Source organism: Mesorhizobium sp. WSM4850, assembly GCF_055811735.1.
In genome coordinates this window covers 1-57,272 of the sequence record NZ_JBVVPV010000013.1, presented here as the reverse complement: position 1 = coordinate 57,272, position 57,272 = coordinate 1, and the positions used below count along the sequence as shown (strand labels likewise).

General features: G+C 63.2%; 50 protein-coding genes, 1 pseudogene and 1 riboswitch (1 of these 52 running past the window's edge). Of the genes and pseudogenes, 35 read left to right on the top strand and 16 right to left on the bottom strand.

The annotated features are described in order from the left end of the window. A protein-coding gene (gene ruvB, locus AC0L2Z_RS15095; protein ID WP_027152903.1) for a Holliday junction branch migration DNA helicase RuvB crosses the window boundary here: on the top strand, positions 1–274 show its 3' end. It extends 764 nt beyond the left edge of the window; the window shows 274 of its 1,038 coding nt (coding positions 765–1,038); its start codon lies beyond the left edge, outside the window; it ends in the stop codon at positions 272–274. Positions 275–398: 124 nt separating this feature from the next. Then, a pseudogene (locus AC0L2Z_RS15090) lies at positions 399–1,312 on the top strand (metallophosphoesterase). Here AC0L2Z_RS15090 and AC0L2Z_RS15085 read toward each other — a convergent pair. Next, entirely contained in the window at positions 1,306–2,556 is a 1,251-nt protein-coding gene (locus AC0L2Z_RS15085) for a glycoside hydrolase family 5 protein (RefSeq protein ID WP_473628543.1), read from the bottom strand. The pseudogene AC0L2Z_RS15090 and the gene AC0L2Z_RS15085 overlap by 7 nt on opposite strands. 134 nt (positions 2,557–2,690) lie before the next feature. On the opposite strand from AC0L2Z_RS15085, the gene ybgC reads away from it, so the two are divergent. The 10 genes from ybgC to ftsH all read left to right on the top strand — a co-directional run bounded on the left by ybgC (position 2,691) and on the right by ftsH (position 13,123). Further along, complete coding sequence (ybgC, locus tag AC0L2Z_RS15080) at positions 2,691–3,164, top strand: tol-pal system-associated acyl-CoA thioesterase (RefSeq protein WP_473628542.1); 474 nt, start codon at positions 2,691–2,693, stop codon at positions 3,162–3,164. Between the two features lie 293 nt (positions 3,165–3,457). After that, complete coding sequence (gene tolQ / locus AC0L2Z_RS15075; protein WP_023799988.1) at positions 3,458–4,168, top strand: protein TolQ; 711 nt, start codon at positions 3,458–3,460, stop codon at positions 4,166–4,168. 9 nt (positions 4,169–4,177) lie between these two features. Further along, complete coding sequence (locus AC0L2Z_RS15070) at positions 4,178–4,636, top strand: ExbD/TolR family protein (protein ID WP_077375321.1); 459 nt, start codon at positions 4,178–4,180, stop codon at positions 4,634–4,636. Between the two features lie 8 nt (positions 4,637–4,644). Further along, positions 4,645–5,802: an energy transducer TonB family protein gene (locus AC0L2Z_RS15065; protein ID WP_473628540.1), complete on the top strand. Its 1,158-nt coding sequence runs from the start codon at positions 4,645–4,647 to the stop codon at positions 5,800–5,802. Positions 5,803–5,869: 67 nt separating this feature from the next. After that, positions 5,870–7,153: a Tol-Pal system beta propeller repeat protein TolB gene (tolB, locus tag AC0L2Z_RS15060; RefSeq protein WP_245268562.1), complete on the top strand. Its 1,284-nt coding sequence runs from the start codon at positions 5,870–5,872 to the stop codon at positions 7,151–7,153. A 52-nt stretch (positions 7,154–7,205) separates the two neighbouring features. Further along, a complete protein-coding gene (locus AC0L2Z_RS15055) occupies positions 7,206–7,760 on the top strand; it encodes a four helix bundle protein (protein ID WP_473628538.1) in 555 nt (184 codons plus the stop codon). Between the two features lie 69 nt (positions 7,761–7,829). Beyond that, entirely contained in the window at positions 7,830–8,336 is a 507-nt protein-coding gene (gene pal / locus AC0L2Z_RS15050) for a peptidoglycan-associated lipoprotein Pal (protein WP_027152911.1), read from the top strand. 202 nt (positions 8,337–8,538) lie between these two features. Beyond that, a complete protein-coding gene (gene ybgF, locus AC0L2Z_RS15045) occupies positions 8,539–9,621 on the top strand; it encodes a tol-pal system protein YbgF (RefSeq protein WP_473628537.1) in 1,083 nt (360 codons plus the stop codon). Between the two features lie 70 nt (positions 9,622–9,691). Next, positions 9,692–11,071 carry a tRNA lysidine(34) synthetase TilS gene (gene tilS / locus AC0L2Z_RS15040; RefSeq protein ID WP_473628535.1) on the top strand — a complete coding sequence of 460 codons (1,380 nt, stop codon included), beginning with the start codon at positions 9,692–9,694 and terminating at the stop codon, positions 11,069–11,071. Between the two features lie 123 nt (positions 11,072–11,194). Further along, positions 11,195–13,123: an ATP-dependent zinc metalloprotease FtsH gene (gene ftsH, locus AC0L2Z_RS15035; RefSeq protein ID WP_473628533.1), complete on the top strand. Its 1,929-nt coding sequence runs from the start codon at positions 11,195–11,197 to the stop codon at positions 13,121–13,123. A gap of 337 nt (positions 13,124–13,460) precedes the next feature. On the opposite strand, the gene AC0L2Z_RS15030 is transcribed toward ftsH, so the two are convergent. Next, positions 13,461–14,126 (bottom strand): hypothetical protein, encoded by a 666-nt coding sequence (locus AC0L2Z_RS15030; RefSeq protein ID WP_473628532.1) that lies wholly within the window; start codon positions 14,124–14,126, stop codon positions 13,461–13,463. Between the two features lie 498 nt (positions 14,127–14,624). On the opposite strand from AC0L2Z_RS15030, the gene glmM reads away from it, so the two are divergent. The 5 genes from glmM (at position 14,625) to serA (ending at position 21,122) form a co-directional block, all read left to right on the top strand. Continuing rightward, complete coding sequence (glmM, locus tag AC0L2Z_RS15025; RefSeq protein WP_473628530.1) at positions 14,625–15,977, top strand: phosphoglucosamine mutase; 1,353 nt, start codon at positions 14,625–14,627, stop codon at positions 15,975–15,977. Positions 15,978–16,202: 225 nt separating this feature from the next. Continuing rightward, complete coding sequence (locus AC0L2Z_RS15020) at positions 16,203–17,042, top strand: outer membrane protein (protein ID WP_473628528.1); 840 nt, start codon at positions 16,203–16,205, stop codon at positions 17,040–17,042. 190 nt (positions 17,043–17,232) lie between these two features. Beyond that, a complete protein-coding gene (locus AC0L2Z_RS15015) occupies positions 17,233–17,982 on the top strand; it encodes an outer membrane protein (protein WP_023799975.1) in 750 nt (249 codons plus the stop codon). A gap of 188 nt (positions 17,983–18,170) precedes the next feature. Then, positions 18,171–19,346 carry a phosphoserine transaminase gene (locus tag AC0L2Z_RS15010; RefSeq protein WP_023799974.1) on the top strand — a complete coding sequence of 392 codons (1,176 nt, stop codon included), beginning with the start codon at positions 18,171–18,173 and terminating at the stop codon, positions 19,344–19,346. Between the two features lie 177 nt (positions 19,347–19,523). Next, positions 19,524–21,122: a phosphoglycerate dehydrogenase gene (serA, locus tag AC0L2Z_RS15005; RefSeq protein WP_473628525.1), complete on the top strand. Its 1,599-nt coding sequence runs from the start codon at positions 19,524–19,526 to the stop codon at positions 21,120–21,122. A gap of 106 nt (positions 21,123–21,228) precedes the next feature. Here the strand turns inward: serA and AC0L2Z_RS15000 are convergent, their stop codons facing one another. After that, positions 21,229–22,119, bottom strand: coding sequence for a DMT family transporter (locus tag AC0L2Z_RS15000; protein ID WP_128245962.1), 891 nt, complete (start codon positions 22,117–22,119; stop codon positions 21,229–21,231). Between the two features lie 313 nt (positions 22,120–22,432). Between AC0L2Z_RS15000 and AC0L2Z_RS14995 the strand changes: the two genes are divergently transcribed. Both AC0L2Z_RS14995 and AC0L2Z_RS14990 read left to right on the top strand, forming a co-directional pair. Next, a complete protein-coding gene (locus AC0L2Z_RS14995) occupies positions 22,433–23,731 on the top strand; it encodes an adenylosuccinate synthase (RefSeq protein ID WP_128245963.1) in 1,299 nt (432 codons plus the stop codon). Positions 23,732–23,805: 74 nt separating this feature from the next. Further along, positions 23,806–25,452: a hypothetical protein gene (locus tag AC0L2Z_RS14990; protein ID WP_419695053.1), complete on the top strand. Its 1,647-nt coding sequence runs from the start codon at positions 23,806–23,808 to the stop codon at positions 25,450–25,452. A gap of 26 nt (positions 25,453–25,478) precedes the next feature. Here the strand turns inward: AC0L2Z_RS14990 and AC0L2Z_RS14985 are convergent, their stop codons facing one another. The 4 genes from AC0L2Z_RS14985 to AC0L2Z_RS14970 form a co-directional block, all read right to left on the bottom strand. After that, on the bottom strand, positions 25,479–25,778 hold the full coding sequence (locus tag AC0L2Z_RS14985) for a CcdB family protein (protein WP_023803907.1): 300 nt from the start codon (positions 25,776–25,778) through the stop codon (positions 25,479–25,481). Then, positions 25,778–26,020, bottom strand: coding sequence for a type II toxin-antitoxin system CcdA family antitoxin (locus AC0L2Z_RS14980; RefSeq protein ID WP_091593381.1), 243 nt, complete (start codon positions 26,018–26,020; stop codon positions 25,778–25,780). The genes AC0L2Z_RS14985 and AC0L2Z_RS14980 overlap by 1 nt, the downstream gene beginning before the upstream one ends. Positions 26,021–26,083: 63 nt before the next feature. Then, positions 26,084–27,904 carry an ABC-F family ATP-binding cassette domain-containing protein gene (locus AC0L2Z_RS14975; RefSeq protein WP_287259291.1) on the bottom strand — a complete coding sequence of 607 codons (1,821 nt, stop codon included), beginning with the start codon at positions 27,902–27,904 and terminating at the stop codon, positions 26,084–26,086. Position 27,905: 1 nt separating this feature from the next. Then, entirely contained in the window at positions 27,906–28,550 is a 645-nt protein-coding gene (locus AC0L2Z_RS14970) for a thiamine diphosphokinase (protein WP_128170977.1), read from the bottom strand. 102 nt (positions 28,551–28,652) lie between these two features. Beyond that, positions 28,653–28,766: riboswitch (TPP riboswitch) on the top strand. 43 nt (positions 28,767–28,809) lie between these two features. Here AC0L2Z_RS14970 and thiB point away from each other — a divergent pair. The 4 genes from thiB (at position 28,810) to AC0L2Z_RS14950 (ending at position 34,021) form a co-directional block, all read left to right on the top strand. Beyond that, positions 28,810–29,823 (top strand): thiamine ABC transporter substrate binding subunit, encoded by a 1,014-nt coding sequence (gene thiB, locus AC0L2Z_RS14965; RefSeq protein ID WP_027152926.1) that lies wholly within the window; start codon positions 28,810–28,812, stop codon positions 29,821–29,823. A 92-nt stretch (positions 29,824–29,915) separates the two neighbouring features. After that, positions 29,916–31,535, top strand: coding sequence for a thiamine/thiamine pyrophosphate ABC transporter permease (gene thiP / locus AC0L2Z_RS14960; RefSeq protein ID WP_473628523.1), 1,620 nt, complete (start codon positions 29,916–29,918; stop codon positions 31,533–31,535). Beyond that, complete coding sequence (gene thiQ, locus AC0L2Z_RS14955; protein WP_473628522.1) at positions 31,532–32,302, top strand: thiamine ABC transporter ATP-binding protein; 771 nt, start codon at positions 31,532–31,534, stop codon at positions 32,300–32,302. Before thiP ends, thiQ begins: the two co-directional genes overlap by 4 nt. Before the next feature lie 291 nt (positions 32,303–32,593). Next, the gene (locus AC0L2Z_RS14950; RefSeq protein WP_473628621.1) at positions 32,594–34,021 is read left to right on the top strand and encodes a M48 family metalloprotease; all 1,428 of its coding nucleotides are present in this window, start codon (positions 32,594–32,596) and stop codon (positions 34,019–34,021) included. A gap of 236 nt (positions 34,022–34,257) precedes the next feature. On the opposite strand, the gene AC0L2Z_RS14945 is transcribed toward AC0L2Z_RS14950, so the two are convergent. Continuing rightward, a complete protein-coding gene (locus AC0L2Z_RS14945; RefSeq protein ID WP_027152930.1) occupies positions 34,258–35,121 on the bottom strand; it encodes an RNA polymerase factor sigma-32 in 864 nt (287 codons plus the stop codon). A gap of 343 nt (positions 35,122–35,464) precedes the next feature. On the opposite strand from AC0L2Z_RS14945, the gene AC0L2Z_RS14940 reads away from it, so the two are divergent. From AC0L2Z_RS14940 to AC0L2Z_RS14930, 3 genes are all read left to right on the top strand, one after another. Beyond that, positions 35,465–36,238 (top strand): amino acid ABC transporter substrate-binding protein, encoded by a 774-nt coding sequence (locus AC0L2Z_RS14940; protein ID WP_128170982.1) that lies wholly within the window; start codon positions 35,465–35,467, stop codon positions 36,236–36,238. A 161-nt stretch (positions 36,239–36,399) separates the two neighbouring features. After that, positions 36,400–37,080, top strand: a complete 681-nt coding sequence (locus tag AC0L2Z_RS14935) for an amino acid ABC transporter permease (protein ID WP_128170983.1) — start codon at positions 36,400–36,402, stop codon at positions 37,078–37,080. Then, positions 37,077–37,850, top strand: coding sequence for an amino acid ABC transporter ATP-binding protein (locus AC0L2Z_RS14930; RefSeq protein ID WP_473482282.1), 774 nt, complete (start codon positions 37,077–37,079; stop codon positions 37,848–37,850). The genes AC0L2Z_RS14935 and AC0L2Z_RS14930 overlap by 4 nt, the downstream gene beginning before the upstream one ends. Positions 37,851–37,954: 104 nt before the next feature. Here the strand turns inward: AC0L2Z_RS14930 and AC0L2Z_RS14925 are convergent, their stop codons facing one another. The 6 genes from AC0L2Z_RS14925 to AC0L2Z_RS14900 all read right to left on the bottom strand — a co-directional run bounded on the left by AC0L2Z_RS14925 (position 37,955) and on the right by AC0L2Z_RS14900 (position 46,186). Then, a complete protein-coding gene (locus AC0L2Z_RS14925; RefSeq protein ID WP_473628520.1) occupies positions 37,955–38,536 on the bottom strand; it encodes a CarD family transcriptional regulator in 582 nt (193 codons plus the stop codon). A 467-nt stretch (positions 38,537–39,003) separates the two neighbouring features. Beyond that, a complete protein-coding gene (gene fdxA, locus AC0L2Z_RS14920) occupies positions 39,004–39,342 on the bottom strand; it encodes a ferredoxin FdxA (protein ID WP_023803892.1) in 339 nt (112 codons plus the stop codon). A 251-nt stretch (positions 39,343–39,593) separates the two neighbouring features. Then, entirely contained in the window at positions 39,594–39,980 is a 387-nt protein-coding gene (locus AC0L2Z_RS14915) for an RNA-binding S4 domain-containing protein (RefSeq protein ID WP_473628519.1), read from the bottom strand. A gap of 14 nt (positions 39,981–39,994) precedes the next feature. Next, positions 39,995–43,381 (bottom strand): helicase-related protein, encoded by a 3,387-nt coding sequence (locus AC0L2Z_RS14910; protein ID WP_473628518.1) that lies wholly within the window; start codon positions 43,379–43,381, stop codon positions 39,995–39,997. Between the two features lie 777 nt (positions 43,382–44,158). Further along, a complete protein-coding gene (phbB, locus tag AC0L2Z_RS14905) occupies positions 44,159–44,884 on the bottom strand; it encodes an acetoacetyl-CoA reductase (protein ID WP_128176216.1) in 726 nt (241 codons plus the stop codon). Between the two features lie 123 nt (positions 44,885–45,007). After that, on the bottom strand, positions 45,008–46,186 hold the full coding sequence (locus tag AC0L2Z_RS14900) for an acetyl-CoA C-acetyltransferase (RefSeq protein ID WP_023797006.1): 1,179 nt from the start codon (positions 46,184–46,186) through the stop codon (positions 45,008–45,010). A gap of 312 nt (positions 46,187–46,498) precedes the next feature. On the opposite strand from AC0L2Z_RS14900, the gene phaR reads away from it, so the two are divergent. Further along, positions 46,499–47,122 (top strand): polyhydroxyalkanoate synthesis repressor PhaR, encoded by a 624-nt coding sequence (gene phaR / locus AC0L2Z_RS14895; protein WP_023797007.1) that lies wholly within the window; start codon positions 46,499–46,501, stop codon positions 47,120–47,122. Positions 47,123–47,215: 93 nt separating this feature from the next. On the opposite strand, the gene AC0L2Z_RS14890 is transcribed toward phaR, so the two are convergent. Further along, the gene (locus AC0L2Z_RS14890; protein WP_031254057.1) at positions 47,216–47,662 is read right to left on the bottom strand and encodes a hypothetical protein; all 447 of its coding nucleotides are present in this window, start codon (positions 47,660–47,662) and stop codon (positions 47,216–47,218) included. Between the two features lie 100 nt (positions 47,663–47,762). Between AC0L2Z_RS14890 and AC0L2Z_RS14885 the strand changes: the two genes are divergently transcribed. The 3 genes from AC0L2Z_RS14885 (at position 47,763) to AC0L2Z_RS14875 (ending at position 50,592) form a co-directional block, all read left to right on the top strand. Further along, complete coding sequence (locus AC0L2Z_RS14885; protein ID WP_473628620.1) at positions 47,763–48,452, top strand: TetR/AcrR family transcriptional regulator; 690 nt, start codon at positions 47,763–47,765, stop codon at positions 48,450–48,452. 189 nt (positions 48,453–48,641) lie between these two features. Beyond that, positions 48,642–49,424 carry a 3-hydroxybutyrate dehydrogenase gene (locus tag AC0L2Z_RS14880; protein WP_128182015.1) on the top strand — a complete coding sequence of 261 codons (783 nt, stop codon included), beginning with the start codon at positions 48,642–48,644 and terminating at the stop codon, positions 49,422–49,424. Between the two features lie 37 nt (positions 49,425–49,461). Continuing rightward, positions 49,462–50,592, top strand: coding sequence for a patatin-like phospholipase family protein (locus AC0L2Z_RS14875; protein ID WP_473628515.1), 1,131 nt, complete (start codon positions 49,462–49,464; stop codon positions 50,590–50,592). Positions 50,593–50,605: 13 nt separating this feature from the next. On the opposite strand, the gene AC0L2Z_RS14870 is transcribed toward AC0L2Z_RS14875, so the two are convergent. Next, positions 50,606–51,202, bottom strand: a complete 597-nt coding sequence (locus AC0L2Z_RS14870; RefSeq protein ID WP_473628513.1) for a TetR/AcrR family transcriptional regulator — start codon at positions 51,200–51,202, stop codon at positions 50,606–50,608. A gap of 117 nt (positions 51,203–51,319) precedes the next feature. Here AC0L2Z_RS14870 and AC0L2Z_RS14865 point away from each other — a divergent pair, with 117 nt between their 5' ends. The 5 genes from AC0L2Z_RS14865 to AC0L2Z_RS14845 form a co-directional block, all read left to right on the top strand. Further along, positions 51,320–51,781 (top strand): (2Fe-2S)-binding protein, encoded by a 462-nt coding sequence (locus AC0L2Z_RS14865; RefSeq protein WP_473628511.1) that lies wholly within the window; start codon positions 51,320–51,322, stop codon positions 51,779–51,781. A gap of 2 nt (positions 51,782–51,783) precedes the next feature. Continuing rightward, positions 51,784–54,057, top strand: coding sequence for a xanthine dehydrogenase family protein molybdopterin-binding subunit (locus tag AC0L2Z_RS14860; protein ID WP_473628510.1), 2,274 nt, complete (start codon positions 51,784–51,786; stop codon positions 54,055–54,057). Between the two features lie 145 nt (positions 54,058–54,202). Next, positions 54,203–54,337 (top strand): hypothetical protein, encoded by a 135-nt coding sequence (locus AC0L2Z_RS14855; RefSeq protein ID WP_473628509.1) that lies wholly within the window; start codon positions 54,203–54,205, stop codon positions 54,335–54,337. Positions 54,338–54,457: 120 nt separating this feature from the next. After that, a complete protein-coding gene (locus tag AC0L2Z_RS14850; protein WP_023797016.1) occupies positions 54,458–55,636 on the top strand; it encodes an efflux RND transporter periplasmic adaptor subunit in 1,179 nt (392 codons plus the stop codon). A gap of 2 nt (positions 55,637–55,638) precedes the next feature. Then, a partial coding sequence (locus AC0L2Z_RS14845; protein WP_473628507.1) for an efflux RND transporter permease subunit occupies positions 55,639–57,272 on the top strand: 1,634 nt, incomplete at its 3' end.

Below are 57,272 nucleotides of genomic sequence, written 5' to 3'. Positions count from 1 at the left end.
TGCGCTCGGCCTCGACGCGCTCGACCGCCGCTATCTCTCGATGATCGCGCGGAATTTTGGCGGCGGGCCGGTCGGCATCGAGACCATCGCGGCAGGGCTTTCCGAGCCGCGCGACGCCATCGAGGACATCATCGAGCCCTATCTGATCCAGCAGGGTTTTATTCAGCGCACACCGCGCGGCCGCGTGCTGACCGCCAATGCCTGGCGGCATCTCGGCCTCGATGCGCCGAAGGACCTTGCGCAGCAGCAGATCAGCCTGTTCCAGGAAGAGTAGCCGCGCGGCCTTGCGGCTCCATTCCTGCGCAAAATCTCCTAATCCTGGTCAGCTTGCCGGCGCATTTGCGGGCTCTAACGCTTCGCTGTGGGACCGTCGGTTCCACGAACGAAGGGGTTGAGCGATGATCACCAGACGCGGCTTCCTGCGCCTCATCGGCGGTTCCTTCCTATCCGCCGTGTCGCTCAATGCTTATGCGGTTGGCCTCGAGCCGATGCTGCTGACACATGTAAAGCGCTATTCACTGACCCCGCCAAACTGGACTGCAGGATTGCGGCTTCGCGTCGTCGCTCTCGTCGATATTCATGCCTGTCGGCCATGGATGACGCCGGAGCGGATCAGGTCACTTGCCGAACGGGCGAACAGCCTGCAGCCGGATCTGATTGTCCTGCTTGGCGACTATGCAGCCGGCACACGCCTGGTTACGGACTGGGTGGGCTCCTCCGAATGGGCGCCGGCCTTGTCAGGCCTGAAGGCGCCACTCGGCGTGTGGTCCATCCTTGGCAATCACGACTGGTGGGAGGACCTTTCCGCGCAGAAGGCCGGGTTGGGGCCGACGGTGCGCGCCGGGCGCTCGAGAGCGCCGGCATACCGGTCCTGGAAAACGATGTGGTGCGCCTGGAAAAAGACGGGCATGGCTTCTGGGTCGCCGGACTTGCCGACCAACTTGCGCTGCGGCCGGGCAAGGCCTGGGGCCGCAGCAGGTTCAAAGGACTGGACGATCTGCACGGCACGCTGGCAAAGGTAAGCGACAAGGCCCCTGTTATCCTGCTGGCACATGAGCCGGACATTTTCCCGAAGGTCCCGCCACGGGTATCGTTGACCCTTTCGGGTCATACCCATGGCGGACAGGTGCGGTTGCTCGGCTATTCTCCGGTCGTGCCGTCCCGCTTCGGCAACCGTTTTGCCTATGGCCATGTCGTGGAGGAGAACTGTAACCTGATCGTCTCCGGAGGCCTCGGTTTCAGCATCCTGCCGGTGCGTTTCGGGATGCGCCCAGAGATTCTTTCGATCGACCTGGGTTCAGCACTTCAATGAAGTGACCTGATCGCGTCCATCACATCCGGCTCGGCCTTGTCGCCATCAAAAGCGTCGACGATGCCGAAGGCGCCGCCATAGCTCCAGACCGACCATGCGAAGCCATGGGCTTCGGCGCGCGCGATCATGTCCCTGACATAAGCGGCACGGTATTCGGCCGGCATCACGTAGGGATTGCCGTATTCCTGGCGGATCATGCCGAATTCGCCGAGCGTGATGTTCTCCGGCTTTATCCCGTTGGCCTTTGCCCAGGCCTCGACCCTGGTGAACGGCGCCTCCATCGTCTCGCGCAGCTCCTCGTCCGTGTCCAGGCTGGCGACCTGCTCGTCGAGATAGGCAAGCAGGCCGCTCTGGCGCGCCCATGGCGCCTCGGCCTTGATCCTTGCGCGGATCGTATCGAGCGCAGCATCCAGCTGGGCGCGCGGGATGGCGCTGAGCGGATAGGGCAGGCCGGTGACATAGGGGATGAAGTCGCCGGCCCAGGTCGCGCCCTGATGGGTCAGCAGGAACGGGTCGTAGGAGTGAAAGGTCCAGATGATGTTGTCGTCGGGGATCGCCTTCGGATCGATCTTTGCCAGCGATACCGCCTTGGAATAGCAGGCGCCGGTCAGGATCAGGGTGAGCCTGGTGGCTGACGAACGCGCCGCCGCGAACAGTTTCTGCTGGCGCTCCGGCCACAGGCCGGTGCCGTCGGCGTCGCAGTCGATGACCGGCTCGTTCATCGGCTCGAAAGCGACTTGGCGCGGATCCTCATCGGCCAGCGTGCGCGCCATCTTGCGCACCATTTCGACATAGGCGTCGAACATTTGTGGATCGTCCATCACCTCGCCCATGCCGATCTTGCGGCTGCTGCCGCTGGGGATCAGGTGCATGTCGACGATCACCTTCAAGCCGGCGCGATTGATCATGCGCACCGAGGCCAGCACGCTGGCATAGAGCTCGTCGCGCAGCGCCAGCGTCTCGCCGGACAGGAACGGCGACGGATCGACGGGCATGCGCAGGAAATCGAAGCCGGCGCTCTTCAGCGCCTTGAGGTCGTCGTCGTTGAGGAATTTGCGCCATTCCGGATAGGGCAGGATTGCCCGCCGGTCGCCCCATTTGTCCTCGCCCGGCCATGTCGTCCATTGGTCGAGATTGAGGCCGCGCTTCATCATAAAGCTCGCCGCCTGGCCCGGCGGCACCAGCGCGGCCAGCGCAAGCAGCGCTGCCATCGAGGTCTTGATCATCGCCGTCAACAGTGCCATCGGGTTCATGCGCCAAGTTAATGCGTGTCGCCCAAAACTGTGCAGCGGTTTTGCGACAACGACGCGCGCCCGCAAACATCACCTGGAGCGCGTCGCGCTTTAGGTGCCCGGCCAGGCCAAGAAAGGAAAGCGCGATGGACGATCATGGTGAAGCGGCGGCGCTCTGCGCCGGGCTTTCCGGCGCGCTGACCGAATTCGGCCACCGGCTGATGGCGCGGGTCTATTATGCCGACACCGATTTCTCCGGTGTCGTCTATCACGCGCGCTATCTCGAATTCTTCGAGCGCGGCCGTTCCGATTATCTCAGGCTTGCCGGCGTCCACCACACCGAGCTTGCCGACGGGAAGCTCGGCGAAAGAATAATCTGGGTGGTGCGGCGCATGGAAATCGACTTTCGCGGCTCCGCCCGCATGGACGATGTCTTGACCATCGAGACGCGCACCGAGGACATTTCGGGCGCCCGCATCTTTATGGCGCAGCAGCTGAAGCGCGGCGGCGAGGTGCTGGTCGAGGCGCGGGTCGAGGCGGCGATCATCGGCGAGAACGGCCGGCCAAGGCGCTTTCCGAAGGAATGGATCGCAACCTTCATGCCCAAGACAAATCGGTAGTTCAAATCGGCAAGTTACCGATCCCAATGATCCGCTGACGATGCCAGGTGGCTCGCCCAAGGCGCGGCAATGCGCCGCGCTGTGCGTCCTAACCCATCCTTAACCATAACGGTTCATGAAGAGAGTGGTGAAGATTGGAGGAATCCAGCGCCTTCCTTTCACCAAGATTTGCCCTGAAAAGGCCGCCTACGGTGCATTTTGGGGTTATCCCGCAAGCTTTGCGCGAACGGATTACAAGGGATGCCTATGGGCCAGCCGCCAGCCGTGCCCGGAAAATTCTTAAGGACGTAACCATGGAAAATATCGCACTCGCCGAACCGGGCGCGCATTTGTCGATTTGGGCGCTGTTCACGCAGGCTGGCTGGGTGGTCAAGCTGGTCATGATCGGGCTGCTCTGCGCCTCGATCTGGACCTGGGCGATCATCGTTGACAAGCTCGTCGCCTATGGCCGCATGCGGCTCGCGCTCAATCGCTTCGAACAGGTGTTCTGGTCCGGGCAGTCGCTGGAAGAGCTCTATCGCACGCTCGCCGACCGCAAGACGTCAGGCATGGGCGCCATCTTCGTCGCCGCCATGCGCGAATGGAAGAAGAGCTTCGAGAAGGGGGCGAAATCGCCGCTTGGCCTGCAGACCCGCATCGACAAGGCGATGGACCTGGCGCTGACCCGCGAAATGGAAAAACTGGAAGGACGGCTTGGCTTTCTCGCCACCACCGGCTCGGCAGCGCCGTTCATCGGCCTGTTCGGCACCGTGATCGGCATCATGACCTCGTTCCAGGCGATCGCGGCATCGAAGAACACCAGCCTGTCGGTGGTCGCACCCGGCATTGCCGAGGCGCTGCTGGCCACGGCAATTGGCCTGCTGGCGGCTATTCCCGCCGTCATCGCCTACAACAAGCTGTCGTCGGACGCGAGCAAGATCGCCGTGCGCATGGAAGGGTTCGCGGACGAGTTCTCCGCCATACTCTCGCGCCAAATCGATGAAAAAGTCGCGCAGAAGACCTGAGGAACAATCATGGGAATGTCTGTAGGCGCGGGTGGCGGGGGACGCGGTGGTCGCGGCCACAGGCGGCGCGGCCGCCATCACGCGATGATATCGGAAATCAACGTCACGCCGATGGTCGATGTGATGCTGGTGCTCTTGATCATCTTCATGGTCGCCGCGCCACTGCTGACGGTCGGCGTTCCGGTCGACCTGCCGGAAACACAGGCCAAGGCGATTGCGGCCGACACGCAACCGATCGAGGTATCCATCAACTCCGCCGGCCAGATTTACATCCAGAAGACCGAGATCCCGATCGAGGAACTGGTGGCAAAGCTGCAGGCGATCTCGAAGACCGGCTATGACGAGCGCATCTTCTTTCGCGCCGACAAGGCGACCAATTATGGAGCGGCTCTGCAGGTCATGGCCCGTGTCCAAGCCGCTGGCTACAAGAATATGAGTCTCATCTCGCTGCAGGAACAGGACCAGTAGACAAGAACATGCGGACCGGCCTCACCACATCGGTGATCTTGCATGCGACGGCGATCGCCTTCGGGCTGTTCACACTGTCGGCGCCGGCTGCGCTTCCGTCGTCCGAAGTCGAGTCGGTCGCAGTCGAGATCGTGCCGATGGAAGCGATCGCGCAGATACAGAAAGGCGACAAGAAAGCTGCGGTGAGCGAAAAGCCGACTCCATTGCCGACCCAGCGTCCGGACATCGTGGCCGACGCGAAGACGGTCGGCGACAACAGCGTCGATACCGACAAGCCGCCGACGCCGGAGCCCAAGCCCCAGCCGGTCGATATGGCTGAGGCGCCGCCGCCCGCGCCGACGCCGAAAGAGAAGCCGAAGCCCGAGGACGTGCCGAAACCGAAGGAGCAGCCGAAGCCTGTCCCGGCGACGGAGGTCGCACCGGTCCCGCAGCCGAAGGAAGAGGTCAAGCCCGAGCCGGTCAAGCAGGCGGAGCCCAAGCCGACACCGGCCAAGGAACCGGCGCCGACGCCGCCGCAGGACAATACCGCCGCCATCGACCCGAAGCCAGAGGTCAAGCCGGACGCCGTTGCCGAGGCCATTGCCCAGGAGCCGCCAACCGAGGAGACGCAGCTTCCGGACTCGGCGCCCGCCCCGCAGGCGCGGCCGAAGCCGCAGCCGGCCCAGGCCGAAAGCGCCAAGGCGCCCGAGCGCAAGGACGCCGACAAGCCGGTCAAGGAAGCCTCGTCCAAGCCGAAATCGGAAGACAAGCAGTTTGACGCCGATGAGGTCGCTGCCCTGCTTGACAAGCGGAAGCCATCCGGCGGCGGCGCCAAGCGCTCAACCCAGCAGGCATCGCTCGGTGGTGACAAGGATCAGGGCCAGAAGTTGTCGAAGTCGGAGGAAGGGGCGCTCCGAGATCAGCTTGCCGGTTGCTGGTCAATTCCTGCTGGCGTCGAGGGCTCGGAGAGCTACGTGGCCGTGATCCGCTTCAATCTGGACGCGTCTGGCAAGCTAGATGGCCGGCCTGCTGTCGAAAAATCGAGCGGAAGCCGCCCGTTCGACGAGAGTGCCGTACGCGCGGTTCAGAAATGCGACATGGCCGGTCTGCAGGTTCCCGCCGGCAAGCAGGACATCTGGGCCGACGTCCGGGTCACTTTCGATCCGAGGGAGATGCTGGGCCTGTAGGCCTGGCGCCCGTAGAATCATTGAAGAGAAGCGAGAAGACATGAAATCCATCCTCAAGCCGCTCCTGATGATCGTAGCGATGGCGCTGGGCATGACTGCCGCCGCCACCTTGCCGGCGCGGGCGCTCGTTGAGCTCAACGTCAACAAAGGCAATGTCGAGCCGCTGCCGATCGCCATCACCGATTTCCAGGGCGGCGATGCGCTGGGCGCGGAGATTTCCGGCATTGTCAGCGCAGACCTGAAACGCTCCGGCCTGTTCGCGCCGATCGACAAGAGCGCCTTCATCGAAAAGATCTCCAACCCCGATGCCACGCCTCGCTTCGAGGACTGGAAGGTGATCAATGCCCAGGCGCTGGTCACCGGCAGCGTCAGCAAGGAGGCCGATGGCCGCGTCCGTGCCCAGTACCGGTTGTGGGACACCTTTGCCGGCCAGCAGATGTCGGGCGAGCAGTTCTTCGCCAACGACGCCAACACAAGGCGCGTCGCCCACATCATCGCCGACGCCATCTATGAGCGGCTGACCGGCGAGAAGGGCTATTTCGACACGCGCGTCGTCTTCATCGACGAATCGGGCGCAAAGAACGCGCGAAAGAAGCGCCTCGCCATCATGGACCAGGACGGCGCCAATATCCGCTACCTGTCGGACGGCAGATCGATCGTGCTGACCCCGCGTTTCTCGCCAAACCGGCAGGAAATCACCTACATGTCCTATGAAAGCGGCCAGCCGAAGGTCTATCTGCTGCAGATCGAGACCGGGCAGCGCGAACTGGTCGGCGACTTTCCCGGCATGACCTTTGCGCCGCGGTTCTCGCCCGACGGCCAGAAGGTGATCATGAGCCTGCTGCGCGACGACGGCAATTCCAACATCTTCGCCATGGATTTGAGAAGCCGCTCGACGACCAGGCTCACCAACTCGACGGCCATCGACACCTCGCCGTCCTATTCGCCGGATGGCAGCAAGGTGGTGTTCACCTCCGACCGCGGCGGCCGCGCGCAGATCTATGTGATGGGCGCCGACGGTTCTGGCCAGACCCGCATCTCCTTCGGCGACGGCGTCTATTCGACGCCGGTATGGTCCCCGCGCGGCGACCTCATCGCCTTCACCAAGCAGACCGCCGGCGAGTTCCAGATCGGCGTCATGCGCGTCGACGGTTCAGGCGAGCGCATCCTTTCAACCGGCTTCCAGCAGGAGGGGCCGACCTGGGCGCCCAACGGCCGGGTGCTGATGTTCTTCCGCGATTCTGCCGGCGGCCCGAAACTCGTTTCGGTCGATCTCACCGGCCGCAACGAACAGTCGATCCCGACCTCGAATTTCGCTTCGGACCCGGCCTGGTCGCCGCTGCTGGAATAGGCTGGAAGGGGAATTGAGGAATTGAGGAACTGACGAGTTGAAGAACTGAAGGATGGAGAAGGCAGCGGCCTACATCGAGCACGCGAGGGATTTGGAAGTCTATAAGCGTGCCTATGCAGTTTCCCTTGGGGTACACAGAGCCACGCTTGCTTTTCCGAAAATGGAGCAATACGCGCTCGCCGATCAACTACGTCGTTCCAGCAAGGCGATCTGCGCCAATTTGGCTGAGGGTTTTGCCAAACAAACCCGCTCCAAGCCCGAATTCGCACGGTTCATTTCGATGGCGATAGGGTCATGCAGTGAAGTGGAGACGTGGATTTCGTATGCGTTCGATCTGGAGTATATCACCCAGGCGCAACGCGACGAGTGGTTGCAATCCTATGCCCGCATCTACGGAATGCTGGTCAAATCTCAGAGAGAAGCTGAGGTGACCTCTTTCCTCAATTCCTCAGTTCTTCAACTCTTCAATTCGCTCTTTTCCACGGCTTGGTCGCGTTTCAGCCGCATTTCTGCCTACGGTCCGCGCGCATTGTTGCCTCCTCGGATTCCCCTTGGGCAAAACGGCTGTGGACGGCAGCCGAAACCAAATTTTAACCGTGTTTCTTGAACGCCGGTTAACCCAAACGTGGTTACTGGACGATCAACGAAATCACTCGAATTGCGAAGGAGAGGCGGCATGGGCCGTATCGCAGCACTTACCAGAAACCCGGCGATGATCGCGCTGGTGGCGTTGCTCGCCATCGCCGGCTGCGCCTCGAAGAAGAACCTGAACAGCGCCGCCGATCTCGGTCTCAGCGGCGCCGGGGCGGCAACGCCCGGATCGGCCCAGGACTTCACCGTCAACATCGGCGACCGCATCTTTTTCGATACGGATTCGTCCTCGATCCGCGCCGACGCGCAGACGACGCTTTCGCGGCAGGCGCAATGGCTGAACCAGTATCGGCAGTATGCCATCGTCATCGAAGGCCATGCCGACGAGCGCGGCACGCGCGAATACAATCTGGCGCTCGGCGCCCGCCGCGCCGCCGCCACCCGCGACTTCCTCGTCGCCAGGGGCGTTTCTGCCCAGCGCCTGAAGACCATTTCCTACGGCAAAGAGCGTCCGGTCGCGGTTTGCGACGACATCTCCTGCTGGTCGCAGAACCGCCGCGCCGTCACCACGATCAGCGGCGCCGGTTCCTGATCGGCAATTTTCCGATCGGCAGAAATGCAACACCTACGTGTGAAAGGCGGCTGCGGCCGCCTTTTTCATGTCCGGTGCCCGGATGTGGGACTTGAAACAAAATTTGGCCGAAGTCCTGCGTCCTTGGTAATAACTGAGGCGCCTGACGGTCCACTCCGATCGGAAGGCATGCAACAGGCAAACAATCCACGGCGAGAGGCACATGCATTTCAGATCGGTCTTGAGCGGCACGCTTGCGTTGCTGCTCGTATCAAGCGTCGCTGCCCCGGCAGTAGGCAATGAGCAAGGCACAGAAAAAAGCGGTTTTTCCTTCCGCCTGCCGACGCTCGGCATTTTCGGTGAAAAAAAGAAACCGGATCAGGTGCAATTTGCGCAGGATGGCACCGGCACTACGGGGCTGGAGGAACAACTCCGGCAAATGAACGGCAAGATCGAGGAGCTCAACTTCCAGGTGCTGCAGATGCAGGAGCAGATCCGCAAGCAGCAGGAAGACAACGAGTTCCGCTTCCAGCAGTTGGAAGGCGGCTCACAAGGTGCGCAGCAGCCACGCGAGCAGAAGAAGTCGGACGCCACCACCAACACCGACAGCAGCGTCGCCGAGGCTCCGGCGACGCATGCGCCGGCCGATGCGGGCACACCGCCCGCGGGCGGCCAGAGCGGCGAGGTCATCGTCGAATCACCGACAGGGGAACCCGGCGCGGTGATCCCGGGCACGCCGCCGAAGACGTTCGGCACCATCACCGTCGACAAGAACGGCAATGTGATCGACGCAGACGGCAAGACGCAGGCACATGCACCGGCGCAGAACACCGCCCCCAGCGACCAAGTTACCAGCGACCTGGCCGCTGGCACGCAGGCCGGCAAGTCCGACGATACGGTGGTCGCGGCGCTGCCCGCCACCGACGACCCGGAGGAGCTTTACCGCAATTCCTATCAGTTCATCCTGTCGGGCGACTACGGCACTGCCGAACAGGGTTTTCGCGACCACATCGCCCGCTTCCCCAAGGACGCCAAGACGGCGGACGCGCATTACTGGCTGGGTGAGTCCCTGCTCGGCCAGCAGAAGTACCGCGACGCGGCCGAGACTTTCCTCGCCGCCAGCAAGGACTATCCGAAGGCCAAGAAGGCTCCCGACATGCTGCTGAAGCTCGGTGTGTCACTGGTCGGATTGAACCAGCGCGACGTGGCCTGCGCCACTTTCGGCGAGATCGGCAAGCGCTATCCGAACGTTTCCGGCGCGCTCAAGGAACGCGTCAAGCAGGAAAGGGCGCTCGCGGCGTGTTAGTTTTTCTCTTGCATGTCGTTGCCCCAAGACTTGTTGCCCCAGATCAGGGGCCACTTTTGGGCGACATGCATTGACGCCCGAAACCGAGCCTGACCGTTCGGTTTTTTCGCAGATCGACTTTACCAGCGGCGCTGTTGCGGCCGTGTCCGGCGGCAGCGACTCGACCGCCCTCCTCCTTCTCCTCAAAGATCACCTCGACCGTACCGCGCCGGCAACGAAATTGCTGGCTGTGACCATCGATCACGGTCTGCGGCCGGGCTCGGCAGCGGAAGCACAGGCCGTGGCCAGGCTTTGCGCCGGGCGCGGCATTGCCCACCGCATCCTGCTCTGGTCCGGACGCAAGCCTTCGACCGGCCTGCCGGCTGCCGCGCGAGAGGCACGCTACCGGTTGCTGGTCGAGGCGGCGCAGGCGGAAGGTATCGGCCTGATCCTGACCGGCCACACGGCCGACGACCAGGCCGAGACCGTGCTGATGCGGCAAGCTCGCCAAGAGAGGGTGCGAGAGCCAGGGCGTGGCCTAGCAGGCATGGCACCGGCCACCCTCTATGACTGGCGGATCTGGATCGCACGGCCGCTTCTCGGCACACGGCGTGCTGCGCTGCGCGAAGTCCTCCGGCGCGCGAATGTCGGCTGGACCGAAGACCCGACCAATGAAGACGAGGCTTTCGAGAGGCCACGTATCCGCGCAGCGCTTGCCGACCGCAATGGTGCGCGGGAAGACGCGTTGACGCTGGCCGCGCGGGCTGCGGTGGAGCGCGAGCAGCTTGGCCATCGCGCCGCCGTGCTGATCCGTGGCTTTGCCAGCAGGCCCGCAGCCGGCCTTGTCCGTCTCGATCCGGGCTTTGCGACAGCCGTCGACGAGGCGGCGGCCGTCTACGCGCTGCGGATCCTGCTGGCGACTGTCGGCGGCGTTGCCTTTCTGCCCGGTCAGGCTCGCAGCGAGGCGCTGCTCAACCGGCTGAGGCCCGGACCTCCTGGCACAACCCCAATTTTGGCTGCCCCGTTTTGCGCTACTTTGTCGCGGACGGTGGTCGATGCGCGGCGTGCCGGCATCTTCCTGCGTCGCGAAACCCGCAACCTGCCGCCCGCTGCGCCTGCCGTGAACAATGCCCTCTGGGACGGTCGCCGGAGGATCACATTGGGCGACGAGCCGGGTGCATTTTTGATCGCGCCGCTCGGCGCGGCTGGTGCCGCAAGACTGGCGATTGCCGAAAACGGCACGCAGCCAAGCCTTGTCCGCGCGGCTCTGGCGGCCGAGCCGGTGCTGTGGCGCGCAAGCGAATATCCTGGCGACAGCCCGGTCTTGCCAGGAATGGCGGTATGCCCGGTCGTCGCGCCCTTTGCCCGCTTCCTGCCGTCCTTCGACCTGGCGCCGGCCGGAACTGTCGCCGCGCTGATCGGTGCGCCGCGACTTCCTGCCCCGCCTTTCGGCGGCCACACTGCCGGTTGATCATGGGCGAAAGCTTAACCGCGACATGCTGTTCTGCTTGGCAATGAAGGGCGCCATCCCTATGTTAGACCCAAGTTTCCTCTCACGACGCGTGTCCGCTGGCGGACACCAACGGGACAATTGATGAATCCGAATTATCGCAATCTCGCGCTCTGGGCGATCATAGCGGTCCTGCTCATCGCTCTCTTCAATCTGTTCCAGACGCCGCAGACGCGCGGAGCAGCGAGTGACGTCCCCTATTCGCAGTTCCTGCAGGACGTCGCGGCCGGCCGGGTCAAGACGGTGACCATCGCGGGTGCCCGCATCTCGGGCACCTATACCGACACCTCTACCGGCTTCCAGACCTATTCGCCGGGTGATCCGTCGCTGGTTTCGAGACTCCAGGATAAGAACGTCACCATCAACGCGCGCCCCGAATCCGACGGTTCCAATTCGCTGTTCAGCTATCTCATCTCCTGGCTGCCGATGATCCTCATCCTTGGCGTCTGGATATTCTTCATGCGCCAGATGCAGTCCGGCTCCGGCCGCGCCATGGGCTTCGGCAAGTCGAAGGCCAAGCTTTTGACTGAAGCGCATGGCCGCGTCACCTTCCAGGATGTCGCCGGCGTCGACGAAGCCAAGCAGGATTTGGAAGAGATTGTCGAATTCCTGCGTGATCCGCAGAAGTTCCAGCGGCTTGGCGGCAAGATTCCGCGCGGCGTGCTGCTCGTCGGCCCTCCCGGGACCGGCAAGACGCTGCTTGCCCGTTCGGTCGCCGGTGAGGCCAACGTGCCGTTCTTCACCATTTCCGGCTCGGACTTTGTCGAGATGTTCGTCGGCGTTGGCGCTAGCCGCGTCCGCGACATGTTCGACCAGGCCAAGAAGAATGCGCCCTGCATCATCTTCATCGACGAAATCGACGCGGTCGGCCGCCATCGCGGCGCCGGCCTCGGCGGCGGCAACGACGAGCGCGAGCAGACGCTGAACCAGTTGCTGGTCGAAATGGACGGCTTCGAATCCAACGAAAGCATCATCCTGATCGCTGCCACCAACCGGCCGGACGTGCTCGATCCGGCGCTGCTCAGGCCCGGCCGTTTCGACCGCCAGGTGGTGGTGCCGAACCCCGACATCGTCGGCCGCGAGAAGATCCTGAAGGTGCATGTGCGCAACGTGCCGCTGGCCCCCAATGTCGACCTCAAGGTGATCGCGCGCGGCACGCCGGGGTTTTCCGGCGCCGACCTTATGAACCTCGTCAACGAATCCGCCCTGATGGCGGCGCGGCGCAACAAGCGCCTTGTCACCATGGCCGAGTTCGAGGACGCCAAGGACAAGATCATGATGGGCGCCGAGCGCCGCTCGTCGGCGATGACCCAGGCCGAGAAGGAACTCACCGCCTATCACGAGGCCGGCCACGCCATCCTGGCGCTGAACGTGCCGTCGGCCGATCCGCTGCACAAGGCGACCATCATCCCGCGCGGCCGGGCCCTTGGCATGGTCATGCAGTTGCCGGAAGGCGACCGCTATTCGATGAGCTACAAATACATGATCTCGCGCCTTGCCATCATGATGGGTGGCCGCGTCGCCGAGGAGTTCAAGTTCGGCAAGGAGAACATCACCTCGGGTGCCTCCTCGGACATCGAGCAGGCAACCAAGCTGGCGCGCGCCATGGTCACACGCTGGGGTTTTTCCGACAAGCTTGGCCACGTCGCCTATGGCGACAACCAGGAGGAAGTGTTCCTCGGCCATTCGGTGGCGCGCACGCAGAACGTCTCGGAAGAGACGGCGCAGATCATCGACGCTGAAGTGCGCCGGCTGATCGACGAGGCCTATTCGACGGCGAAATCCATCCTGACCAAGAAGAAGAATGAATGGATTGCGCTGGCGCAGGGGCTTTTGGAATATGAGACGCTGTCCGGCGACGAGATCAAGCAGCTGATCGCCGGCCACAAGCCGGCACGCGATCTCGGCGACGACACGCCGCCGAGCCGCGGCTCGGCCGTGCCGAAGTCCGGCAGCCGCCGCAAGAAGGGCCCGGAGCCCGAAGGCGGCATGGAGCCTCAGCCGTCAAGCTAGGCTCCGGCTCAGGAGACTGATTTCGAAAACGCCGCGGCTTGGACGCGGCGTTTTTGTTCACGAGGTGCCGACAGCGACAGCCGATCGCGGCCTGAAAAACTCCATCACTTCACCCAGTGCAGGGGATTCTCCACATGGGAAATAGACGTTGAAGGTTTGCGGATGCCGTGATGAGGGCTGATCTCCCCGCAAGGGCCCGCAAGGGGGGAGATTGGCAGCGGCGCCGACAGCGCCTCGCTAGCGCAGATACGGCATATCCTGGCCCTGCCTGCAACCGCCAGCAGCAAAAGGCCCGCGAACCTTCGCGAGCCTTGCTATGTTCGAATGTTAATGTCGATCAGCTCTTCAGCGCGGCATTGCACAGGCTGTAGAAGCCGCCACCGTTCTGGATCCACTTGAGGCCACCCAGCGTCCCGGCCCCCTTGTTGGCTTGGTACTGGTCGCGGCAGGTGTACATGCGGGCCTTGGCCGGAGTTTCGCTGCTATATTTGTCCGAGATCGCCTTCGGAAACGTCACTCCCTGGGGAGCGGTCACGGTCGGCTTTTTCGGCTGGCTGGTGAGGCTTGCCTGATCGGCTGCCGGCTTGGTGTCGTCGTCGAAGGCACTGGCACCGCACTGGCTCATGCGGAAGTCGTTCCACTTCATGCCGTTCAGCGTGTTGCCGGCCTTGGCCGCCCGATATTTGGCGCCGCACTCCGCCCTGCTGAGGCCGCTGCCTGCATTGGCAGTTGCCGCTGCCTTGGTCGTCGCTGCGGCGGCCGCATCGGGCGTTGCAGCGCTGGTGCTGTTCGCCTTGGCTGGCGTGGCGTCGGTTGCGGCGGCGACGGTGACGCATTCTGCTTTGCGGAACTGGTTCCAGTTCTGCCCGCCAAGTGTTCCGGCGTCCTTTGCCGCGTTATACTTGGTGCTGCATTCAGCCATGGTCAGCGCATTGGCGGGCGCTGCCAGGAATAAAGTCACGACGGCAAGACCCGTCAAAGTTGCAAGTCGATGGATAAGCATGTGTCTTCTCCTCTGATGTTCACGTTATGTACCAAGCAAGCAATAGCACTCAACGAATGGTTGCGCCAGAGGGCAAATGGCGTAAAACCCTTCGGAAAGTGCATTATTTTGGATGAACTCGTTGCCAGCTCCTGCCCCCAGGCAATTTCCTGGGCGCATATGCACGGAAAACTTGTATAGAGCGGACCACTCTCCGGGAACTGCCTCGCATGACGGGCCGAGCGGGTCGGCCAGTGCGGCCGGCCCAGAATAACGCGACGGGGATTCTGACTTCGATGCCGCTGATTGGCACATGAAAGAATCCAGATGCGGTCTGAAGGTTCTGAACGCTGCTGGCGCAACCAGGGCAGGCAAATTCAAAGCACTGACGTGACACAAAACACACAAGACAACAGTTTTCTAAGGAATGGTGCCCTATAATCATGAATTGTGATGACAGGGCTCGGGCCAATGTGTGGCATGACGTGCCGGCAATGAACCATCGGGAAGCTGACTAGCATGGCAGGAAGTTATTTCGGAACGGACGGCATTCGCGGCCGCGCCAATAGATTTCCAATGACGGCGGAGGTCGCCATGAGGGTCGGCATGGCCGCCGGCCTTTCGTTCCAGCGCGGCAACCATCGTCACCGCGTCGTGCTCGGCAAGGACACCAGACTTTCCGGCTACATGATCGAGAATGCGATGGTGTCGGGCCTGTGCGCCGCCGGCATGGATGTGTTCCTACTCGGCCCGATTCCGACGCCCGCGGTCGCCATGCTGGTGCGCTCATTGCGCGCCGACATCGGCGTGATGATCTCGGCCTCGCACAATCCTTACTACGACAACGGCATCAAGCTGTTCGGTCCCGATGGCTACAAGCTTTCCGACGAGATCGAGGAGCGCATCGAGGGCATGCTCGACAAGGATATCGAACTGGCGCTCGCCGACTCGGACGGGCTCGGCCGCGCCAAGCGCGTCGACGGCGTTCATGACCGCTATATCGAATTTGCCAAGCGCACGCTGCCGCGGTCGATGTCGCTGTCGGGCCTCCGCATCGTCGTAGATTGCGCCAATGGCGCCGCCTACAAGGTGGCGCCCGAGGCGCTGTGGGAACTCGGCGCCGAAGTTGTCGCCATCAACGTCGAGCCCAACGGCTTCAACATCAACAAGGAGTGTGGCTCGACCCATCCGGCCGGCCTGCAGAAGAAGGTGCATGAAGTGCGCGCCGATATCGGCATCGCGCTCGACGGCGACGCCGACCGCGTCGTCATCGTCGACGAGAACGGCGCGATCGTCGATGGCGACCAGATCATGGCGCTGATTGCCGAGTCCTGGCATCAGAGCGGCCGGCTAGCCGGCGGTGGCGTCGTCTCGACGGTGATGTCCAATCTCGGCCTCGAACGCTTCCTCGGCGACATGAACCTGCAGTTGCACCGCACCAAGGTCGGCGACCGCTATGTCGTCGAGCACATGCGTGCGCACGGCCTGAATGTCGGCGGCGAACAGTCGGGCCACATCGTGCTGTCCGATTTTTCCACCACCGGCGACGGCCTCGTCTCGGCACTCCAGGTGCTCGCCTGCATCAAGCGGCAGAACCGACCGGTCAGCGAACTGTCGAAGAAGTTCGCGCCGGTGCCGCAATTGCTGAAGAACGTTCATATTTCCGGCGGCAAGCCGCTCGAGGAAGCCCTGGTCAAGGCGGCGATCGAAGATGGACGCCATCGTTTGGGCCAGGCTGGCCGCCTGGTCATCCGGCCGTCCGGCACGGAACCGCTCATCCGCGTCATGGCGGAAGGCGACGATCAGCAACTGGTCGAGGCCGTCGTCAACGACATCGTCGAGGTCATTTCGGAAGCCCGCAGCGCTGCCTGATCCCCCAGTTTTTGCCAGGTGAAAAGCCCGCCCTCCGGCGGGCTTTTTTCGTGTGTCCGCACGCCAAATCGTTGGCGGACAACGCGAAAATCCTGAAAGATTTAGAGATTCATGGTTAAGCGATAGGGTTAAACGGCTTTTAACTTTTCCAATTCATTATCCACGACTGAAACCAATCAGATTCGGACGCGTTCGCTGTGCCGAGGGTTCTCAGGGGTGACAAGCATGTTCAATACAGCAAGAATGGGCCTCTTTGCCGCGCTGCTCGCGGGCGTGGCCGGACCAGTGTTGGCCGCCGACTTCGTCGAGCCGCCTGTGGTCGAGCCGGCCCCGCCGCCGCCCGTCTACGAGCAGCCGGTCGAATATGGCGGCTGGTACATTCGCGGCGACATCGACTACCACTGGTCGAAGTTCCGCGGCGGCGACTACATCACCTACGGGGCGGTTCCAGGCACTGGCAGCTTTGACAGCGGCAAGCTGGATGGCGCCTTCTCGGCCGGCGCCGGCGTCGGCTACCAGATCAACCGGCATTTCCGTACCGACCTGACCGCGGGCTGGATGAGCAAATCCGATTTCCGCGGCTCGACCAGCGGCTTCTGCGGCATCAATCAGACGCCCTGCACTTCGACCGACCACTCATCCTATACGGCGCTGCTGCTCCTGGCCAATGCCTATGTCGATATCGGCACCTGGCACGGCGTCACGCCTTATGTCGGCGCCGGCATCGGCGGCGCCTGGGTCAAATGGGACACGCTGCACAACAATGACATCGACGGCGAGTTCGAGCATCATGGCGGCAAGGGCTGGCGCTTTGCCTATGCGGCCATGGCGGGCGCCTCCTACTGCCTGACCGATCGCGTCAAGCTCGATCTCGGCTACCGCTTCAGCCGTATCGAGGGCGGCAAGATGTTCGACTACGCTTCAGACAGCAATGTCGGTCCCGGCCGTGACAAAGGCATCAATGTGCACGAAGTGCGCGGCGGCCTGCGCTACCAGTTCGGCAACTCGGACTGCGCCCAGCCGGAGCCGATCGCCTACGAACCCGAACCGGTTTACACCAAGTAATCGCTTCGAGAGCAGGTTTGCGGACCGCCCGGCAAAAGCCGGGCGGTTTTTCTCGTTGTGGCGGAACGCGCATCAAAATCAATTCGCTAACGCCCTGTTATCCTTAACCGCCACTTAACCACTATGGTTAACAATGCCCTGAAACGGCGCTCGCGATCGCGAATGGCGCCACCTTCGGGAGCCGGGGATCATGACAGTCAAATCGCGCATAGCACTGGCGCTTGCAGCAATCGCCCTGACGCCGTTGTCGCAGGCGCTTGGCGCCGACTACGATCCGCCGATCTATGTCGACCAGGCGCCGGACTATGTGCCGGTCGAAGTCGGTTCGGGATGGTATCTGCGCGGCGATGTCTCCTATCTGGTGCAGAAGAGCTTCGACAATGAGGACTTCGCCTTCGCGCCAGCGAACTTCGACGAAGAAGAGGATCACATCTTCGCCAGCATCGGCTTCGGCTACCATTTTAACGATTATCTGCGCGCCGATCTCAATCTGGGCTATCTGCCCGGCAACGAGATCAGCGTCAGCTATGACAACGGAACGACCGTGGCATCGGCGGACCTGGAGAACTACGCGTTCTCGGGCATGCTCAACGGCTATGTCGATCTTGGCACCTATGTCGGGATCACACCCTATCTCGGCGCCGGTATCGGTATTGTCCAGACCAGGCGGCGCCTCTCGGCGGACTACTTCACAGACAACGCCAACCCCGCCGACGATTTCGTCCGCGATGACAACGAGACCCATTACTCTTTCGCCTATACGCTGAACGCCGGCCTTGCCTACCAGGTGTCCAAGAACCTTTCAGTCGATCTGGGCTATCAATATTTTTCCGCACCCGACGCCGAATATACCACCGCACAGGATTTGGATTCCTATCCGATCGACAAAGGGATCAGCAATCATCAGGTCAAGGTCGGGTTGCGCTACGATCTCTGGTAGGCACGGCGAAAGCCTCGGGGATGCCAGCGGCGGACTTCGGTCCGCCGTTCTGTTTTTGGTCTGGGATGCGACCAGTATCCCGTCAGCGACAAAAACTTTCCTCTTGACGCCGGAAGCCTGAACGCATATCGCCGTCTGTGGGCCACCCCTCCCCAACGAGGGGCCACTATCTGGAAGGATAGACCACGATGACGATCCATACGAAGCCCGGACTGCGCCCGGCAAATCCCAATTTTTCCTCAGGTCCCTGTGCAAAACGCCCCGGCTGGTCAGTCGAGGCGCTGGCCAATGCCGCGCTCGGACGCTCGCACCGCGCCAAGATCGGCAAGACCAAGCTCGAACAGGCGATCGAGCTGACGCGGGAAATTCTCCAGGTTCCGGCAGATTATCGCATCGGCATCGTGCCGGCGTCGGACACCGGCGCGGTCGAGATGGCGCTGTGGTCGCTGCTCGGCGAACGCGGCGTCGACATGGTCGCCTGGGAGAGTTTCGGTTCCGGCTGGGTCACCGATGTGGTCAAGCAGCTGAAGCTCGCCGACGTGCGCAGGATCGAAGCCGGCTACGGCGCACTGCCGGATCTGACAAAAATCGACTTCGACCGCGACGTGGTCTTCACCTGGAACGGCACGACCTCAGGCGTGCGCGTGCCGAACGGCGATTTCATCCCGGCCGCCCGCAAGGGCCTGACCATTTGCGACGCCACGTCGGCGGCCTTTGCGCAAAAGCTCGATTTTGGCAAGCTCGACGTCGTCACCTTCTCCTGGCAGAAGGTGCTGGGCGGCGAAGGTGCGCATGGCATGCTGATCCTCAGCCCACGCGCCGTCGAGCGGCTGGAAAGCTACAAGCCTGGCTGGCCGCTGCCGAAAATCTTTCGCCTCACCTCGGGCGGCAAGCTCATCGAAGGCATTTTTAAGGGCGAAACCATCAACACGCCGTCGATGCTGTGCGTCGAGGATTATCTCGACGCGCTGCGTTGGGCGAAGTCGATCGGCGGTCTCGACGCATTGATTGCCCGCGCCGACGCCAACGCCGCCATTATCGACGGTTTCGTCGATAAATCCGCATGGCTCGGCCATCTGGCCACCGACCCGGCGACGCGGTCGAACACGTCCGTCTGTCTTTCCTTCACCGACCCGGACGTCGCCGCGCTCGATGCCGACGGACAAGCGGCGTTCGCCAAGGGCATCGTCTCGGCGCTCGACAAGGAAGGCGTCGCCTACGATATCGGCGCCTATCGCGATGCACCGCCGGGCCTGCGCATCTGGTGCGGCGCAACCGTCGAGACTTCCGACCTCGAAGCGCTGCTGCCGTGGCTCGACTGGGCCTTTGCCGCGCAAAAGGCGTCGCTCAAGGCGGCCGCCTGATCCCTCCCCTTCGAGGGGAGGGTGGCCCGAAGGGCCGGGTGGGGTCGCCTCCACCCAACTCAACGGTCCGCCAGAAGAAAAAGATTTCGGCCACGCCCGGCCGCAACCACCCCACCCCGGCACTTCGCGCCGACCCTCCCGTCAGGGGAGGGGCGCCAATCGCAAAGGATGAAGCCCATGCCCCGCGTTCTCGTCTCAGACAAACTCTCCACCACCGCCGTGCAGATCTTCAGGGATCGCGGCATCGAGGTCGACTACCTGCCCGATCTCGGCAAGGACAAGGAAAAGCTGCTCGAAGTGATCGGCCAGTATGACGGCCTCGCCATCCGTTCGGCGACCAAAGTCACCGAAAAGCTGATCAACGCCGCCACAAGGCTCAAGGTGGTCGGCCGCGCCGGCATCGGCGTCGACAATGTCGACATCCCGGCGGCGAGCCGCAAGGGCATCATCGTGATGAACACGCCCTTCGGCAATTCGATCACCACCGCCGAGCATGCCGTCGCCATGATCTTCGCGCTGGCCCGCCAGATACCGGAAGCCAATGCCTCGACCCATGCCGGCAAGTGGGAAAAGAACCGCTTCATGGGCACCGAGATCACCGGCAAGACGCTGGGCATCATCGGCTGCGGCAATATCGGCTCGATCGTCGCTACGCGCGGCGTTGGCCTGAAGATGCACGTCATCGCCTTCGATCCGTTCCTGTCGGACAGTCGCGCCGAGGAGCTCGGCGTCGAGAAGGTGGAACTCGACGAGCTGTTCGCCCGCGCCGATTTCATCACCCTGCACACGCCCTTGACCGACAAGACGCGCAACATCATCGACGCTTCGGCGATCGCCAAAATGAAGACCGGCGTGCGCATCATCAACTGCGCCCGTGGCGGGCTGATCGTCGAGGCCGACCTGATCGCGGCGTTGAAAAGCGGCAAGGTGGCAGGCGCCGGCATCGACGTGTTCGAGGTCGAGCCGGCGGAGAAAAGCGAGCTGTTCGGCATGGAGAATGTGGTGGCGACGCCGCATCTCGGCGCATCGACGATGGAGGCGCAGGAGAATGTCGCTCTGCAGGTCGCCGAGCAGATGGCCGACTACCTGATCAAGGGCGCCGTTTCCAACGCCATCAACATGCCGTCGATCACCGCCGAGGAAGCGCCGCGCCTAAAACCCTTCGTCAAGCTGGCCGAAGTGCTCGGCGCCTTTGTCGGCCAGGTCACCGAGGATCCGATCAAGGAGGTCGAGATCCTGTTCGACGGCTCGACCGCGACGATGAACACGCGCGCGCTGATCAGCGCCACACTTGCCGGGCTGATCCGGCCGCAGGTCTCCGACGTCAACATGGTTTCGGCGCCGATCATGGTCAAGGAGCGCGGCATCATCGTCGCCGAGGTCAAGCGCGACAAATCGGGCGTGTTCGACGGCTATATCAAGCTGACGGTCAAGACCGAGCACAAGACACGTGCGATCGCCGGCACCTGCTTCTCGGACGGCAAGCCGCGCTTCATCCAGATCAAGGGCATCAACCTCGACGCCGAGGTCGGTCAGCACATGCTGTACACGACGAATGCCGACGCGCCCGGCATCATCGGCCTGCTCGGCACGGTCTGCGGCGAGAACGGCGTCAACATCGCCAACTTCCAGCTCGGCCGCAACCGGCCTGGCGGCGATGCCATCGCGCTGCTCTATCTCGATGCGCCGTTCCCGGAGAAGGTGCTGGAACAGGTGCGGGCGCACAAGTCGATCGACTCCGCCAAGCGGCTGCATTTCGACGTCGGCGTCGCCTGAATCATGCGCGAGCGCCCCGCGGGCCTTGTAAGCCCACGGAGCGTTTCGACAATGGCGTCGAAATATCGACAGGGTTCTTTCACGGCCCGTCACAGGTTTCCGGCTGTCAAGTCGCCATTTTACGTCCGCTGTATTCGGCCAGGCTGATGCCGCCGAGCACCAGCACGAGGGCCACGCCCTGATAGAGCTGGAATGTCTCACCGACGATCAGCACCGACAGCAGCGTGCCGAAGATCGGCACCAGGTTGATGAACAGGCCGGCCCGGTTGGCGCCGATCAGTTCGATGCCCCTGATATAAAAAATCTGTGAGACGACCGAAGCGCCGATCGCAGTGTAGAACGCTATCGCCCAGCCGCGCGCATCGGGGATGATGACCTTGCCGGCAGCCACCTCCCAGAGGAAGAAAGGCAGCGAGGTCACCAGTGCGGCAATCGACAGCGCCAGCATCAGGCTTTGCCAGCGTATGGCCGGCTTCAGCCGCAACCCGACCGAGTAGAAGCTGTAGCAAAGCACCGCGATCAGCATGATGGCGTCGCCGAAGTTGAGGTCCAGCTTGAGAAGCTGGCGCAGATCGCCGTGGCTGGCGGTCAGGGCGACGCCGATGATCGTCAGCACGACACCGGCGATCTGCACCCGGTTCACACGCAGGCGAAACAGCACGAAATTGGCGAGGATGATGACGATCGGGATTGCCGCCTGCTCGATCGAGACGTTGATCGCCGTCGTGTAGTTGAGCGCCGTGTAGAAGATCGCGTTGAAAAAGGTGAAGCCGCAAGCGCCGAGCCCGCCAAGCAGCAACCAATGCCTGCGCACCACCGGCCAGTCCTCGCGCAGCGTTCGCCAGCCGATCGGCAGCATGATCAGAACGGCCAGGACCCAGCGCAGGAAGACCAGCGTCATCGGCGAAATATGGTCGACTGCCAGCTTGCCGGCCACGGAGTTGCCGCCCCACAGCAAGGTGGTGAACAGCAGGAACAGATAGGCGGTTCGATGCATCGCGAAATTCCAGCCGGGGTGGGCAGGGTCATTGCCGACCTATTGTGGTGGTTCGCCCAAGTAAATGATGTCAAACGCGAAAATTGTTGTGCCTGAGGGCGCTTTCGGCGGCAAAGAATGGTCGCGCTCGCCGGGTGTTGACGTTATAGAACGACGTACGTCCACCTGGACGCACAAAGTACGCGTCTCAAGGCTTTGAACGTTCGCGTCGTGCTATCCGAAAATCGATTCCGATTTTCTGGCCGATGCGATAGAAGCCTGTCGTTTCGAACCATTCAAGCCGCTCGGAGCGGCGCCTCAAGGGAAAAGAAACATGGCCAATGTGGTGGTCGTCGGCTCGCAATGGGGCGACGAGGGCAAAGGCAAGATCGTCGACTGGCTGTCGGAACGCGCCGACGTCGTCGTGCGCTTCCAGGGCGGCCACAATGCCGGCCATACGCTGGTCGTCGACGGCAAGGTCTACAAGCTGTCGCTGCTGCCGTCCGGCGTGGTGCGGCAAGGCAAGCTGTCCATCATCGGCAATGGCGTCGTCTTCGACCCGCATGCCTTCGTCGCGGAAGTAACGAAATTGAAGGCGCAAGGGGTCGAGGTGACGCCGGAGCGCCTGAAAATAGCCGAAAACACCGCGCTTATCCTGTCCTTGCACCGGGAGCTGGACGGATTCCGCGAAGACGCCGCCTCCAATTCGGGAACGAAAATCGGCACGACCCGTCGCGGCATCGGCCCCGCTTATGAGGATAAGGTGGGCCGGCGCGCAGTCAGGGTGATGGATTTGGCGGATTTGGAAACGCTGCCCTTGAAGGTCGACAGGCTGCTGACGCATCACAATGCGCTGCGCCGCGGGCTCGGCCACTCCGAAGTCACGCATGGCGCAATCATGAGTGAGCTGATTTCGGTCGCCGACGAGATCCTGCCCTATATGGACCGCGTCTGGAAGATCCTCGACGACAAGCGCCGTGCCGGCGAACGCATCCTGTTCGAGGGCGCGCAGGGCACGCTGCTCGACATCGACCACGGCACCTATCCGTTCGTCACCTCGTCCAACACGGTGGCTGGCCAAGCGGCCGCCGGATCCGGCGTCGGCCCGGGTGCCATCGGTTATGTGCTCGGCATCACCAAGGCCTATACGACGCGTGTCGGCGAAGGTCCGTTCCCGACCGAACAGAAGAACGAGATCGGCGAGTTCCTGGGCACGCGCGGCCACGAGTTCGGCGTCGTCACCGGCCGCAAGCGCCGCTGCGGCTGGTTCGATGCCGTGCTGGTTCGCCAAGCCGTCGCCGTAAACGGCATCAAGGGCATCGCCCTGACCAAGCTCGACGTGCTCGACGGGCTGGACGAGATCAAGGTCTGCACCGGCTACCGCCTCGATGGCGAGGCGATCGACTATCTGCCGGCCAGCCAGGGTGCGCAGGCGCGCGTCGAACCGGTCTACGAGACGCTGGAGGGCTGGAAAGGCACCAGCGCCGGCGCCAGAAGCTGGAACGATCTGCCGGCCCAGGCAGTCAAATATGTCCGTCACATCGAGGAACTGATCGGCGCGCCGGTCGCACTCCTTTCCACCAGCCCTGAACGGGACGACACAATACTTGTGACCGATCCGTTTCAAGACTAGATTCCAAGCTGTTCCGGGCATCGCGGCCGATTTGCGGGGGCCGGCCCAGAAACGAAATGCAGGTCGACTGAAGCATGGCAGATTTTGTTGGTGCTCTGAAAAAGACGCTCGACGGTCTTGGAAATCCGACGCCGGAGATACGCGCCAGGGTCTATGACAAGGCCCGTTCGACAATCGCGGACAAGCTTGCGAAGAACATACCGCCGCTGGCGCCGTCGGTCGTTGCCCAGCATAAGCGCACTCTGGAAGATGCCATCGCCATCGTCGAGCGGGGCTACGCCAAGCCTGCGCCGGTATCCGATCCGCTGTCGGAGCTGGAGGACATCTTCTCCTCCATCGACCGCAACAAGAACCAACCCAGCCATGTCCGACAGCCGGCAAAGGCCGAGCCGGCATGGCAGCCGGCCAAGACCGAGCCGGAATGGCAGCCGGCACCTGCCGCCAAAGCCTCGCTGAATTGGCAAAAACCGCCTCCAGAGGGCACCGATGCGGAGCCTTCGGACGCGGATCTTCCAGCGGCGTACGAGAACAGCGATAGCTTTAGAGACGATGTCTTCCCCAACGACGAGGAGCCGGCGCCGGACACTTTTCAGCGTCAGCATCCTGCCGAGCGCAGGCGCAGCTATGGCGGGCTGATCGCCGCTGTCATCGCCTTGCTCGTCATCGCGGGCGGCGGCTACGGCATCTGGCTGAACAAGGACGCGTTCAGCAACATGCTGGGTCTCAACAGCACGACGGTCGCAACCGTAGAACCGCTGGTGAAGCCGAGCCCGGCCGAGCGGCCGGCTGCCGATGCTGCGGCAAGGGCCCCGGCCGCAGCGGCTCCAGCCGATGCCGAGGGCACAAAGTTCACCCAGCGGCTGACACCGGAGGGCGGTGAGGTCGATCCCGGCCCCGCTTCAGGACAAGGCGGCATCGGAGAGGGCGAATCCGTCGCAGCACTGACCACGCCGCCGCCGGCCGCACCTGCGCCTGCAGCGCCGGCCGGTGATCCGCCAGCCACGACTGTGCCCGCAACGCCGGGTGCGGCCCCCGCAACACCGCCTGCCGACGGCACGCCGCCGGCGCCGGCGGCGCCGACCGATAGCGCAGCCGCGCCGGCAGCGCCGGCCCCGGGTGCCGCGCCGGGTGCTGCACCGACAGCCGCGCCTGCGGAAACCGCGCTGGCGGTCGGCCAGAAGGCGATCTTCTACGAGGAGCGCACCAGCACCGCGCAAGGCTCGGCCGAGCCCGGCAGCATCGTCTGGTCGCTGGTGCAGGAATCGCCCGGCGGCAATCTGCCGCCCGAGCCGGCAATCCGCGCCGAGGCGAGCATTCCGGGCAAGGACGTGCAGTTGCGCATGACCATCCGCCGCAACACCGACCAGACGCTGCCGGCCAGCCACATCATCGAGATGATTTTCCTGACGCCCGATGGTTTCGACGGCGGCGGTGTCGACAACATCCTGCGCGTCGCCATGAAGGGCTCTGAACAGGATGCCGGCAGTCCACTGATCGGCATCCCGGCCAAGATCGCCGACGGCTTCTTCCTGGTGGCTCTCAACGACACAAAGCCGGACGAAGACGCCAATCTGACCCTGCTGCGGGGCCAGAAATGGATCGACGTGCCGGTCGTCTACAAGACCGGACGGCGGGCGCTGCTCACCATGGAAAAGGGCATTCCCGGCGAGAAGGTGTTCGACGAGGCGCTGAAGGCCTGGCAAACAAAAGAGGCGGGCTGAGGCCGGCTCACCAGCCTCCCTTCGGCTCAGAAGCCCTGGAACAGCATGTCGAGCGCGGCCACGATGTCGTCGTGATGCCTGGAGATATTCAGTCGACTTTCGCCCAATTCCTTTGCCGGAACCGTGGCGATCAGATGGGTGGCCACAACCAATTTTCGCCCATTGATCTCGACGAGGGGATGGAGCTTTCGCATCGGCGGCGGCGTCATTGTTGTCGGAAGCAGCGGGATCACCACCCGTGTTTTAAAATCGTCGAGCAGGTCGGATTGGACGTCCAGCAAATAGCTGCCTTCGACCCGACCCGCGAAGACATCATAGCGTGCCATCAGAACTGCCGATGTTCTTCCAACGGAATACCGTGCTTTTCGACGTATTCGTTCCACGCTTCTATTGTGGCGCGATTCTCAAGTTTCCATAGTCGGGCTTTTTCGGCAGCCACCGCCTCTGCGATACCGGCTTCGGCGGCGCGCGAGACATTCACATCGAGTCCCTTGGCTTCCTTCATGAGCTTTGAGTCGATCGACAGATTTGCCGGCTGACGAACCGCATTCATAGCTATCTTTCGCATGATAACCTCCGCAGAATGCGCATAATGTATGCGCATTGTCGTGTTGGAGCAACGGCGAAGCGTCTACCCCTCCATCTCCTCGCGCAGCAATTCAAGTTCCAGCCATTCCGACTCGAGCGCTGCCAGCGTGGCGCGCTCCTTGTCGAGCGCGGCGATGGTCTTCTGGAATGAGGCCGGGTCGCGCTCGTAATAGGCCGGGTCGGCGATATTGTCCTCCAGCCGTGATATCGAGGCGGTCACCGCGTCGATCTTCTTGGGCAGCGATTCCAGCGCGAATTTCTGCTTGAACGACAGTTTTTTCGCCGGGCCCTTCGGCGCAGTTGCCTCGGTCCTGGCTGCCGCCGCCACTTCACTCGTCTCGGCCTTCGGCCGTGCCTTGCGGTCGTCCAGCCTGGTGCCGCCGCGCTGCGCCAGCATGTCGGAATAGCCGCCTGCATATTCGATCCAGCGGCCGCCGCCTTCCGGCGCGATCAGGCTGGTCACCGTGCGGTCGAGGAAATCGCGGTCGTGGCTGACCAGGATGACGGTGCCGGCAAAACCGGCGACCAGTTCCTGCAGCAGTTCCAGCGTCTCCATGTCGAGATCGTTGGTCGGCTCGTCCAGCACCAAAAGATTTGCCGGCCGCGCCAGCACACGGGCGAGTAGCAGCCGCGCCCGCTCGCCGCCCGAAAGCTCGCGCACCGGCGTGCGCGCCTGTTCCGGCTTGAACAGGAAGTCCTTCATGTAGGAGACGACGTGGCGCTGCTCGCCGTTGATGACAAGGTTCTCGCCGCGGCCGTCGGTGAGATACTGCGCCAGCGTCTCTTGCGGGTCGACCGCCTCGCGTTTCTGGTCGAGCGTGGCGATCTCCAGATTGGTGCCGAGTCGCACCGTGCCTGAGTCCGGCTTCAATTCGCCGGTCAGCATCTTCAGCAGCGTCGTCTTGCCGACGCCGTTCGGGCCGACCAGGCCAACGCGGTCACCGCGCTGGATGCGGGTCGAGAAACCCCTGACCACGGTGAGGTCGCCAAAGCTCTTCTCGATGTTCCTGGCCTCGATCACCAGCTTGCCGGATTCGGCGGCGTCGCTGGCCACCATGGTCGCCGCACCCTCGGCGCCGCGATGGCCGCGAAAGCGCTGGCGCATGGTCTGCAGTTCGCCGAGCCGGCGCATGTTGCGCTTGCGCCTTGCCGTCACGCCATAGCGCAACCAGTGCTCCTCGCGAACGATCTGGCGGCCAAGCTTGTGCTGCTCGCGCTCTTCTTCTTCCAGCACGGTGTCGCGCCATTCCTCGAAATGGCCAAAACCCTTGTCCAGCCTGCGGGTCTGGCCACGATCGAGCCAGACGGTGGCGCGCGACACGCGCTCGAGGAAGCGGCGGTCGTGCGAGATGACGATCAGCGCCGAAGAGGTGCGGGCAAGCTCCTCCTCCAGCCATTCGATGACCGACAGGTCGAGATGGTTGGTCGGCTCATCGAGGAGGAGAATGTCGGGCTCCGGCGCCATGACGCGTGCCAGGGCAGCACGGCGGGCTTCACCGCCGGAGAGATCGTTCGGCCGTTCCTCGCCGGACAGGCCGAGATGCTCCATCAGATAGGTGGCGCGGTAGGGATCGTCGGCGGGTCCGAGCCCCGCCTCGACATAGGCGCGGACGCTGGCGAAACCATCCATGTCGGGCATTTGCGGCAGGTAGCGCACTGTTGCCGAAGGCTGGCGGAACACCTCGCCATCCTGCGGCTCGATCAATCCCGCAGCGATCTTCAGCAACGTCGACTTGCCCGAGCCGTTGCGGCCGACCAGAGCGATCTTGTCGCCCGCCGACGCCGTCAGTTCCGTCCCGTCGAGCAGCGGCGTGCCACCGAAGGTCAGTTTTATCCCGTCGAGATTGAGAAGCAGCGGCGCCATGTCAGCTTTCAGGTAGGGGGAATGGATGGGCGAGCAACAGCGCGCGGCCGCTGCCCAGCGCGACTTCGAGCCGGCCCTTGACCTCGTTGGAAATGGTCAGCGACGAGCCGAACGCCACCTCGACATGGTTCAGCGGCCATTTGGCGCCGGTCACGGTCAGACCGGCAAGGTCGGAGAAGCCGAGAATCGAAAACAGCGTGCCGTCGGCGTAGTCGAAGCCGGCCTTTCCGGGAAGCAAGGGGACGCCTTCCTGTGCGCCACTGGTCAAAAGCACCTCTGTCTCTGCCTCGGCCAGCCGGACGCCGAGCGCCAGGTGCAGGAAGGCGTGGTCGGTGCGCTTGCCGCCGAACGCGCCGGCGAGCACGAGGCTGGTCGCGCCGCGTTCGAGCGCGGCGGCGATAGCCAGTTCGCCGTCGGTCTTGTCCTTTTCTGCCGGAAACACCTGGCGCGGCACGGCGGCGAGCTCGTCCGGCAAATCCGCCGGCACCGAATCGAAGTCGCCGACCCAGAGTTCCGGCGTCAGGCGCAGAGTCCGGGCATGGCTGATGCCGGCGTCGGCGGCGATGACACGCGTGCCTTCGACCTGGCGGTCGAGCAGCGGCGTGCGGATAAGGTCGCCGCCAAGCAGGATGGTGAATTTGCTCATATGCGTGGCCCTTACCAGCCCTGCTTGCGAAACGGAAGGCCGCGGTCTGGATGCCCGGCAAACTTCCGCTTGCGCCGCAGATGGGCCGGGCCTATGTGTCGAAGCGCTCTAACGGGGTGCTGGACGCGATCTTCGCGGACCGGCTGAGAGGCAACCTGCCAACCCGCTGAACCTGATCCGGTTTGTACCGGCGGAGGGATTAGACGTTTCGGACAACCCGACGCCTCAATTCCCTTCAACGCCAACGAAGGAGGCGCCGATGCGCACGTTTTTATACACACTTGTTTCGGCAGTGCTGCTCGCGGCGACCGTTCTCGCCGGCACCGGGCCGGCATCCGCGCAGGAAAAACTCACCGTCTATACCTATGAGAGCTTCACCGCCGAATGGGGTCCAGGCCCGGCGGTCAAGAAGGCGTTCGAGGCCGAATGCGGCTGTATTCTCGAATTCGTCGCGGTCGCCGACGGCGTCGCCCTGCTCAACCGCGTCAGGCTGGAAGGGGCCGCGACCAAGGCCGACATCGTGCTCGGCCTCGACACCAATCTGACGGCGGAAGCCAAGGCCACCGGCCTGTTTTCGCCGCATGGTGCCGTCATCGACGTCAAGGTGCCGGGCGGCTGGAGCGACGATATTTTCGTGCCGTTCGACTATGGTTATTTCGCCGTCGTCTACGACACCGAAAAGCTGAAGACGCCGCCGAAGAGCCTGAAGGAATTGGTCGAGGGCAATGCCGATGAAAAGATCGTCATTCAGGATCCGCGCACCTCGACGCCCGGTCTCGGCCTGCTGTTGTGGGTGAAGTCGGTTTATGGCGACAAGGCGCCCGAAGCCTGGGCCAAGCTTAAGGCAAAGGTGCTCACCGTGACGCCGGGCTGGAGCGAGGCCTACGGCCTGTTCACCAAGGGCGAGGCGCCGATGGTGCTGTCCTATACCACGTCGCCGGCCTATCACATGGTCGCCGAAAACACCCAACGCTATCAGGCAGCGTCCTTCGACGAGGGCGCGTATCTGCAGATCGAGGTTGCCGGCATCACCAAATCAGGTGCGAAGAACCCGTTGGCGAAACAATTCCTGACTTTCATGACCGGGCCGAAATTCCAGGATGTCATTCCCGAGACCAACTGGATGTTCCCTGCCGGCAAGACCGAGAAGCCGCTCAATCCGGCTTTCGACAAGCTCGTCAAGCCGACCAAGACGTTGCTGTTAAGCCCCGAAGAGGTCGCCGCCAACCGCAAGGCCTGGGTCGACGAATGGCTGTCGGTGATGAGCAAGTAGCTTGTGATTGAGAGATGATCACTCTACGGCGCCGGGAACTCGGCCTCAGCCATATTTTCTGCTTCGACGGTCGTTGAACTAGGCAGGGCGGCATGCGTACCGGATATCCTGCCGACCCCCGCGTCACCGCCGGCACAATTGCGCTTGCCGCTGTTGCGCTGCTGATCGGCGGCGCGTTCGCCGGGCTCATCGTCGAAGGCGCCCGCGATCCGTCCGGCGCCGCGTCGGCCTTCGATTCCTACCTCTTCCGCGTCGCCCGATTCACGTTGTGGCAGGCATTGCTGTCGACACTGCTCTCCGTCGTGCCAGCGCTGTTCGTGGCGCGGGCGCTGTCGCGGCATCCGCGCTTCTTTGGTCGCGGCCTGATCCTGCAGCTCTTCGCCGTGCCGCTCGCGCTGCCGGCCATCGTCGCAGCACTCGGGATTCTGGCACTCTATGGCCGTGCAGGCTATTTTGCCGGCGTGCTCAGCGCGATCGGCGGTCAGGGCTGGCCGGGCATATACGGCCTGTCCGGCATCCTCGTCGCCCATGTCTTCTTCAATCTGCCGCTGGCGACGCGGCTGTTCCTCGAAGCGCTTGCGACAGTGCCGGCCGACCAGTGGCGGCTGGCGAGCCAACTCGGCATGGGCGCCAGGCCCGCCTTCCGGCTGATTGAATGGCCGACGCTGCGCGCTGCGCTGCCGGGCGTCGCCGGGCTTGTCTTCATGCTCTGCATCACATCCTTTACCATCGTACTCACGCTGGGCGGCGGGCCGCGTGCGACGACGCTGGAGGTCGCCATCTACCAGGCGCTGCGTTTCGATTTCGATCCTGCCCGCGCGGTGACGCTGACAGTGCTGCAGATCGCGCTGACCTTCGTCGTCGTGCTGGCATTGATGCGGCTCGGCGCCAATACCGTCGGCGACGCCAACCTGCCGGCGGCTTCGCGCCGCTATCTTTCGGCCGGCGCCGCCGAGACCGTGCTGAACGCAGCATTGATCATCCTCGCTTTGCTGTTCGTCGCCGGGCCGATGGCGGCCACGGTGACGTCAGGCCTTGGCGCCGATCTCGGCCGGCTGGCGGGCGAGAGCGCGGTGCGGCAAGCGGCGCTGACCAGCGCCGTGCTCGCCTTGTTGGCGGCGCTGCTCGCAGTGGCGCTGTCGCTGTCGCTGGTCATGGCACGACGGGCACTGGCCTTGAGGCGTCGCGTCGGCGCCGGGACGCTGCTCGAATACGCCACCGATACCGGCGCCGGCTTCGTCCTCGTCGTGCCGCCCGTCGTCATAGGCGCCGGCTGGTTCCTGCTGCTGCGTTCGGTCAGCGACGTCTTTGCCATCGCCCCTGTCATGGTCGTCGCCGTCAATGCGGTGATGGCGATGCCGTTTGCCATCCGCGCCATTCGCCCCGGCTATGATGCGGCGAGTGAACGTCACGAACGGCTCTGTCTGCTGCTTGGCATTTCGGGCTGGAGCCGTTTCCGGCTGGTCGACTGGCCGTCGCTGCGGCGGCCGCTCGCCACCGGCTTCGCGTTCGCGATGGCTTTGTCGCTCGGCGATCTCGGCGTCATTGCCCTGTTTGGCAGCGACTCCCTGCAGACGCTGCCTTATCTCTTGCTGGCCCGCATGGGCAGCTACCGCACGATGGACGCGGCCGGCCTGGCATTGCTGCTCGGCCTGGTCTGTCTCGCGCTTGTCCTGGCCGCGGACTGGCTGGGACGGGGAGAAAAATCATGATGCTCAACAGCGAAAACGGTACGACTGTGCGGCTGGAAAAGGTCTCGTTCAGCTATGGCGAAGCGCCGTTTTTCTTCGATGTCGAGTTCGACGCCTCGAAGATCACCGCCATCATGGGGCCGAGCGGCTCGGGAAAATCGACGCTGCTCAACCTGGTGGCCGGCTTCGAGACGCCGCGATCGGGCCGCGTGCTGATCGGTGGCGGCGACGTCGGCGGTAAACCGCCTTCGGCGCGGCCAGTGTCGATGGTGTTCCAGGAAAACAATCTCTTCGCCCATCTTTCGGTCGAACGAAATGTCGGCCTTGGCCGCTCGCCGTCGCTCGGGCTGACCGAGGCCGACCACGCTGCAATCGCCGGGGCGCTCAAGCGCGTCGGCCTTGCCGGCAAGCAACAGCGCCTGCCGCGCGAACTCTCCGGCGGGGAGCGGCAGCGCGTCGCGCTCGCCCGCGTCCTGGTGCGCGACCGGCCGGTTCTCTTGCTCGACGAACCGTTCGCCTCGCTCGGACCGGCCTTGCGCGACGACATGCTCGATCTGGTAGCCGACCTCCAAGCGGAGCGGCGCATGACGGTGCTGTTCGTCACCCATCAGCCGGAGGACGCCCACCGTATCGGCCAGGACATGGTGTTCCTGGACAATGGCACGGTTGCCGCAACCGGGACTGTCGCCGATTTTTTTACCAAGGCTGGACCGGAGGCCTTCCGGCGCTATATCGGTGCAGGTCCGTTTGGCGCAGGATCACGAGATGTTGCCCGGAAGCGGACATAATTTACGGCCAAACCGGCTTCAGGCGATGTGGCGTTTGCTTGCCATGGTCAAAGTAGTGTGGCTAGGTCCTCCGATACTGGTCCGGCATAGGTTGTGATTTGCCACTACGGTGCCATCCGCGCTCGTGGGCTCGAAGGACGCTGTGGCAGTTGATTTTGCGCATGATCTGAAAATCGATGCCCGATTTTCGGGCCATGTGCTGAGAGCCGAAAGGAAGCTGTTCTGCCGACCGGCACAGACAGAGTGAGAGGGAAACCGCTGGCGCGCTTCCTGGCGCTGGCCGGCTTTGCCATGGCGTTGGCAAGCTGCCAGATGTTCACGCCTCCGGGCGTTCAGGAATCCGGCTTCCAGCCTTCCAGCAAACCGGTCACCGTCGACAATGTTGCCGCCAACAGCAAGGTCGCCGAAATGGCCAAGGCGCAGCATCCGCGCATCCTCGCGACCTATGGCGGCGAATATTCCGATCCCAAGCTCGAGCGCATGGTCGCCAAGGTCGTCGGCAGCCTGACGGTGGTTTCGGCCAACCCGAGCCAGACCTACCGCATCACGATCCTCAATTCGCCCAACGTCAACGCTTTCGCATTGCCTGGCGGCTATCTCTACATCACGCGCGGCCTGTTGGCGCTGGCCAACGATTCGGCTGAGCTCGCCGCGGTCATCGCGCATGAGATGGGCCATGTCACTGCAAACCACGGCTTGCAGCGCCAGCAGCTCGAGGCCGAGGAAGGCTTTGCGACAAAAGTCGTCTCGGATGTGCTCGGCGACAGCCCGACCGCCAAGGCGGCACTGATCCGCGGCAAGCTGCGGCTTGCCCAGTTCTCGCGCAATCAGGAGCTGGAGGCCGACGGCATCGGCATCAAGTCGATCGGCGAGGCGGGCTTCGATCCGTTTGCCGCCGGCCGCTTCCTGCAGTCCATGTCGGCCTACACCGATTTCCGCTCGATCAGCGGCGCCACCGATGCCAGCCTCGACTTCCTGGCAACGCACCCGAACACGCCGCAACGCATCGATCTGGCGCAGCGGCATGCCCGCCAGTTCGGCGCGCCCGGCGTCGGCACGCGCGACCGCGACGCCTTCCTCGCCGGCATAGACGGGCTGCTCTACGGCGATACGCCGGAGGAAGGCTATGTGCGTGGCGAAACCTTCCTGCATCCGGGGCTCGGCGTGTCGTTCTCGGTGCCCGACGGCTTCATCATCGACAACTCGGCCGCGGCGGTGACGGCAACCGGGCCGGGCGACATAGCGATCCGCTTCGACGGCGTCTCGATCGACAGGAACCGATCGCTGACCGACTACCTCCGCAGCGGCTGGGTGGCCGGTCTCGACGAAAGCAGCGTGCGCCAGGAAACAATCAACGGCAACGAGGCGGCGACGGCGCATGCCAGCGCCGAGGGCTGGCAGTTCGGCATCGCGGTGATCCGCGCCGGCGGCCAGGTCTACCGGCTGCTGACGGCAGCCCCCTCCGCCAGCACCTCGCTGGACGCGGTGGCGCGCTCGGTCAGCGGCTCGTTCCGGATCTTGAGCGCAGCCGAAAAAGCAGAGCTGAAGCCGCTGCATATCCGCGTCGTCACGGTCCGGCCCGGACAGACCATGGGTTCGCTCGCGGCGCAGATGGTCGGCGTCGACCGCAAGCTCGACCTGTTCAGGGTGCTCAATGCAATGTCGCCCGGCGCAGCCGTTTCGGCCGGCGACAAGGTCAAGATCATCACCGACAGATAGGGTGTGTCGATATTCAGGTGATGCCGGCCCGCAAACGGCAATTTCCTGTCCTGCGCTTCCGACCTTCGCCGGCCGGAGCACTCATGAGCGGTCGCGGCAGTTAAGGCTCCGGCCGGCGTAGGCCGGTGCTCACGTACTTTATGTACGCTCCGCTCCGGTTCTCGGAAACCACCTGGTTTGGTCGCTTCGCGCCCGTCTTCGACTCCGACTCGTCCTGACTTGAATCTCAACACACCCTAGGCGGCGGTCGCCAGAAACTCGGGGTTTTGCTTCACCAGCGCTATCTTGAGCTTTTCCATGGCGCGTGCCTCGATCTGGCGGACGCGTTCCTTGGAGATGCCAAGCGCCTCGCCGAGGGCTTCGAGCGTCGCGCCCTCGTCGCTCAGCCGGCGTTCCTCGATGATCCTGAGCTCGCGGGCATTGAGCGCGCCGAGCGCGGTTTTCAGCCAGATAGAGCGGCGTTCGACATCGATCGTGTCGCCCACGACTTCGTCCGGCAAAGGATCGTCCGAAACCAGGAAATCCATTCGCTCGGTGGCGCCCGCATCGTCGGCGAGCGGCTGGTTGAGCGAACTGTCCGGGGCCGAAAGGCGCGAGTCCATCATCGCCACATCCGCCTCGGAGACGCCGAGCGCCACCGACACCTCGCGGTAGAGCGAGGTGTTCGAGATCGGCTCGGCACCGTTCGCCAAGCGGGCGCGCAGGCGCCGCAAATTGAAGAACAGCGCCTTTTGCGCCGAACTGGTGCCGCCGCGCACGATCGACCAGTTGCGCAGGATATAGTCCTGCATCGAGGCACGGATCCACCATGTCGCATAGGTCGAAAACCGCACCTCGCGCTCCGGTTCGAAACGGGCCGCTGCCTCCAGCAGGCCGACATGGCCTTCCTGCACCAGGTCGCCCAGGGGCAGGCCATAGTGGCGGAACTTCGAGGCCATGGAAATAACCAGCCGCATATGCGCCATGGCGATTTGGTGCAGTGCCTGCTGGTCGTTGTTTTCCTTCCAGCGCAGCGCGAGAACATGCTCCTCGTCGCGCTCGAGATAGGGGGCTTTCATCGCCGCGCGGACCATGGTTCGCCCTGCCGTATCTTCCATCATGCCACGCTCCCTGTTCCGGGCGTTGCGGTGCGATCGCTCGCCCTGAGCTGGCATCGTGGTTGAATTGGCGACGCCGCGCCCTACAACAGCCAACAAACGTGCCACCCGCGCGAATGGTTCCGCCGCTGATGTCGCGTGGATTGCACTGTTCGAAAGCTCGATGCGGCGGTCGCTCCTCGGCCGGTTGGCGTGAGTCGATGTGGTTTTGAGAATTGGATTTCGAAAGTGTCTCATTTTTGAAATCTGGTTCCTTATTTCGCCAGGCTGCATCTGTCAGTTTCCGGCGCTCACAATGCGCCGGACGCCGGCCCCGGACGCCGGCCAATGACGGGATCACAGAAAAATGAAATGGCTCAAATCGCTTATCGTCGCCGCAACACTGCAGGTACTGGCAGGCACATCAGGCCATGCCGGCGCCAATCTCGATCAGATCAAGCAGGCCGGTGTCTTCAAGGTCGGCACGGAAGGTACCTATGCCCCCTTCACCTATCATGATGCCTCGGGCGCACTGGTCGGCTTCGACGTCGAGATTGCCAAGGCGATCGCCGAGCGACTCGGCGTCAAGGCCGAATTCCTCGAAGGCAAATGGGATGGGCTGATCGCCGGCCTCGACGCCGAGCGCTATGACGCCGTTATCAACCAGGTCGGCATCACCGAGGAGCGCAAGGCCAAGTATGATTTCTCCGATCCCTATATTGCTTCCAAGGCGGTGCTGATCGTGCGCGGCGACAATACCGACATCAAGAGCTTTGCCGACCTGAAGGGCAAGAAGGCGGCGCAGTCGCTGACCTCGAATTTCGGCAAGCTCGCCGAAGCGAACGGCGCCGAACTCGTCGGTACCGATGGTTTCGACCAATCGATCCAGCTGCTTCTTACCGGCCGCGCCGATGCCACCATCAACGACAGCCTGTCCTTCCTCGATTTCAAGAAGCACAAACCCGGCGCCAACGTAAAGATCGCCGCGCAGGAAGAAAATGCCGACTATTCCGGCGTCCTCGTGCGCAAGGGCGATCCGGAACTGGTCGCCGCCATCAATCGGGCGCTGGCCGATATCAAGTCCGACGGCACCTACCAGAAGATCGCCGACACTTACTTCGGCCAGGACGTTTCGAAGTAAGCGCATTTCCCGGAGCGGGCCGGTTGCCGGCCCGCATGGCAAAGTATCGCGGCGAGCCGTCTTTGACGGCCGCCGCTTTTGGCGTGATATGACGACACTATGGTCGCGCCTCGATGCTGCCGGGCCGATTTTTGGGCGGCAATCTCGCAAGGAGAGTTTTCGTGCCGCACTGGCTGCAATTGATGCTGGATTCGTTGCCCACGCTGCTATGGGCCGCGCTGATCTTCACCGTGCCGCTAACGCTGCTGTCGTTCGCATTCGGTCTCTTCGTAGGACTGGTCGCAGCGCTCGTCCGGCTGTTCGGCCCGAAGCCGCTGGTCGCCGTGGTCCGCTTCTATGTCTGGATCTTCCGTGGCACGCCGCTTCTGGTGCAGCTCTTCCTGATCTTCTACGGCCTGCCCTCGGTCGGCATCCTGCTCGACGCCTTTTCAGCCGCGTTGATCGGCTTCACACTCAATATCGGCGCCTATACGTCGGAGATCATCCGCGCCGTCATAGGCTCGGTGCCGAAGGGGCAGTGGGAGGCGGCCTATTCGATCGGCATGACCTGGGGCCAGGCGATGCGACGCACTATCCTTCCACAAGCGGGCCGCGTCGCGGTGCCGCCGCTGTCCAACACTTTCATCTCGTTGGTCAAGGACACATCGCTGGCCGCAGCCATCACGGTGCCGGAGATGTTCCAGGCGGCGCAGCGCATCGTCGCCACCACGTATGAGCCGCTGATCCTCTATGTCGAGGCGGCGGCTCTCTATCTGGCGCTGAGCTCGGTGCTGTCGGCGTTGCAGACGCGCCTGGAAAAGCGGCTCAACCGCTATGGCGGCTTCCTCGAGGCGCGCGCATGATCGGCCTCACCGACATCGAGAAGCGTTTTGGTGACAATCTCGTGCTGAAGGGCGTGACCGTCACCATCGAGGAAGGCAGCGTCACCGCCCTTGTCGGCCCCTCGGGAGGTGGGAAAAGCACGCTTCTGCGCTGCATCAACCTGCTCGAGATCCCGACCTCGGGCACGGTGCGCATCGGCGACGACGCGCTCGAATTCCATCCCGGCGGCAAGGTTCCCGGCACGGCTATCCAGCGCCTGCGGCTGCAGACCGGCATGGTGTTCCAGAATTTCCAGCTGTTTCCGCACCGCACGGCGATCGAAAACGTCATGGAGGGGCTGGTGACGGTGTTGAAATGGCCGGCCGGGCGAGCGCGCGAGCGGGCGCTCGCCCTGCTCGAAAAGGTTGGAATGGCGCACAAGGCCGACGCCTGGCCGGCGACGTTGTCAGGCGGCCAGCAGCAACGCGTGGCGATCGCCCGGGCGCTGGCGCCATCGCCGAAAGTGCTGCTGTGCGACGAGCCGACTTCGGCGCTCGATCCGGAACTGGCGCAGGAGGTGGTCGACGTGCTCGGCCAGCTCGCCAGCGAGGGCACCACCATGGTGATGGCGACGCATGATTTGCGCCTCGCCTCCAAAATCGCGCACGAGGTGGTGTTCCTCGACGCCGGCAGCGTCGTCGAGAAAGGCCCCGCCGCGGTTTTGTTCAGCAATCCGGAGCGCCAGCGAACCAAGCGGTTCATCGCGACGCTGAAGCAGGAGGCGGAGAAGGAAGGCGGCGGCGAAGGTTAATGCATGTCGCCCAAAACGGCGTAGCGGTTTTGGGGTGACCATCACAAACAACAAAAAAACCCGGCGCGAGGCCGGGTTTTTCCAAATTCGAAGGCGAGAAGCGCTCAGGCTGCTTCTTCCTGCTCGGCTTCTTCGTTGTCGGCCTTGGCGCCGCGCTTCGGACCCTTGTTGAGGTTCACCTCGATGAGGCGCACCGCTTCGGTTTCCGACATGCGGTTGACGGCCGCGATCTCGCGCGCCATGCGGTCGAGTGCCGCCTCATAAAGCTGGCGTTCGGAATAGGACTGCTCCGGCTGATTGTCGGCGCGGTAGAGGTCGCGCACAACTTCCGAGATCGAGATCAGGTCGCCGGAATTGATCTTCGCATCATATTCCTGGGCGCGGCGCGACCACATGGTGCGCTTGACGCGGGCGCGGCCCTGCACGACCTTCAGCGCGCGATCGACGTAATCCTCTTCCGACAGCTTGCGCATGCCGATGGAGGTCGCCTTGGCGACCGGGACCTTCAGACGCATCTTGTCCTTCTGGAAGTCGATGACGAACAGTTCCAGTTTGTGGCCCGCAACTTCCTGCTCGTCGATCGAGACGATCTGGCCGACGCCATGCGCCGGATAGACGATGTACTCGCCCGTCTTAAAACCGTGACGCGCTGCGTTGGACTTCTTCTGCGGGGTGATTGTTGCCATTACGCCATGAACTCCTTGGTGTGGAACCGGCATTCTGCCGGTCGAACTCGCGCGATCGGGTACCGATCGTTAGCCGCACAACTACGAACCCACCGGAAAAGCCGAGGGCGGCAAATCGCATAGTCGCGACTGCCTGCCCCAGATCACTCTGGTCCGGATTGAAAAATTCACCTTTCAGTGATTTGGGGCGTTTGCGCCATAAATCGACGTTGTGTCACCGGCATGTTTGGTTCGTGTAGCACAAAAAGTCGGAAGAATCAAGGTTTTGCTGCACGCGCGAAGGTCAAGCGCGATCTCCGCCTGTCAAGGCAGTTAACGTGCGGTGCCTGTCAGCACGCGTGACGCCGATCAAACCAGCGTCGCCATTACGGTGCCACGCGCTCGTTTTGGACGCGCAAGGACGCTGTGACACTTTGATCTGGCGCATAGTCCTTCCGAAAATCGATTTCGATTTTCGCGGTCGAGCGCTAGTCACCCTGGCCGGGCTCGGGAGAAAAATATTTTTCGAACTTGCCGGCCTCGCCATCGAAGGACTTGGCGTCGGCCGGAGGCTCCTTCTTGGCGGTGATATTGGGCCATTTATCGGCGTATTCGGTGTTGATCTGCAGCCATTTGTCGAGCCCTGGCTCGGTGTCCGGCTTGATCGCGTCGGCCGGGCATTCCGGTTCACAGACGCCACAGTCGATGCACTCGTCGGGATGAATGACGAGCATGTTCTCGCCCTCATAAAAACAGTCGACCGGACAGACCTCGATGCAGTCCATGTATTTGCATTTTATGCAATTATCGGTCACGACATAGGTCATCGGTCGGCTCCGGGACGTCCCGTTTTATCAGGGCGACGTGGCGTCCAATCGGACGCATAAGGTACGCTCTAACACTTTGAATCCACGCATCGTGCTCTTGGAAAATCGATATCGATTTGTGGGCCGATGCGGTAGGCTTTCTTGGTGAGGTAACGTCTTTGCCTGCCGCTTGCAAGGGCAGCCATTGCGCGTGATGCCGGTGTTTCCGGAATGGATTTCCTGCCGGTGATGCGACGAAAGCCGGTTATGCGTCAGTCGTCGCCGAACAACCGGTCGGTTTCCCGGCGTTCCTTCTTGGTCGGGCGGCCGCTGCCGGCATCACGCAGTGCGGGGATCGCATCGCGAACGGGCTCGCCCTTTGGTGCCGGCGGCGGCGAGATATCCTCGTAGAGCAAGCGCGCTTCCTCGGCGGGACCGCGCCGGCTGCCGGTGCCGAGCACCTTCCAGACGAAGATGCGCCGCTCGAGAGTGATGGTCAGGACGTCGCCGAGGCGGACCAGATCGGAGGCCTGCGCTGCTTTGTCGCGATTGATGCGAACGCGTCCGGCCACCACCAGCTTCGCCGCCAGCGAGCGCGATTTCACCGCACGCGAAAAGAACAGCCATTTGTCGATGCGCTGGCGGGCATCAGTGACCATCGGAGCGAACGAACTTACTTCTTCAGCTGGTCGCGCAACGCGGCGAGCTTGGCGAAGGGGGAATCTGGGTCGAAGCGCACCGGACGCTCCTCGCGAGGCTTCGGCTGGAACGCGGGCTTTCCACCAGGCGCGCCGCCCTTGCCGTCCGGCCTGCCGCCTTTCCAGTCGGGCCGGCTTTCGCGACGATCGGGGCGCTCGCCCTGCGGCTTGCCGTCGCGCCGTTCGCCTGGCTCGCCCTGGGGCTTGGGCTTGAACTTGCTGCGGTCGAAGCGCGGCTTGCCGGCGCCGTCGCCGTTGCGGCGTCCTTCACGGGCGGGCCGGTCGCCTGGAGCGCCGGCCTGCTGCCCGGCCTCTGCCGGCGCGTTGCTGCGGCCATCGCGCGCTGCTTGTCCGCTGCGCGGGCGATTGTCCCTGTCACGGGGCCGGTTGTCGTGGTGGCGGTGGCGTGGGCGCTGGTCGAAGCGGCCCTGCCGCCACAACAGGATGGGTTTTGGTTCCTCTGCCTCTTTCTCGGCCTCTGGAGCAGCCTCGCCGGTGGCGGCTTCCGCCGCCGCGGCAGGTTCGGCCGAGACTGCTGCCGTTGCGGGCGAGGCTTCGGAAGCCGGCTCCGCCGGTGCGACCTCAAGCACGGCGGTTTCGGGTGCTGCCTCTCGAGCTGCGGCTTCAGCTGCAGGCAGTCCCTCTACCGTGACCTCAGGCGGACTTTGCAGCTGAGCTTCTGCGACAGGTTCCGCTTCGGCAGCGGGTTCCGCGAGAGCCTCCGCCGTGGCTTCTGCCACTGCATCCGGCTCTGGACTGTCGGCCGGCGCCTCGGCGGCTGCGTCGGCAATCGCGGTTTCCGCTGCCTTGGCCTGCTCGGCTTGTGCCTCCGCCGCCTGCTTGGCCGCGGCGGCTTCGCGCGCGGCATTGTCCTGTGCCTCGAGCCGTGCCTTCACCTCGACAGCCGGCTTCGGCTCGGCCCGGTAGCCGAGGCCTTTCAGAATCTCTTCCATGTCGTCGGCCGTGGCGCCGAGAATCGACATCATCGGCGGCGTCACCATGAAGGACTGACCGTCATAGGCGCCGTCGGGGCGCTGGCCGAGGCCCGGCTTCCAGTTGGTTGCGGGCCGGATCAGGTCGGCCAGCCGTTCGAGGATGTCGACGCGCACCGCACGACGGCCGAGATTGCGGTAGCCGGCCAGCTTGTAGAAGGTCTTGTCGAAGGTGGGATCGATGACCACCGAGGTGCGGCCGGAGGCCAGCGCGTGAACCACGTCGCCAAAGCCAGGCTTGTCCTTGCCGTCGTTCTGCAGCGCCCACAACAACGTCACCAGTCCGGCCGGGGCCGGCTTGATCAGCGCCGGCACGAAGACGTGGTAGGCGCCGAAGCGCACGCCGAGCCGGCGCAGGGCGGCGCGGCCTTCCTGGTCGAGCGACTTCATCTCCTCGGCGATGTCGCGGCGGTTGATGAGGCCGAAATTCTCGACGAGCTGGAAGGCGATGCCGCGGCCGATGCCGGTTATCTGCTCGGCGTTCTTGAGGTCGACCAGCGGCTTCAGCAGCGACTCGATCTGGAAATTGACGAAGCGCTCGGCGCGCGCCGCGACCTTGTCGCGGGCGGGACCGGTGAGCTGCTCGTCGGCCAGCAGCACCAGGCGTGGCTTCAACGGCTCGTCGCCTGCGACCAGCGTGCCGATCGGCGCGCCGATCCAGCGCAGCGTGCCGTCGGAGCCGAGCGCGATGTCGCCATTGGCCGAGGCGCCGAAGCGTTCGGCCCGCGCCTCGAATTCGGCTGCAAGCGCCTTCTGGGCTGCTGTGCGCACCGCCTTGGCGTCCTCGCCGCCGGCGCTCTGGTCGGCGGTGAAGCGGAACCCCTGCAACTCGCCGACATGGTGGCCTTCGACGAGGACGGTTCCGGTTGGGCTGATTTCGGCTTCAGGCATGGTATTTTCTCTAAGGCGCCGCATGAGGACGGAAGTCCTGCGGTCTACGAAGCGTTTCGTCAACCGCTCATGCAGCGCATCCGACAATCTGTCTTCGATTTCGCGCGTCTTTTCCTGCCAGTGTGCCTGATCGGCCAGCCAGCCGGGCCGGTTGGAAACGAAAGTCCAGGTGCGGATCTGGGCGATCCGGTGCGACAGCGTGTCGATATCGCCCTCGGTGGTGTCGGCGCGGCGCACCTGCTCGGCCATGTAATTCTCATCGACATGGCCATGCCTGGCAAGGTCCATGTAGATCGAGGCGATCAGGTCGGCATGCTGAGCCGGGGCGATCTTCCTGTAATCGGGAAGGGCGCAGGCTTCCCACAACAGCGCGACGCGCCTGGCGTCGGTGGCAAGCGCCCGGATGTCCTCGTCGCGGGACAGATGTTCGAGCGCCTGCGCATCGACCGCCGGCAGCGCGCGCGTCAGGCCTTCAACCGGCGCGTTGGTCTCGATCGAGCGCTTCAGCGCGTCGAGGTTGGCGAAATCGAAACGCGCGGTGCGCCATTGCAGCACCTTCACCGGGTCGAAATCATGCGCCTCGATCTTCTTGACCAGTTCCTCGTCCAGTGGATCGACCTGGCCGGTGACGCCAAAAGTTCCGTCGCGCAAGTGGCGGCCGGCGCGGCCGGCGATCTGGCCGAGCTCGGCCGCCGTCAGGTTGCGATACTGGTAGCCATCGAACTTGCGGTTCTGGGCGAAGGCGACGTGATCGAGATCGAGGTTGAGGCCCATGCCGATCGCATCGGTGGCAATCAGATAATCGACATCACCCGACTGGAACAGCTCCACCTGCGCGTTGCGGGTGCGCGGCGATAGCGCGCCGAGCACGACTGCCGCACCGCCCTGCTGGCGGCGGATCAGTTCGGCGATGGCATAGACCTCGTCGGCGGAGAAGGCGACGATCGCCGTACGTCGCGGCAGGCGGGTCAGCTTCTTGGAGCCGGCATAGGCGAGATGCGACAGCCGTGGCCGCGTCACCACCGACACCCCCTTCAGCAGACGCTGGAGGATGCCGTGCATGGTCGCTGCGCCGAGCAGCAGCGTCTCCTGGCGGCCGCGCAGATGCAGGATGCGGTCGGTGAAGATGTGGCCGCGCTCGAGATCGCCGGCCAGCTGGACCTCGTCCACGGCGACGAAGGCGGCGTCGGTCTCGCGCGGCATGGCTTCCACGGTGCAGACCGAATATCTGGCGCCGTCGGGCTGGATCTTCTCCTCACCGGTGATGAGCGCCACCTTGTGAGCGCCGACCTTCTCGCAGACGCGTGAATAGACCTCGCGGGCGAGCAGCCTGAGCGGCAGGCCGATAATGCCGCTTTCATGCGCCACCATGCGCTCGATGGCGAGATGGGTCTTGCCGGTGTTGGTCGGCCCGAGCACAGCGGTCACGTCGCGGCCTGACAGGATCAGTGGCTCAGTGTGTTTCGGCTGGATGTTCATCGACCTGGAAATTAAGGCTCTCTGCCTCGCGTTGTCGGGAGCGCGCCCCGTGGTGGCGCGGGTGACAGCCGACACATAGGGATTTTGGGCGTGAAGCGAAAGCAGAATATTCCGATGGCAGCTCGAAGCCTTCCGTCGGCGTCGAAATGCCGTTCCGCCGTTCCGATTTAACAGTTGGAACGAGTCTGGAACGAATCGGCTACGAATCGCTGACTCGCGCAGATTCAGGGTTTGTTCACGGCTACATCTGGATTTCTCGCCTGCGAGTCTCACCACATGCTGAATCGCCGAACTGGCCCGTTTCATGCAGGGCTGACGTCGCCGTTAACCTTTGCCGCTGAACGATCGACGCAGGTCGGCCGGCGTCATCCAACATTTTGAAATAATTAATCTTTCCTAACGCGCCTTAACCATTTGGGGATGTTTTTCAGCCTTTGTCGTTTAACTCTGCGCTCAAAGCCGGAACGAAACGGCGACGAATCGGCGCCGGAGCATGTTTCCCGGTTTGTTCACCCCCATATGTAGTATCGTGAACAGGTATTCCACCTGTTATCCACAGGGGGGGAACAGGGTTTTGCACAGGCCGCACGGCCGCCGTTAACCTTTGCGTGCCGCTTCGGCACAAATCGGCGTCACGCCCATCGGTCGGCGCAGTCGCTGACCAGGCTGCCAGCAATGCAAAACGGCCTGGTTCAAGCCTCTCCCATGGCATAGCGCTGCCGCAGCGGGCTGCAACAGTCCCCGGCAACAGGCCGACGCCTCAGGTGACATGACGCCTCAGGTGATATACTGGCCGCCATTGGCTGATATGGTCGAGCCGGTGATGAAACCGGCATCGTCGGAAGCCAGGAAGACGACGCAGCGTGCGATCTCTTCCGGCTCGCCGAGGCGGCCGACCGGGATCTGCGGGATGACGCGCTCATTGAGCACCTTCTCGTCCATCGCCCTGACCATCTCGGTGGCGATGTAGCCGGGGCAGATGACATTGACGGTGATGCCGACCCGCGCCCCTTCCTGGGCGAGCGCCTTGGTGAAGCCGATATCGCCGGCCTTCGACGCCGAATAATTGACCTGGCCGGTCTGGCCTTTCTGGCCATTGATCGAGGAGATGGTGATGACGCGGCCGAACTTGCGGTCGCGCATGCCGACCCACAGCGGGTGCGTCATGTTGAATGCGCCGGAAAGATTGGTGTCGACGACCTCTTTCCATTGCTCGCGCGTCATCTTGTGGAACATGGCGTCGCGGGTGATGCCGGCATTGTTGACCAGAACGGAAACCGGGCCGAGATCGGCCTCGACCTGCTTGATGCCGGCGGCGCAGGCATCGTAGTCGGCGACCGACCATTTGTAGACCGGAATGCCGGTCATCACGTTGAATTTCTGCGCCGCTTCGTCATTGCCGGCGTAGTTCGCGGCGACCTGATAGCCGGCGTTTTTCAGGCCGATCGAAATCGCGGCGCCAATACCGCGCGACCCACCGGTGACGAGTGCTACCTTTGTCATAATATCCTCCCTTTTTCTCGATCGGCGGGCGGCGAAAGGGGAACGCTCTAACGGCGGAGCCTGTTCGCCACCGACTGTTTCACGGCTTGCTCGCTCCGTCCTCACGGCGCTTTGCAGATGACTTCACAGCGCTTCCACGCACATGGCGACCCCCATGCCGCCGCCGATGCACAGCGTGGCGAGACCTTTCCTGGCACTTCTGCGGCGCATCTCGTAAACTAGCGTGTTGAAGATGCGGGCGCCGGAGGCGCCGATGGGGTGGCCGATGGCGATGGCGCCGCCATTGACATTGACGATCGACGGATCCCAGCCCATGTCCTTGTTGACGGCGCAGGCCTGGGCGGCGAAGGCTTCGTTGGCCTCGACCAGGTCGAGATCGCCGACCGACCAGCCGGCCTTGGCCAGCGCCTTGCGCGAGGCGGGAATGGGCCCGGTGCCCATGATCTGCGGATCGACACCCGCGGTCGCCCAGGACACGATGCGCGCCAGCGGCGTGATGCCGCGCTTTGCGGCTTCGGCTTCGGTCATCAGCAGCACGGCGGCGGCGCCGTCATTGATGCCGGAGGCATTGGCGGCGGTCACCGTGCCGTCCTTGTCGAAGGCCGGTCTCAGCTTGGTCATGGCCTCCATCGTGGCGCCGTGGCGGATATATTCGTCCTGGTCGACAATGGTGTCGCCCTTCTTGCCCTTGACGGTGAAGGCCACGATCTCGTCCTTGAATTTGCCGGCCTTCTGCGCGGCCTCTGCCTTGTTCTGGGAGGCCAATGCGAGCTGGTCCTGGTCCTCGCGGGTAATCTGGAACTGGCGAGCGACGTTTTCGGCCGTGTTGCCCATGTGGTAGCCATTGAAGGCATCCCACAGCCCATCCTTGATCATGATGTCGATCATCTTGTAGTCGCCCATCTTGACGCCGGCACGCAGGTGTTGAGCGTGCGGGGCCAGCGACATCGATTCCTGCCCGCCGGCGACGATCACCTTGGCATCGCCTGTCGCGATCTGCTGCATACCGAGAGCAATAGCGCGCAGACCTGAGCCGCAAACCTGGTTGAGGCCCCAGGCGGTGGTTTCCTTTGGCAGGCCGGCTTCGATAGATGCCTGGCGGGCGGGGTTCTGGCCCTGAGCCGCGGTCAGCACCTGGCCGAGGATGACCTCGTCGACTTCCGCCGGCTCGACACCGGCACGGGACAGCAACTCCTTGATGACGACGGCACCAAGCTCATGCGCCGGCGTGGCGGCGAAGGCGCCGTTGAAGGAACCGACGGGCGTGCGCGCCGCACTGGCGACAACGATGGCAGCGGACATGTTCTTCTCCACACTTCGAGGTATCGAGGTTTTGGTATCGCAGTTTGTATCGTCAGGGCTTTTCTTGCCCTTTCAATGATCCAAGTCAAACCGGAAATGGGCATACCGGCCATGCGCCGCAAGCAGGTTGCGCATCGTGGTGGATACAGCCGGCCCATTGCTGCGCAGCATTTTTAGCCCGCCGTGCAGCATTAATTGATGCCGCACTGCACAAACCGCTTGGAATTGTGACGCTTTTGCGCATATCCTTGAAAAGGCGCAATCGTTACCGGCAGCTTACCTCAAGTGCGCCGGTGTCCCGGGAGGATGCTGATGGCCGCGAAAGACGAACCGATTATCATCAAGAAATATGCCAATCGCCGCCTCTACAACACCGGCACCAGCACCTATGTGACGCTCGAGGACCTTGCCGAAATGGTCAAGAAGGGCGTGGAGTTCACCGTCCAGGACGCCAAGACCGGCGACGACATCACCCATCCGGTGCTGACCCAGATCATCTTTGAACTGGAGAACAAGGAAGGGCAGAACATGCTGCCGATTCCGTTCCTGCGCCAGTTGATCGCTTTTTACGGCGACCAGATGCAGATGATCGTGCCGAGCTTCCTCGAACAGTCGATGATCGCCTTCTCAAAGGAGCAGGAACGCTTCCGCGAGCAGATGAAGGGTGCGTTGGGCAAGTCGCCGCTGGACATGATGAAGATCACCACGCCGATCAAGGCGCTGGAAGAGCAGACGCGCCGCAATATGGAAATGTTCCAGAACGCCATGCGCCTGTTCACGCCATTCCCACCCGCTGGCCCACCCGCAGGCTCGAATGGCACTTCCGCAGCGCCGGCGGAGCCGGCCAGGAAAGAGACGTCGGAAAAGCCCGACGACCTTCAGGAACTGAAGGAACAGATCGCCGCCATGCAGCGCAAGCTCGACACGATGTCGTGATCGCCGGCCAGACCAAGCCCGGCCGAAATCTCTCATCAGCAGGCCGTATCAGAAATCTCCGCTCGAATGAGGCTGAGTGCCGCCCGACCCGCGCTATTTCGTTGTCACCGTCACCAGAGCCGTAACGGGTTTGCCGTCGACGAGAATGGGCTTGTGATGATCATCGGCAAGTAGGACGCCGATCACATGCTTGCCGGCGGCATCCGGGCAATGGCCGAAACGAGCCTTGACAAGATCGCCGCCAAAGTCGCTGTTCATGCTGTTGTACGGCTTGCCGGGGATGTTGCAGGTATCTCCGGCGGGATCGATCTTCATATGCAAATGGCCGCATTGGCTGACGCCGTCGCATTCACCTGCTGGCAGAAGCGTGAAGTTGCTGCTGACGACGACGCCTATCGCCTTCTCTGGGTCATTGCCGAGTTCGATGACCGAACCGGCCGCCGGCCAGACGATTTGCAGGGTTGGCCGATCTTCGGCCTGGGCAGACCCGAGCGACAGTAAACAGAAAGCAAGGGCAGTCGTTGCGATGATGCGAAGCATGGTAACCTCCATTGATTTTGTAATCACTGATTACATATGAAACGCCTGGACGCAAGAAAATAATCAGTGATTACATATCGGCGTCGTGCTATTGGCAGGCATGACCAGCCCCACGGATTCCGGCGAAGCCGCCAACCCCAAGCGCTATCATCACGGAAATCTGGTCGAGGCCTTGATCGCTGCCACCGTAGAGATCATCGAAGAGCGCGGAGCAGAGCATGTCTCGGTGCGCGAGGCGGCAAAACGTGCCGGCGTTTCGCCCGGCGCGCCATTCCGGCATTTCCGCTCGAAATCAGCACTGCTGACCGCCGTCGCCGAACAGGCGATGAACCGGCTGGCCGAGGCCGTTGCCGATGCACAGTCCAAAGTCGGCAGCGCAGATCCCATTGTGGCCTTCGAAGCGATCGGGCAAGGCTATCTGGAGTGGGCGATCAACAATCCCACGCATTTCCAGATCATCAGTTCTCGGACGCTGATCGATTTCGACGCGTCGGACAGTCTTCGTGATCAGAATGAAGCCGTTCGCCGGAAAATGATCGCCCTGCTGACCCAAGCGCAACAACGAGGTCGGCTTGCCCCGGACACCGACTTCGATCATCTGGTGCTTGCCGCCCGCGCATTTGTCTACGGCCTGGCACGCATGGCGATTGATGGTCATTTCCCGGAGTGGCATCCGTCCGAGCCGCCATCGCTCGCTGTACGGAAAGCTCTGCGTCTTTTCATCAGCCAGATGACAAATCCCGAAACGCAATCTCACGAGCGCCCTGAAGTGGCTTCCGGGGATCGCTGACAAAACTGTCTTCGCACTGCAAAACCTGTCTTCGCATTGGTGTCAGGCGCACAGCTTCGAGTGAGGGTGTCCTCTTTCATGACAAAAATTTCATGTCATCGCCACTGAGTGCCGCTGTTTTTGCGCCACACGAGACATATATGCTGCACTGCAATATGGTCCGTTGGCGCCGTAATGAAGGATTTCGCCTTGCCCAGCAGAAAAACCGCCATCGTCACCGGTTCCACCTCGGGCATCGGCCTGGCAATCGCCCATGCGCTCGCGGCCGATGGCTGCAACATTGTCGTCAATTCCTTTTCAGACACGGCCGACGACCAGGCCGTCACCGATGCGATCGCCAAGCATCACGGCGTGAAGACTGTCTACATCAAGGCAGATATGTCGAAGCCGGCCGAATGCCGGGCGCTGGTCGCAAAGGCAGCCGAGAGCTTCGGCTCGGTCGACATCCTGGTCAACAATGCCGGCATCCAGCATGTCGCGCCGGTGGAAGAATTTCCCGTCGAGAAGTGGGACGCCATCATCGCCATCAATTTGTCGTCGGCCTTTCACACCATCGCCGCCGCCATCCCGCTGATGAGAGAAGCCGGCGGCGGCAGGATCGTCAACATCGCCTCGGCCCATGGGCTGGTCGCCTCGCCGTTCAAATCGGCCTATGTCGCGGCCAAGCACGGCATCATGGGACTGACCAAGACGGTCGCTTTGGAACTGGCGCGCGACAAGATCACCTGCAACGCCATCTGTCCCGGCTATGTGCTGACGCCGCTGGTCGAGGCGCAGATCCCCGACCAGATGAAGGCGAACAAGATGGACCGCGACACGGTGGTCCGCGAGGTCATGCTCGACAGACAGCCGACCAAGGAATTCGTCACGGTCGAGCAAGTTGCCGCTGCCGCGGTGTTCCTGTGCTCGGATGCGGCAGCGCAGATCAACGGCACGCAAATCTCGGTCGACGGCGGCTGGACCGCGCAGTGATCCATCCAATGGCTCTCTACAGATCAAGGACAACGCCATGACGACAAACGGCAAGGCGGAGGAGCCCAAGAAGATCAACGTCGCGCTGCAGGGCGGCGGTTCGCACGGCGCCTTTTCCTGGGGCGTGCTCGACCAGCTGCTGGAGGACCGACGGCTCGACATCGCGGCGGTTTCGGGCACCAGCGCCGGCGCCATGAACGCGGTGGCGCTGGCCGACGGCTTCGTCCGCGGCGGCGTCGAGGGCGCGCGGCAGAAGCTCGACGATTTCTGGCGCGCGGTGGCGCGGAAGGGCCGGTTCAGCCCGGTGCAGCGCATGCCGTGGGACGTCGCCTGGGGCAACTGGTCGATCGAGAACACGCCGGGCTATCTCTTTTTCGACACCATGTCGCGGGTGTTTTCGCCCTATGTCGCCAACCCGCTCGGCCTCAACCCGCTGCGCGACGTGATCGAACAGGAGATCGATTTCGGCAATGTGCGCGCCTGCAAATCGATGGAGCTGTTCATCTCCGCGACCAATGTCGAGACCGGGCAGTTACGCGTCTTTTCCGATGGCGAGATCGATCTCGACACGGTGATGGCGTCGGCTTGCCTGCCGCAGCTGTTCCGCGCCGTCGAGATCAAGGGCGTGCCCTACTGGGATGGCGGCTATGGCGGCAATCCGGCGCTGTTCCCGTTCTTCAAGACGACTGCCGCCGAGGACGTGCTTTTGGTGCAGATCAATCCGGTGGTCCGCGAGGGGACGCCGAAGAGCGCCAACGAAATCCAGAATCGCATCGACGAGATCACCTTCAACGCCGGACTCTTGCGCGAATTCCGCTCGATCGCCTTCATCAAGGAGCTGATTGCCGCCGGCCGGCTGCCGCATGGCGAATACCGCGACATCCGCATGCACCGCATCGATGCCGACGAGGCATTCAAGGACCTGTCGGCATCGTCCAAGGTCAATGCCGAATGGGCCTTCCTGACCTATATGCGCGACCTTGGCCGCACCGCCGCCAGCGACTGGCTGGAAGAGAATTACGACGCCGTCGGCAAGCGCCCGACGCTTGACCTCTCAGGCGAGCTCGACGACGGCTTCAAGCCGATGCGTGGACCGGCACCGGGGCGGCGGGTCAAGGAGTTCCTTGCAGCACGCAAGAAGCCCGAGGCAGCGCGTCGCCGAGCCTGAGGCGTTTTGTTTGTCAGTTTTTTTGCAAGGCTAGATCGATCACCTTGATCAGCGCGGCCGCAGCCCGCCGCTGCTCGTCCGGATCGCTGATGCGCATCTTCATGCCTTCCAGCCCGTCGAGCAGCATGTCGGCCAGCAATTTTGCCGACAAGCCCTTGGCGGTGAGATCGACGCCATTGCGTCCGGCTTCGCTCTGGATCGCTACGGCGATATGCTCGGCAAACCGGCTGCGCCAGCAGCCGATCAGGTCGGCGAGACTCGACTTCATGTCAAGCAGTTCCGCGCCATGCTGCGAGCCGTGGACGGTGCGCGTCATCGAGATCAGCGCTTCGTCGATGGCCCGCATCGTGCGCCCGGCAAATGGTTCTTCGCCGGCGAGTGCCGTTTTCGCCTGCTCGAGCGAGCGGGAGAGCAGCATCAAGGCAATAGCGCGATAAATATCGGTCTTGTTCTTGAACTGGAGATAAAGCGCCGGCCGCGACATGTCGGCGGCACGCGCGATGTCGTCCATGGTGGTGCGGGCGAAACCATAGGCCAGAAACACCTTCATCGCGCTGTCCAGAATGCGGGCGCGCTTGGGGTCGGTGGCGATGTCCTCGATCTCGATCATGGCGCGACTTTATCCTGCAAAAGCTCTATTGACAAAATGACGTAATTTGTCAAGATGTATCAGGGCGAATGGCCGACCGGCCTGCCCGGGCTGTGGACGACAACAAAGGGTATCCCCATGCGCCTCACCGTCGACGGGCAAGCATTCGACGTCAATGCCGATCCCGAAATGCCGCTGCTGTGGGCGCTGCGCGATCTCGTGGGCAAGACCGGGCCGAAGTTTGGCTGCGGCATCGCCGCCTGCGGCGCCTGCACGGTGCATGTCGACGGCCAGCCGGTGCGCTCCTGTTCATTGCCTGTCGGTGAGGTCACCGGCGCGGTCACCACGATCGAAGGCATCCGCACCGAAGGCGGACTGCATCCGGTACAGCAGGCATGGCTGGAAGAGCAGGTCGCCCAGTGCGGCTACTGCCAGGCCGGCCAGATCATGAGCGCGGTGGCGCTGCTCGACCAGGTTGCCGAGCCGACCGATGCCGATATCGACGATGCCATGGGCGGCAATCTCTGCCGCTGCGGCACCTACCCGAAGATCCGTGCGGCGATCAGACGAGCGGTCGTCCTCAAGACGGCGGGAATCTGACCATGGCCAGTGTCGGAAAGATCGCCCGCCGCACGTTTCTCATCGGCACCGCTGCCATCGCGGGCGGCGTCGCCGTCGGCTATTACTACTATCGCAAGCCTTTTCCGAATCCGCTGGAAGGCGACCTCGCGGCTGATGAAGCGACCTTCAACCCCTATGTGAAAATCGGCGCCGACAACACCATCACCATCGTCGCGCCGCGCGCCGAGATGGGCCAAGGCATCTCGACGACGCTTGCTGCCATGGTTGCCGAAGAGCTCGATGTCGGGCTCGACCAGATCAAGGTCGAGCACGGCCCGGCCTCCTACGCCTATTTCAATGCGGCGATCCTGGAAGAGGGCGGTCCGTTCGCCTTCTTCGATGAAAGCATGTCCGCGGAAATAGTGCGCGCCGGCATGGGCGTGGCCGGAAAATTCCTCGCTCTGCAAGGCACCGGCGGTTCGACATCGACGCTCGATGGTTTCGGCAAGATGCGGCAGGCAGGCGCCGCCGCGCGGCAGATGCTGATTGCAGCGGCCGCGCAAAAGCTCGGTATAGCTGCCGCCGATCTGGAAACGGCCAACGGCTCGATCCTGCACAAGGCATCGGGCAAGTCGCTGACCTATGGCGCGGTCGCTGCGACCGCTGCGACGATGGCGCCGCCCGCGGAAATCAGGCTCAAAGACAAAGCCGGCTGGAAACTGCTCGGCAAACCGCAAAAACGCATCGACATGCTGGCCAAGGTCACCGGGGCGCCGATCTTCGGCATCGACGTGACGCTGCCGGAGATGCTGTACGGCACGGTCAAGATGAGCCCGCGCTTCTGGGCCAAGCCGGTCAAGGCGGATTTTTCGAACGCCGAGAAAATGCCTGGGGTGATCAAGATCGTGCCGATCGACACGAATTACGGCCACGGCTTCGGCATCATCGCCGAAAACACCTGGGCGGCGTTCAAGGCGGCGGAGGCGATCGACGCCGAATGGGCCGATCCCGAATATCCGCTGGACAGCGCCGGCATTTCCGAGGTGCTGAAGCAGGCGCTCGGCACAAAAGGGTCGGTGATGCGCGACGATGGCGATGTCGATACCGCCTTCGCCGACGCGCCGCGCGAAAGGATCGTCGAGGCCGACTATGGCGTGCCTTATCTGGCACATGCGACGATGGAGCCGATGAACGCCACGGCGCGGCTGAAGGACGGCGTCCTCGACATCTGGTGCGGCAACCAGGCGCCGACCTTGGTGCGGCAGCTTTGCGCCAATGCTGTCGGCATTGAGCAGGACAAGGTCAGCGTCCACACCGCCTTCATGGGCGGCGGCTTCGGCCGACGTATCGAGGTGGATTATGCGCTCTGTGCCGCGCTGATGGCGAAAGAAACGGCAGGCCGGCCAATCAAGGTGATTTGGACGCGCGAGGAGGATATGCGCCACGACGCCTACCGGCCGGCTTCGGTCGGCAGATTCCAGGCGCGGCTTGGCAACGACGGCATACCGGTCGCCGTCGACATGACAATCGCCTCGCCATCGGTGATAGCCAGCACCTTGCGCCGGCTGTTTCCCTCGATCCCGCCGCTTGGCCCCGACAAGTCCATTGTCGATGGGGCCTACGACCAGCCCTACACCATCCCGCATTACCGGGTCAGCGGCATTGCTGCGCCCGCCTCCATCCCGGTCGGCTTCTGGCGATCGGTCGGCTGCTCGATCAACGGCTTCTTTCATGAGGGCTTCATGGACGAGATCGCCACCGCCGGGAAAACCGATCCGGTCGCGCTGCGCAAGACGCTGATGGCTGCCTATCCGGCAGCGGTGAAGGTGGTCGAGAAGGTCGCCGAGATGGCGAAATGGGGCGAGGCGCTGCCCGCCGGCAAGGCCAAGGGCATGGCGTTCACGCTGTCGTTCGGCAGTTGGGTCGGCGAGATCGTTCAGGTTGCCGACACGCCGTCCGGAATCCGCATCGAGAAGGTGTGGATCGCCGCCGATGTCGGCACCGCGCTCGATCCTTATATCATCGAGGCGCAGCTCATCTCCGCCGCCATCTTCGGCCTGTCGGCGGCGATGGGCCAGGAGATTACTTTCGCCGACGGCATGGTCGAGCAGTCGAATTTTCACGATTACGACGCCATGCGCATCTCCCAGTGTCCTGCGTTCGAAGTCGCCATCCTGGAGAATTTTCACAAGATGGGCGGTGTTGGCGAAGTCGGCACACCGCCGGCGGCACCGGCACTGGCCAACGCCATCTTCGCACTGACCGGCAAGCGCATCCGGACACTGCCCTTGTCAAAGGAGGTGACCTTTGCATGAAATATTCCCATCATGCTGACAGTTGCTGCCATGCTGTTTTGCTGGCGCCTTTACCAAAGGCACTGGCAAGCCGCGTACGGCACCGATGACGGTCGATTGCAGCCAAGGGTTTGCCCGAGGGACGCGTTCTGGCGGTTACTTTCGCATGCGCACTGCGCCGAATGCGATGTTCGCAGACGAACGGCTGCGCTGGTCCGGCGCGCCTCATGGCGGCGGCCGCATCCTGCCCAGCGAAGTATTACCCATCAACATTTCTGACTATATTGCGGTGCAACTTTGATGTAGAAGCTCGTTCGCCGATCACGGCAAGTTGAACACGGCCTTGCGCGCACCCATATCGGCGACGCGCCCGAGTTACAAGACGCGGCCTGGCCGAATCCCGCGCACTGGAAAAATGACGATGCCGAAGTACAGGTTTCACAAGCTTGCAGCCATTGTTGTGCTTGTCGGGTTCGCTGCCTGGATGGCGACGGGCGAGTTCTCGTCCGTCGGCAGCGCGGCCGCCGACAAACCCAAAGCGGGGGAGGTCGAGCAGCCAAAGGCGCCTGACGCCGGCAAGGCCAAGCCCGCTGAGGCAGAGCAGCCCAAGGCGCCGTTGCGCACCGTCGCGATCTTAACCCCGCCCAGGCGTACCTATGCGCGCGCCATCCGCATTTCCGGACTGACCGAAGCCGACAAGCGCGCGGTGCTGGCGACCCGGGTCGACGGCATCATCGACAAGCTGCCGGTCAAGCAAGGACAGCACGTCAAGACGGGCGACCTCGTGCTGATGCTTGCCACCGAGGAAAAGCTTTCGGCGCTCAGCAACGCCAAGCAGCTTGTCGCGCAGCGTCAGGCCGAACTCGATGCGGCCTCGCGGCTGGCGAAAACCGGCAATCTGCCCAAGCTGCAGCTCGACAACGCTCGCTCCACCCTGACCTTAGCGCAGTCGATGCTGGAAGCGATGCAAGCCCAGCTTGATCGCAATGAGGTGAGGGCTCCGTTCGACGGCGTCATCGACCGGGTGCCGGTGGAGCTTGGCAGTTCCGTGATGCAGGGCGGCGAGGTGGCAACCATTCTGAGCCTCGACCCTGTGATCGCCCGCGGCGAGGTCAGCGAGCGTGATCTCGGCTATCTGAAGATCGGCGACAAGGCGAAGGTACGGTTGGTCAGCGGCCAGAATGTCGAGGGCACCGTGCGCTATATCAGCCGCGACGCCTCGTCCGCCACCCGCACCTTCCGGGTCGAGATCGCAATCCCCAACCCCGAGGGCACCATTCCGGCCGGGATGACCGCCGAGATCGCGCTGAGCGCGCAGCCGACCGACGCAGTCATGCTGCCGCGCTCCGTGGTGACGCTGGGCGACAAGGGCGATCTCGGCATCCGCGCCGTCGACAAGGATAACAAGGTCGTGTTCTTCCCGATCGATCTGGTCGACGATACGCCAACCGGCCTGGTGCTCGGCGGCATCCCTGCCGATGCGCGCATCATCGTCGCCGGCCAGGAACTGGTGAAGGAAGGCGAAGTGGTCAAGCCGGTCGAGGCCGACCAGGCGACCATTCAGAAGCTGCTGGGCGAAGCGACGGCCGGGACGCAGTAATCATGGATATCGTCAAACTCGCAATCAGCAATGCCAGGCTGACCATTTCGGTGCTGGTGTTCCTCATCCTTGCCGGTGCGGTCGCCTATCAGTCGACACCGAAGGAAGCGGAACCCGACGTTCCGATTCCGATGATGTATGTCAGCCTGATCTATCAGGGCATCTCGCCCGAGGATTCGGAACGCCTTCTGCTGCGGCCGATGGAAGCCAAGCTGAAGAGCCTCAAGGGGCTCAAGGAGATGCGTTCGGCCGCCTTCCAGGGCGGCGGTTATGTGCTGGTCGAATTCCACCCGCAGACGGATCTGGCGACGGCGCTGCAGGACACGCGCAGCAAGGTCCAGGACGGCAAGGCCGACCTGCCGCAGGCAGCCGAGGAGCCTGTGGTCTCCGAGGTCAACGTCTCCGAGTTCCCCGTCCTTGTCGTGACGCTGTCGGGCGAGGTGCCCGAGCGCGTTCTGACGACGGCTGCGCGCGAGTTGCGCGACCGCATCGAGGAAGTGCCTGGCGTGCTGGAAGGCTCGCTGCAGGGCGCCCGCGACGATCTCGTCGAAGTCGTCATCGATCCGATGAAACTGTCTTCCTACGGGCTGCAGCTCGAGCAGCTGATCGGTGCGGTCGGCGATTCCAACAGTCTTGTCGCCGCCGGCAACATTGAAGGGTCCGAGGGCAAATACGCCGTCAAGGTGCCGTCGCTGATCGAAACGCCACAGGACGTGGCGGCGCTTCCGATCGTCGCCGGCCCCAATGCCGTGGTGCAGGCCCAGGATATCGCCACCGTCCGCTCCACCTTCAAGGACGCCGAGACGGTGACCCGTCTCGACGGCAAGCCGGCGATCGCCATCGAGGTGAAGAAGCGCATCGGCTCCAACCTGATCGACACGATCGCCCAGGTGAGGGCCGTGTCCGATGCCTTCATAAAGACCATGCCGGAAGGCATGCACGTCACCTACACGCAGGACAAATCGGTCTTCGTCAACCAGTTGCTCGGCGATCTGCAGAACCACGTCATGATCGCCGTGATCCTGGTGTTCATCGTCATTCTCTACGCGCTGTCGGGCCGCGCCTCGCTGCTGATCGGCCTCGCCATTCCATCGTCCTTCCTGATCGGCATCCTGCTGTTGGCCATGATGGGCTACACGATCAACATGATCGTGCTGTTCAGCCTCATCCTGGCGGTCGGCATGCTGGTCGACGACGCCATCATCGTCACCGAATTCGCCGAGCGGCGGATGAGCGAAGGCATGCCTAAGGCAGAGGCGTTCGCGCTTGCCGCCAAGCGCATGGCCGGTCCGGTCATCGCCGCGACGATGACGCGCATCGCCGCCTTTTCGCCGCTGCTGTTCTGGCCGGGCATCATCGGCGACTTCATGAAATACATGCCGATCACGCTGATCGTCACGCTCTCGGCCTCGATGCTCTATGCACTGGTCTTTGCACCGGCGCTTGGCGCCTTGTTCGCCAAGGCGCCGCCGCATCACGAGAGCGACAACCGCGACGGCTGGTACATGGCAGTGGTCAAGCAGGCGGTGCGCTTTCCCATCACCGTGCTTCTGCTCACCGTCGGCCTCTTGTTCGGTGTCGGCTTTGCCTATTCGAAATACGGCGCCGGCGTCGAGTTCTTCCCGAATGTCGAGCC

Bases quoted from the DNA above. Each gene is read 5' to 3' on its own strand.
- AC0L2Z_RS15065 (WP_473628540.1), top strand. From the start codon at position 4,645: ATGCGGACCGGCCTCACCACATCGGTGATCTTGCATGCGACGGCGATC.
- serA (WP_473628525.1), top strand. From the start codon at position 19,524: ATGCCCCGCGTTCTCGTCTCAGACAAACTCTCCACCACCGCCGTGCAG.
- AC0L2Z_RS14985 (WP_023803907.1), bottom strand. From the start codon at position 25,778: ATGGCACGCTATGATGTCTTCGCGGGTCGGGTCGAAGGCAGCTATTTG.
- phaR (WP_023797007.1), top strand. From the start codon at position 46,499: ATGGCCGCGAAAGACGAACCGATTATCATCAAGAAATATGCCAATCGC.
- glmM (WP_473628530.1), top strand. From the start codon at position 14,625: ATGGCAGGAAGTTATTTCGGAACGGACGGCATTCGCGGCCGCGCCAAT.
- AC0L2Z_RS15010 (WP_023799974.1), top strand. From the start codon at position 18,171: ATGACGATCCATACGAAGCCCGGACTGCGCCCGGCAAATCCCAATTTT.
- AC0L2Z_RS15070 (WP_077375321.1), top strand. From the start codon at position 4,178: ATGGGAATGTCTGTAGGCGCGGGTGGCGGGGGACGCGGTGGTCGCGGC.
- AC0L2Z_RS14915 (WP_473628519.1), bottom strand. From the start codon at position 39,980: ATGGTCACTGATGCCCGCCAGCGCATCGACAAATGGCTGTTCTTTTCG.
- pal (WP_027152911.1), top strand. From the start codon at position 7,830: ATGGGCCGTATCGCAGCACTTACCAGAAACCCGGCGATGATCGCGCTG.
- AC0L2Z_RS14870 (WP_473628513.1), bottom strand. From the start codon at position 51,202: ATGATCGAGATCGAGGACATCGCCACCGACCCCAAGCGCGCCCGCATT.
- AC0L2Z_RS14930 (WP_473482282.1), top strand. From the start codon at position 37,077: ATGATCGGCCTCACCGACATCGAGAAGCGTTTTGGTGACAATCTCGTG.
- ybgF (WP_473628537.1), top strand. From the start codon at position 8,539: ATGCATTTCAGATCGGTCTTGAGCGGCACGCTTGCGTTGCTGCTCGTA.
- AC0L2Z_RS14980 (WP_091593381.1), bottom strand. From the start codon at position 26,020: ATGCGAAAGATAGCTATGAATGCGGTTCGTCAGCCGGCAAATCTGTCG.
- ftsH (WP_473628533.1), top strand. From the start codon at position 11,195: ATGAATCCGAATTATCGCAATCTCGCGCTCTGGGCGATCATAGCGGTC.
- AC0L2Z_RS15030 (WP_473628532.1), bottom strand. From the start codon at position 14,126: ATGCTTATCCATCGACTTGCAACTTTGACGGGTCTTGCCGTCGTGACT.
- AC0L2Z_RS15055 (WP_473628538.1), top strand. From the start codon at position 7,206: ATGGAGAAGGCAGCGGCCTACATCGAGCACGCGAGGGATTTGGAAGTC.
- AC0L2Z_RS14970 (WP_128170977.1), bottom strand. From the start codon at position 28,550: ATGAGCAAATTCACCATCCTGCTTGGCGGCGACCTTATCCGCACGCCG.
- AC0L2Z_RS15015 (WP_023799975.1), top strand. From the start codon at position 17,233: ATGACAGTCAAATCGCGCATAGCACTGGCGCTTGCAGCAATCGCCCTG.
- phbB (WP_128176216.1), bottom strand. From the start codon at position 44,884: ATGACAAAGGTAGCACTCGTCACCGGTGGGTCGCGCGGTATTGGCGCC.
- AC0L2Z_RS14885 (WP_473628620.1), top strand. From the start codon at position 47,763: ATGACCAGCCCCACGGATTCCGGCGAAGCCGCCAACCCCAAGCGCTAT.
- AC0L2Z_RS14865 (WP_473628511.1), top strand. From the start codon at position 51,320: ATGCGCCTCACCGTCGACGGGCAAGCATTCGACGTCAATGCCGATCCC.
- AC0L2Z_RS14990 (WP_419695053.1), top strand. From the start codon at position 23,806: ATGGCAGATTTTGTTGGTGCTCTGAAAAAGACGCTCGACGGTCTTGGA.
- tolQ (WP_023799988.1), top strand. From the start codon at position 3,458: ATGGAAAATATCGCACTCGCCGAACCGGGCGCGCATTTGTCGATTTGG.
- AC0L2Z_RS14975 (WP_287259291.1), bottom strand. From the start codon at position 27,904: ATGGCGCCGCTGCTTCTCAATCTCGACGGGATAAAACTGACCTTCGGT.
- AC0L2Z_RS14850 (WP_023797016.1), top strand. From the start codon at position 54,458: ATGCCGAAGTACAGGTTTCACAAGCTTGCAGCCATTGTTGTGCTTGTC.
- AC0L2Z_RS15000 (WP_128245962.1), bottom strand. From the start codon at position 22,119: ATGCATCGAACCGCCTATCTGTTCCTGCTGTTCACCACCTTGCTGTGG.
- AC0L2Z_RS14900 (WP_023797006.1), bottom strand. From the start codon at position 46,186: ATGTCCGCTGCCATCGTTGTCGCCAGTGCGGCGCGCACGCCCGTCGGT.
- fdxA (WP_023803892.1), bottom strand. From the start codon at position 39,342: ATGACCTATGTCGTGACCGATAATTGCATAAAATGCAAATACATGGAC.
- AC0L2Z_RS14910 (WP_473628518.1), bottom strand. From the start codon at position 43,381: ATGAACATCCAGCCGAAACACACTGAGCCACTGATCCTGTCAGGCCGC.
- tolB (WP_245268562.1), top strand. From the start codon at position 5,870: ATGATCGTAGCGATGGCGCTGGGCATGACTGCCGCCGCCACCTTGCCG.
- AC0L2Z_RS14860 (WP_473628510.1), top strand. From the start codon at position 51,784: ATGGCCAGTGTCGGAAAGATCGCCCGCCGCACGTTTCTCATCGGCACC.
- thiB (WP_027152926.1), top strand. From the start codon at position 28,810: ATGCGCACGTTTTTATACACACTTGTTTCGGCAGTGCTGCTCGCGGCG.
- thiQ (WP_473628522.1), top strand. From the start codon at position 31,532: ATGATGCTCAACAGCGAAAACGGTACGACTGTGCGGCTGGAAAAGGTC.
- AC0L2Z_RS14995 (WP_128245963.1), top strand. From the start codon at position 22,433: ATGGCCAATGTGGTGGTCGTCGGCTCGCAATGGGGCGACGAGGGCAAA.
- AC0L2Z_RS15020 (WP_473628528.1), top strand. From the start codon at position 16,203: ATGTTCAATACAGCAAGAATGGGCCTCTTTGCCGCGCTGCTCGCGGGC.
- AC0L2Z_RS14890 (WP_031254057.1), bottom strand. From the start codon at position 47,662: ATGCTTCGCATCATCGCAACGACTGCCCTTGCTTTCTGTTTACTGTCG.
- thiP (WP_473628523.1), top strand. From the start codon at position 29,916: ATGCGTACCGGATATCCTGCCGACCCCCGCGTCACCGCCGGCACAATT.
- ybgC (WP_473628542.1), top strand. From the start codon at position 2,691: ATGGACGATCATGGTGAAGCGGCGGCGCTCTGCGCCGGGCTTTCCGGC.
- AC0L2Z_RS14950 (WP_473628621.1), top strand. From the start codon at position 32,594: ATGGCGTTGGCAAGCTGCCAGATGTTCACGCCTCCGGGCGTTCAGGAA.
- AC0L2Z_RS14925 (WP_473628520.1), bottom strand. From the start codon at position 38,536: ATGGCAACAATCACCCCGCAGAAGAAGTCCAACGCAGCGCGTCACGGT.
- AC0L2Z_RS15085 (WP_473628543.1), bottom strand. From the start codon at position 2,556: ATGGCACTGTTGACGGCGATGATCAAGACCTCGATGGCAGCGCTGCTT.
- AC0L2Z_RS14945 (WP_027152930.1), bottom strand. From the start codon at position 35,121: ATGATGGAAGATACGGCAGGGCGAACCATGGTCCGCGCGGCGATGAAA.
- AC0L2Z_RS14940 (WP_128170982.1), top strand. From the start codon at position 35,465: ATGAAATGGCTCAAATCGCTTATCGTCGCCGCAACACTGCAGGTACTG.
- AC0L2Z_RS14855 (WP_473628509.1), top strand. From the start codon at position 54,203: ATGCGCACTGCGCCGAATGCGATGTTCGCAGACGAACGGCTGCGCTGG.
- AC0L2Z_RS14875 (WP_473628515.1), top strand. From the start codon at position 49,462: ATGACGACAAACGGCAAGGCGGAGGAGCCCAAGAAGATCAACGTCGCG.